The sequence below is a fragment of the Corynebacterium sp. Marseille-P3884 genome, assembly GCF_017942225.1.
GTDB lineage: Bacteria > Actinomycetota > Actinomycetes > Mycobacteriales > Mycobacteriaceae > Corynebacterium.
Window position 1 is genome coordinate 170,330 of record NZ_JAGKSD010000002.1, and the last position, 48,297, is coordinate 218,626.

The window sequence follows — 48,297 nt, forward strand, 5'->3', positions numbered from 1 at the left end:
GACATCGACGTTGTCCAGACCCACGCCTGCACGTCCGACGATGCGCAGGTTCGGTGCAGCCTCGAGCACCTCACTGTCCACCGTGGTCGCCGAACGCACGAGCAGGGCCTGCGCCTCCGGCACCGCCGCGAGCAGCTCCTCGCGGTTCGGACCGTCAACCCAACGCACCTCCACGGAATCCCCCAGAGCGTCCACTGTGGACTGGGCGAGCTTGTCGGCAATGAGAACGACTGGCTTGGCTTCGGGGTTGGACACGGGTGCGGTCACGGTGCTCATCTCCTACTGCGTAGTGGCTGATATTGAGTATTGATTCATTAAACCTTAATCCGGCGATTGCGGGAGCGAGGAAATATTATTTAAATCTCCCGGCTGAATTTTCTCTTCCGCTTCCCGGATCCGCTGCGCGAGCTCCACGCTGGTGCCAAATGCCTTGCCCAACGCGACCAACGGCCGTTCCGCAAGCCCGGCAGTGAGCACGAGCGTCAAGTGGCTGTCCCGTGGATCCGGTTCATCCGTCATATAGACCGTCGCCCCGAAAGCTCGCGCCGTGGCAATCGCCGCCAACGAACTCTCCGGCCACGCGATCACCTGCGGTGCCATCGCCGCGTCTTGTCGGGAGCGCACGGGCACCACGCCGGGTTTCGCGTCTTCGGCGACATGCTGGGCCGGACCGTATCCGGCGCGGAGCCACATCGGCTCACCGTCAGCCAAACCCGCCACAGCTGCTGCGGCGTCCTCCGGGCGCTGGACCTCGCGCTCCGCGAATTGCAGAGCAGTCGCTTCCTCCAGCGCTTCCTGATCGCCCGGGTCCTTGATGACCGTCAGTTTCTCGGTGTACCCCAGCACCGGTACCTTCCCCACCGCGTAGACCGTGTGGGTGGACATGCGCTCAATCTCGCGGATCACATCCGAATGCTTCTCGCTCCGATAGATCAGCATCGGCGCATGCGCCACCACCGCCAGCGATGCTGCACGCAGCTGCGCAGCGGGAGTCTCGTCGGCGAGGATGAGCACCTCCGAGGACGGGAAGAACAACTCGCTGGTGGCGAAACCATCTGGATCATCCATCACCACCGGATGCGGTTCAAAGCGTTCCGAGACATGCCGCGACTGGTTCACGGTGCGGGCATCTTGCAGCATGCGGTCGACCTGCGGCTCATCTTCCCCGTCATCGCTGGCGCACCCGGCCAGCAGCAACGACGCGGATGCCACTACTGCGGCGAGCTGAATACCGCCGCGTTTGTTGGTTCCGGTCATTCAGTGCCGCTTTCTGCCCCATCCCCTGCGTCATCGATGATCACGGGTTTGTCCATCGCGTACTCGATGATCCCCACCAAGCGGTCGCGGCGATCCACGAAATAGGCCTGCCAGTTAGAGGTGAACAGGTAATCCGGTTCGAGTTCGTGGGTGGCAAGGACTGTGTCGAATTCCTCGTCCTCCATGATCGCCTTGGACTGCAAGCGGGAGAGATAGCGCTTCGGGTCCGCATCCTCCATGATCGCCTCAGTGCGCTTGCCTAACGGGGTCCGATTCAACACCGACTCTGCCAAGTCCGGATCGACACCCTTGCCGCGGCAGAAACCGTCCGGGAAAACCTGATGGAAGCCCGGCTGCAATTCCTCGACTGTCTCGGCGGTGAAAGTCTTGCCGGTGCGCCAATCACGGGCACCACGCGCCATCAACAGGGAGAACAAGCCGCGGTATACACCGGAGTCCGCGCGGGCGCTGATCAAGCGGGACTCATTGAAGAAAGCATCTTCGACCGTCTTCGGAACCGTATCGGTCTCCCCCTTTGCCCACGGGGTGACCTGATCGACATCCGAGCCGGCGCGGATCGACGGAGCATGAGCGCCGTAGAGTTCCCCGAAAACGCCATTCCAGTACCACTGGTTGATGCGGTCCCACGTGGTCTGCTGCTCAAGGCACCCTTCCTCCCAGGACAGGCGAGCCAAGATCACTGCCAGCGGCACCAGCTGGTGGGAGTACGGCACCTGGTCGACAGTGAAAATGCACCGATCCGACAAGAATTCGGCGGCACGCTCGAAAGCCGCAAGCAAATCGCGCGACGCCCAGAGGTAGTCGTGCAGGCTCAGGTTCAAAATATCGCCGCGGTGGCCACGTGCCGGCCCCGTCGTACTGGTGACCAGAAGCGAGACGCCGCGCAGGAAGCGCACACGGTCGATCTCGTTGAGCGCAGGATGTTCGCGCAACACCGCCTCAGTCTTCTCCCAGTGGGCGGCGAGCGAGAATTCCGGGTCTTCGAGCGCGAACACCGCAGTGAGCAGCTCGAAAACATCCATGGACACGCCGGACGAATTCGCCTGCGCGAAGATCTGGCCCACACCGATCTGGGAGGTGCCGCGATCGAGGCGCGTCATGGGCAGGTCGTAAGCGGCGAGCGGACGCAGGATGCGCCGGTGGAATTCCTTCACATCTTCGCGGATTGCCGGGTCGTCGGTGCTCGCAGCCATATCGAAGAGCAGGTCGTTGCCCTCCTCCCACAACAGCGAGGAGACCGGCACGATGAAATTATCGAGCATGGTCTGGCGGCCGGTCACGCCTCCGTCGATAAGCGGGCCGAAATGCGAGCGCACGATACCGTCATCGTCGACTGCGAACACAGCCTCCGTCGGCATCGGGTCTGCAGCGACCGCCGCGCGCACGTCGACGAAGAAGCGGCGGAAAATGCGTCGCCCACGAAAGTCGAGAACTTCAATCCGCCCGTCGCCCTGCATAGACAGGTACAACGAGGACAGTCGCTGCTGCCCATCAAGAAGCAGCAGCCCTGGCTGCTCCCCGGTCTCCGGCGCACCCTGCAAGGGACGGGGACGAAAACGCATGGGCTCGTTGCGCGTGTCCAGCGCCAAGAGCGTTCCCACCGGGTAGCCGCGCAGCACCGACGCCAATAGCGTGCGCGTGCGGTCCACATCCCATAGGTAGGTGTGCTGGAAATCCGGCGTTTGCAGTTCGCCCCGCTCAGCGCGCGCGAACAGATCGGTCAAGGAGTAGCTCGGCGTGGTAAACCCCATGACCCCAACTTTAGATCACTCGCGGTCACCGTGAGGGGCGCAATAAACCTCGTGCTCAAAGTGCCCGGGCCCTTCAATTTGAATGGTCGCGTGCTCAATGCCGAGCTCCCGCAACCGCCCCTGCGCACGATCCAGCAACTGTCCGTGATCCGCCCGCGTAATCAGGTGCACCGTGCACAGCACGTCACGCCCGCCAGCCGACCACAGGTGCAGGTCATGAATCGCATCCACACCATCCAACGCGACCAGCGCGTTCCCCACGTTGACGGGATCGATCCCCGCCGGGACGCGTTCAAGCAGCACGCTTATCGACGCCTTCAGCAACCCCCACGCCCTCGGCAGCACCAACCCAGCGATGATGAGCGAGGCCACAACGTCCGCACCGGTGAATCCTGTCACCGCGATGACCACACCGGCGGCGATCACAGCGACTGACCCGAGCAAGTCGACCATTACGTGAAGGAATGCCCCCTCGATATTCACCGAGTGCTCTCTTTGGGACTGCAGCACCAGCGCCGACACCACATTCGCGATCAGGCCGACCACCGCCACGATGATCATCGCCCGCGTCTGGACCTCCTCCGGGCTCCCGATCCGCTGCACCGCCTCCACAACGATCCACACCGAGATCGCCGCCACCATCACAGCGTTGAAAGCCGCGGCAAGAACCTCCGCACGCCGGTACCCGAATGTCGCGTATCGCGACACCGGTTTCCGCCCCACAGCCACCGCGACCAACGCGATGATCAGCCCTGTCGCATCCGACAACATATGCATCGCATCGGCCATGAGCGCCATCGACCCGGACAGCCAGCCACCGATCAACTCCGCGAAGAACACCACACCGGTAATCGCCAACGCCGTCCCCAGCGCCCATAGCGGGGCGTCGCTGGCGTTATGGTCGTGGCTGTGGCTGTGTCCATGGTCGTGCCCGTGCCCGTGGCCGTGACTGTGTTCCGTCATGGTTACCACTGTATGACAGTTTGACGCTTAATGAAAAGGGAATGAAAACGCGCTGATCGCGCGATCTTTCGCCTCACCTGCACAGACCATGGTGTGCACCACTTCAAACATGACCTGGATCGACATGAACGTGACACAGAACACGTCGACGGCTCCGAAATGCTGTTACTGTGGGGCGCTGACTGTTCAAGCACGGTCTGTTAGATAACAACCTTATTAGAAAGGTGGTCACATTATGACCAGCAAGAACCCGAACGACCCGACCAACAAGCTGCCGAAGGAAGCCGCTGACCGTCTCGCACACGGCGAGCGCGTCACCGACAAGCTGAACGACACCCGCATCGGCGACAAGATCGACGAGACCCGCATCGGCGACAAGCTGAACGAGACTCGCGTCAGCGAGGAGCGCATTAAGCCGGCTGACAACACCGCTACCCGCGAGGTCCGCACCAACTCCCGTCCGACAACCACCGGCGGCTCCACCGCTGTCGAGGAGAGCGAAGGCGGCAGCGGCTGGTGGAAGTGGCTGCTCGGCCTGCTGGCCCTGGTGCTTCTCGGCCTGCTGATCTGGTCCCTGGTCAAGGGCGGCGGCGACGACGAGTCCACCGGGGGCTCCACCGAGGTCACCGGCACCACCACCGTCGACGTGACCACCACCGCTGGCGATGCTGCTGGCGACGCAACCGGCGCTGCTGGCGATGCAGCTAGCGACGCTACCGGCGCTGTCGGCGACGCAGTTGAGGGCGCTGGCGACGCTGCCGGCAACGCTGCTGACGCTGCTGGCGATGCAGCTGGCGACGCAACCGGTGCTGTCGGCGATGCAGTCGGCAACGCCACCAACTAAAAACGGTTAGCCGGTTCTCCGGCAACCACCCCGCGCTTCCCGCTCTAGGGACGCGGGGTTCATTCATTTCTGCCCCCCCAGATCGCCCCATCACACATCCCACTGGTGAATCTGTTTACATCGCGCTTATGCGCTCCGCACCATGAGACTAGGTAGACAGCTTTCAGCGAAATTTGTGCTGGTGGAAAATGTAAACAGATTCACCAGCGTTGCCTGTGATTTAGCGGGCGGTGTCGTTCAGAGGATTCTGAACCCAGCTCATCATTTCGCGCAGCTGAGCACCGGTCTTCTCGATCGGGTGCTGAGCAACCTTGTCGCGCAGACCCTCGAGCTCCTTGTTGCCGCCGTCGACATTCGCGATCAGTCGATTGGTGAACTCACCGGACTGAATATCCTTGAGGACCTCACGCATGCGATCCTTGGCACCCTCGTCGACAACGCGGGGACCGGACAGGTAGCCACCGAACTCCGCGGTGTCAGAGACGGAGTAGTTCATGTTGGCCAGGCCGCCCTCGTAAATGAGGTCGACGATGAGCTTCATCTCGTGGAGGCACTCGAAGTAGGCCATCTCAGGCTCGTAGCCGGCCTCGGTCAGGACATCGAAGCCATTCTTGATCAGTTCCTCCAGGCCACCGCAGAGAACAGCCTGCTCACCGAAGAGGTCGGTGACGGTCTCAGCTTCGAAGGTCGTCGGGATGACGCCGGCGCGTGCGCCACCGATGGCGGCGGCATACGACAGAGCCAGCGCCTGGCCGTTGCCAGTCGGATCCTGCTCGACGGCGATCAGGCACGGAACACCCTTGCCGTCGGTGAAGGTGCGGCGAACCAAGTGGCCCGGGCCCTTCGGGGCGACCATGGCGACGGTGATGTTGTCGGCCGGGTCAATGAGCTTGAAGTGGATATTCAGGCCGTGGCCAAAGAAGAGGGCATCGCCGTCGTTCAGGTTCGGCTCGATGTCATTCGAGAAGATCTCGGCCTGAGAGGTGTCCGGGGCGAGCAGCATGATCACATCGGCCCACTTTGCAGCCTCAGCGTTGGTCTTGACCTCGAAGCCGGCCTCGCGTGCCTTGTCGGCAGACTTGGAGCCGTCGCGCAGGCCGATGACCACCTCGACGCCGGACTCGCGCAGGTTCTGCGCGTGCGCATGCCCCTGGGAACCGTAACCGATAACTGCGACCTTGCGTCCCTGGATGATGGACAGATCAGCGTCGTCGTCGTAGAAGACTTCAATTGCCATGAGCGAAGCACTCACCTTTCTGTTGATTGCTGTGCGCCGGAGCGCTGTGCACATTCTGAGTTTTATAGAACGTGTCCCGCATATTGGGCGACAAGTTTCACTATACGGGACACGGACGAGTTTGTGTGGGATCTCGGCCCGTTTTTAGGAGGCCCCGGGCTAAAGGGCCGCTACTTGGAAGATGCCATCGTCTTCGGTCCACGATTCAGAGCGACACGACCAGACTGGACCAGCTCGCGCACCCCGAATGGCTCGAGCACATCGAGGAACGCGCGAAGCTTGCTCGTCGTGCCAGTCGCTTCAATCACCACAGACTCTGGAGCGACGTCGACAATACGGGCCCGGAAGATGTTGGCGGCATCGACGACCTGCGGACGGTTGCTGTTATTAGCGTTGACCTTGACCAGCATCAAGGAGCGGGCGATGGTGTTCTCCTCCTCGAGGCGCACGACCTTGATCACTTGGACCAGCTTGTTCAACTGCTTGGTCAACTGCTCGACGGCGTGCTCGGAGGCGTCGACGACGACCGTCAGACGGTTAATGCCCTCGGTCTCGGTCTTCGCGGATGTGAGCGAGACCAGGTTGAAACCGCGACGGGTGAACATCGCAGTCACGCGGGTGATGATGCCGTCAACGTCCTGCACCAGAACGGACACGACGCTACGGGTGACATCGTCATAGATGGGATTGTTGTTCATCATTATTTTTCCTCCGCTTCGGTCGGAGCATCGGCAAAACTCTCGGTCACGGTCTCGTGGATGTCGGCGGGGGATTCGCCGGCGGACATGTCTTCGTCGAAAAGCGGGCGCAAATCGCGCGCGTACTGGATTTCCGAATTGGAACTGCCGGCGGAGATCATGGGCCACACCTGGGCATCCTCGCCGACGACGAAGTCGATGAGGACCGGGCGGTCGTTGATCTCGCGGGCGCGCTTGATGGCGGGCAGAACCTCTTCCTCGGTGGTGACGCGGATGGCTTCAGCACCGAGCGCGCTGGCCAAGCCGAGGAAGTCCGGGATGTAGGTCTCGTCCTGGTGCAGCTTGGTGTGCGAGTAGTGGCCGTCGTAGAACAGGGTCTGCCATTGGCGGACCATGCCCAGGTTGCCGTTGTTGATCAGGGCGACCTTGAACGGGAAGCCTTCAACAGCCGCGGTGGTGATTTCCTGGTTGGTCATCTGGAAGCAACCGTCACCGTCGATGGCCCAGACTTCCTTGTCGGGGCAGGCGGCTTTCGCGCCGAGTGCGGCCGGGATGGAATAGCCCATCGTTCCCAATCCACCAGAATTGAGCCAGGTGCGCGGGTGCTCGAAGTCGAGGAACTGTGCGGACCACATCTGGTGCTGGCCGACACCGGCAACGTAGATGGCCTCTGGGCCGACTTCCTTGGACAGGGTCTCGATGACGAACTGCGGCGACAGCGTTCCGTCGGCATGCTTCTCGTAGCCGCGCGGGAAGCGCTCCTTCATATCGCCCAGGTAGTCCTTCCACTCCCCGATCTTAGGTGCGGAGACCTTCTTGCCCTTCTTGAACGGCTCGGCGAGCTGACTCAGGACTTCCTTGGCGTCGCCGACGATCGGGACGTCCACGGGTCGGATCTTGCCGATCTCAGCGGGGTCGACATCGGCGTGGATCACCTTGGCGTCGGGGGCGAAGTGCTCGGGGTCGCCGGTGACGCGATCGTCGAAACGCGCACCGATGGTGATCAACAGGTCCGCCTTCTGCAGGGCTGCCACGGCGGGGACCGTGCCGTGCATGCCGGGCATGCCCATGTTCAGCGGGTGATTCGTCGGAAATGCACCGAGCGCCATGAGCGTAGTCACGACAGGAACACCGGTGAGCTCCGCGAACTTGAGCAGTTCTTTGGAAGCGTTTGCCTTGATGATGCCGCCGCCGGCATAGATCACCGGGCGCTTTGCCTTGGCGATCATCTTCGCGGCCGAAGAGATCTGGCGGCCGTGCGGAGTCGTCGTCGGCTTGTAACCGGGCAGGTCGATGACTGGCGGCCACGCGAAGTCGATCTCGGCGTTCTGGACATCCTTCGGGAAGTCGACCAGGACGGGTCCTGGCCTACCGGTGCTGGCGAGATGGAAGGCCTCGGCGAGCGCCTGCGGGATCTCCTCCACGTCGGTCACCATGATGCTGTGCTTCGTGATCGGCATGGTGATGCCGCGGATATCGGCCTCCTGGAACGCATCGGTTCCCAGCAGTGGGGTTCCCACCTGACCAGTAATGGCCACGATCGGCACCGAGTCGAGGTACGCATCGGCTAGTGCGGTAACGAGGTTGGTCGCCCCGGGGCCTGAGGTAGCCACGCACACGCCGACTTTTCCGGACGCCAACGCGTAGCCTTCAGCGGCGTGTCCGCCACCCTGCTCATGGCGTACCAAAACGTGGCGCAGCTGTTTCGCGGCAAACAGGGCGTCGTAAAGCGGAAGGACCGCTCCCCCTGGAATGCCGAAAACGATCTCGGTGCCCAGCTCTTCGAGGCTGCGGACGATGGCTTCCGCGCCTGTCATCCGCTCTACCTGTTTCTTCTGTGACGCTGCCACTTTTCCGAACTCCTTTGATGAGTTGTCAGCACTCTGGTGATCTACGAAAAACGCCCCCGCTCTAAATCCTTAGGCGGGGGCGCTTGTCGTTCGACGTCTACGTATGCAAGTACGTCGCGCGAGGGACAAGCGCCGCGCGAATCACTGCTACTAGGTCGATGAAGATCATGACTTGAGGATACACATTTCCCAGGGATCTATAGGGAAAATGAGGATAATCTGGAACTGCTATGCCTTTCTCACTTATTCTCGAAAACATATGGCGGTGGTTGGCCGACACCGGAATCAACCTCGCCCTCCTCATTATCGTCGCGATGCTCGTGCCGCGTGCGGGCCGTCTCGCCAACCGTTATGTCGAGCGCCAGATAGCGGACTCGAAGGACTCGGACGAAGGCAAGTCTTCGCTGGCCATCGCTGGTGTGGTCATTTATATCGTCCAGTTGCTGGCGTTCTTTTTGATCCTCGTTTTCTTCCTCCAGCAGATCGGCTTCTCGCTCGCCGGCGCGGCCATTCCGGCCACGGTTGTTTCCGCCGCAGTCGGTTTCGGCGCGCAGTCCATCATTTCGGATTTCTTCGCGGGCTTTTTTATTCTCACGGAGAAGCAATACGGCGTTGGCGACCTTGTCACGTTCCAAATCAACGGCACGGAAATCACGGGCGACGTCATTCAGATCACGATGCGCGCCACGCAGATCCGCACGCTCGAGCAGAACACGGTGACCATCCCGAATTCGACGGCGCAGGTGTGCATCAACAATTCCAATATCTGGTCTCGGGCACTGGTCGTCGTGCCTGTCCCACTTGCTCGTTCGCGCGATGTCGATGAAGTGATCGCGCGAGCCGAACGCGCCGCGCGAAAGGCGTTGGCAAACCCGGAGATCGCACCGCTGATTCGCGGCGAGTTGATGTCGCAGCCGGGCATCCAAATCAATCCGCCAAACACGGTCGGTATGCCGTGGACGCTGGATGTTCGCTTCATGGTGCGGTGCGCGCCTGGCGACCAGTTCCCCGTTGAGCGTGCACTGCGCGTCCATATTCTCGAGGAATTCTTCGACGAATACGGTTCGCAGACAGCGACGCAACCGCTTGACGACGATGCCACGGAGGCCTTCCCCGCCGTTTCCGCCAGCCGCTACAAGTCCGGTTGGGCCGAGGACTATTCCGAAGCAGCTCAAGCCGGCGCCGGGAGCACCGCTGTGACGTCTGCTGTCAATGACGAGCCGGCCACAGACATCCCCGAGCTGAGTTCCGGTGTGGGCACGAACCCGGACCCTGAACTGAGCGACCACGAGGAAGTCCCAGCGGAAGAAGATCCCGCCGCGAATCCCACCAAGCAGCAAACGCATCATGCACTCGGCACGTTCGGTGGCCGTGTGAGGGCATCGACGGGCCTGCTCATCGCACTGCTCCTCGGCCTGCTCCTCCTTCGCGGCATGATGTTGGAGGGAGAGACCAGCGAAGCTCGCTCCGGCATTCTCGCGCCGCCGCGCCCGACTACCTCGTCGGCTGAGGCAACCACGCCCCCTCCCAGCGATTCTTCGGATGAGCCGACCCAGACAGATGCGCCACACGAAGAAACCACCGGCACTGAACAACCGGGAAACGGGGACTCCACTGAGCCCGCACCTGCCCCGGCTGCATCTTCCGGAGCGCAGGAATCAGTGCAGCCGCGTTCGCAGGAGCAACCGACTGAAAGCGCCGAGCCCTCCGAGCCGGCCAGCGAACCAGTGGAGCAAAGCGCCCCCGCTTCTACCCCGGGGGAGAACGCGAGTCCAGACCCCCGATAGCATGACACCATGACATTCACCCCGGACCGCACCCACGTTCTCGCGGCGGTGCTCATGACTGGCATCGCTCTCATCGGAATCTCTTGGGCCCCGCTCAAGCTCGGCTGGCTGCTCATTTTCCCGATTATTTTCATCGTGTGGGTATTCACCGCTAAAACCCGGGTGGACGATAGCGGCATCACCGTGTCCTACCTGTTCAAGAAGAATGCGCACCTGCCGTGGGACCAGCTCCGCGGAATCGGTTTCGAAGGGTCCAGCGCCAAAGTCGCCACCGTAAACGGCGAGGAGTACACGCTGCCCGGAGTAACGTTCAATTCATTGCCGGATCTCGCGGAAGCCTCCTCGGGCCGCATCGCGGACGTGATCACGCAGGCCTCTGAGGCAGCGGACGGAATGATGGAGGTCACCGACCAGGAAGGAAATTCCATCCTGGTCACTCCTGAGGAATACGAGGAGCGCACCGCCGCCGGCGAAAAGCTTTCGAAGCCTGCTACAGGCACCAGCGAAAGCCGCAAAGAATGAAAGAACTGTAAAGAGGACGAGGACTGACACACATGCCTAACTCAATCCCGCTTCGTTCCCGCGTCACCACTGTCGGCCGCCAGGCAGCCGGCGCCCGCGCGCTGTGGAAAGCCACCGGCACGAAGGATAATGAATTCGGTAGGCCGATCGTAGCCATCGTCAACTCGTACACCCAGTTCGTGCCCGGCCACGTGCACCTGAAGAATGTCGGCGATATCGTCGCGGAAGCCGTCCGCGAGGCCGGCGGCATTCCGAAGGAATTCAACACCATCGCCGTCGATGACGGCATCGCGATGGGCCACGGCGGCATGCTGTATTCCCTGCCCAGCCGCGAAATCATTTCCGATTCCGTCGAGTACATGGTCAACGCCCACACCGTCGACGCGATGGTGTGCATCTCCAACTGCGACAAGATCACCCCGGGCATGCTCAATGCGGCAATGCGCCTGAACATCCCCGCCGTGTTCGTCTCCGGCGGCCCGATGGAGGCCGGCAAGGCCGTGGTCATCGACGGCATCGCGCAGACCGGGACGAAGACCAACCTCGTTGACGCGATGTCCAGCTCCGCCAACGACGCGATTTCCGATGAAGACTTGGACCGCATCGTCGAATCCGCCTGCCCCACCTGCGGCTCGTGCTCCGGCATGTTCACGGCGAATTCGATGAACTGTCTGACTGAGGCTCTCGGTCTGTCCCTGCCGGGCAACGGCACCACCTTGGCCACCCACACCGCACGTCGCCGCCTGTTCGAGCGCGCCGGCGAAGCTGTCATGGACATCGCGCGCCGCTACTACGGTGAGGGCGACGAGTCGGTGCTGCCGCGCAGCATCGCCACCCGCGAAGCCTTCCGCAACGCCATGGCTCTGGACATGGCCATGGGCGGATCCTCTAACACGATCCTGCACACCTTGGCCGCTGCCCAGGAGGGCGAAGTCAACTTCGACCTGAAGGACATCGACGAGCTTTCCCACGAGATCGCCTGCATTTCCAAGGTCGCCCCGAACGGTGACGCCCACATCGAGGATGTCCACCGCGCCGGCGGTATCCCCCGCATCCTGGGCGAGCTGAACCGCGCCGGACTGCTCAACACCGATGTCCACTCCGTGGCGTATTCGAATCTGCAGGACTGGCTCGACGAGTGGGATATCCGCGGCGGCAATGCGACTGAGGAGGCCATCGAGCTCTTCCACGCCGCCCCCGGCGGGGTGCGTTCGTCTGAGGCATTCTCCCAGTCCAACCGCTGGGATGAGCTGGATACCGACCCGGTTGGCGGTGTCATCCACGACTTCGAGCACCCCTTCACCTCCGACGGCGGCCTCGTCGTCCTGCGCGGCAACCTTGCCGAGGACGGAGCGATCCTCAAGACCGCCGGCGTCGAGGAAGAGCTGTGGGAGTTCTCCGGCCCCGCACGCGTTGTGGATTCGCAGGAGCAGGCGGTGTCCATGATTCTCGCCCGCGAAGTCCAACCTGGCGACGTGGTGGTCATCCGCTACGAGGGCCCCGCCGGCGGACCGGGCATGCAGGAGATGCTCCACCCGACGTCCTTCCTCAAGGGCGCAGGTCTGGGCAAGGTCTGTGCCTTGATCACGGACGGCCGTTTCTCCGGCGGCACGTCGGGCCTGTCCATCGGGCACATCTCCCCCGAGGCAGCCCAGGGCGGGCTGATCGGCTTGATCGAAAACGGCGACACGATCCGCATTTCAGTGCGCGACCGCAAGCTGCAACTCGAGGTCGACGACGAAGTCCTGGACCGCCGCCGTGCGGAGATGGAGCTGCGGGACAACCCGTTCACCCCGAACCGCACCCGCCACGTGACCAAGGCGCTGCGCGCGTACTCGAAGATGGCCACATCGGCCGATAAGGGTGCAGTGCGTCGCGTGGACTAGCGTTGTAGCGCACGCCCCCGTACAACCCACAGGATCACAACATGCCGCTTCTTCTTTTGCTCGGCGTCGTGCTCGGCGCGATCAATCTCGGCCAAAATCTGCACTTTGCGGTCAACGAGACGCTTCTCGACGTCGGCGTTTTCCGCGATGCCGGCGCAGCCTTTCTCAACGGCGACCCGTTGTACGAGGGCTTCCCCACCCGAAGCGGTTTCGCGTTCATTTATCCGCCGTTCGCTGCCCTGCTTTTCGTTCCCCTGACCTGGGTTCCGGAAGTCGCGATGGACATCATGTGGAACTGCTCCATCATCGCCGCGCTCTTCGGCATCATCGCGATGGCGTGCCACCGCCTGGGCTTGCGCCCGTGGTGGGCGTGGGCAGCTGCTCTGACAGGCTTTGCCACCTGCCTAGACACGGTGTACATGAACCTGTACTACGGGCAGATCAATATATTTCTCGTCTTCTTGGTGGCGGCGGATGTACTGGGCTACACCCCGAAGGCGATCCGGGGCTTGGGCATCGGCATCGCCGCCGGAATCAAGCTCACCCCCGCGGCCTACGCAGTGATCTTCCTGGCACGCAAGGACTGGTGGTCGGTCGCGCGTTCAGCGGGCTTCTTCCTACTCACCGCGCTCATCGGTTTCGCATTCCGCCCGCGTGAATCGCTGTACTTCTGGACGGAGGAATTCTTCAAAACCGACCGCGGTGGCGATGTGCATTACCCGCCAAACCAGGGCCTCGGCGGGATGCTGTCGAGGGGGCTGGTGGACGTGGGAATCGTCGACAAGCTCTCCCCTGTCTTTCTCCTCGTCTTCGCTGCGGCGACGATCTTCATCGCATACCGCTTGGAGGAGCGCGGCCGCAGCGTCGAGGCCCTGCTTGTGACAGTATTGGGCATCTCCCTGGGCGGGCCGTTCGCGGTGTCCCACCACTGGGCCGGCATCGTGCTGGTGCTGCCGCTCATCTTCGCGGTGCGCGAGCAGGGCTTGCGTGTCCTGCTCGCGGTCGCCGCGGGTGCATGGATCGTGCCGGGCTACGAACTGGTGGCCGAGGAAGAGGCGCAGAACTTCGAGTGGCCGTTGTGGTTCAACAGCAATGTCATCGGCCTGATGGGCCTGGCAATCTTCGTGGCGTACCTGGTCCTCGCGATCGGCGGGCGCTTCAGCGCCGAAGTGCTAGGCGAAGACCCAGAGCAGGACCGCAGCGGCGATGCCGAGCGCGGCGCAGATCCACGAGCTGGCCATCGGGCGGCGCGTCCAGCTACGGCTGAAATCGATGCCGAACAGGCCCGGGCCGGTGAACTGAACAGCTAGCGCCATGCCCGCCAGGGCGATCGCCAGCCAGACCGACGGCTCCCACGCGAAGATATCGCTCGTGGACTCGGATGTCATCACCGCGTTGATGGCGGTAAAGCCCGTCGCGGCGACAGCGACCATCGACGCGACCGGCGTGAGCAGACCGAGAACGAGGAACACGCCCGCACCCAGCCCCATGGACGGCAGCGCGATCGCGAGTAGATGCGGGTAGTTGTACGACGCCAGCTCGTCCTCCAGGCCCGCGAGCCCCGCGTTGCCGCCGAGCTGGAACAGGACCGCCAGAGACGTCAGGATTAGCACGCCGCCGAGCACGAGACGCAGAATCAGCAGGCCGACATCGATCGTTCCGCGGCCGATCGGCGGCTGCGGCTGGGATGCGCCCGCGACATCCGCAGTGGAAGCAGCGCTTTCTTGCGTGAGGCTCTCCGCCCCCTCCGTCGTGTGCAGTGTGCCCGCCGTGCTCACGGTGCTGGCTGCCACCGGTTCTTCAACCGGTTGCTTCACCGCAGGTTCAGCGCTGGTGGCAGGTTTCGCGGCCGCGTCGACGTCCGGCTCGTCGACCCGATCGACGCTAATGTCAACGGGCTTGTCGCGCGGTGCGCTCTTCGGCGCCGCGGGAAGAACCTCCGTCGGGGCGGCCTTACCGGTGCGGGTATAGACATTGGAGGCCGGCACCACCTCCAAATCGTCCAGATCATCGAGGTGGTCCAGATCGGTGACGTCCTCGAGCTTTCGCGCCTTGTTCGCGGACGTGTCTACGGGCTTTTTGCTGCCTTTATCACTCATGCTTTCAAATTTAAGGCAGGAAAACACCGCGATCGGACTGCCACGCAGGGACTTCTACGTGGACAGATCCAGAAATAATCCCCCCACGGTCAGCCGCGGGTGCGCGAGGCCGTCGCCCCAGCCCAGATATTGATGCCGGCGTCGTGGGCGATATCGTCGATAAGCGAAAGCTCCTCCTCGCTGAACTCGAGGTTGTCGACGGCGTCGAGGTTCGCGTCGAGCTGCTCCACGCTGGACGCGCCGATGAGTGTACTGGTGACCGTGCACTCTGCCTGGTCGCGCAAGACCCACGCGATGGCCATCTGCGCGAGCGTCTGGCCGCGCTTGGCAGCAACCTCGTTGAGCTTGCGCGCCATGGCGATATTGTCCTCGCTCAGCATGCCCTCGCTCAACGACTTGCCCGCCGCGGCGCGGGAATCAGCCGGGATTCCGTCCAAATAACGGTCGGTGAGCAGGCCCTGAGCCAACGGGGAGAACGCGATGACGCCCAGCCCGCTCTCCGCCGCGGACTGAAGCAGGGAGTATCCGTCCTCGCCCGGCTGCTCGATCCACCGGTTGACCATGGAATAGCTGGGCTGGTGAATCAGCAGCGGGCAGCCCTCCCCTGCCATGATTTCAGCTGCCTCGGCGGTGAGCTCCGGTCCGTAAGAGGAAATACCGGCATACAGCGCCTTGCCCGATGCCACGATGTCGCGCAATGCGTACATGGTCTCCTCCAGCGGGGTATCTGGGTCCGGGCGGTGGTGGTAGAAAATGTCCACGTAGTCGAGCCCGAGCCGATCGAGCGACGCATCCAGCGAGGACATCAGGTACTTGCGCGAACCCCCGAAACCGTACGGGCCTTCGTGCATGTACCAGCCCGCCTTCGACGAAATGATGAGCTCATCCCGGTGCGCAGCGAAGTCCTCGGCGAGGATGCGCCCGGCGTTGAGTTCCGCTGATCCGGCGGGTGGGCCATAATTATTGGCGAGGTCGAAGTGAGTGACGCCTCGGTCGAAGGCACGGCGCATTATTGCTCGCTGGTTTTCAATCGGCTTGTCGTCACCGAAGTTGTGCCAGAAGCCCAATGAGACCGGCGGGAGTTTCAGGCCAGAATTGCCCACTCGGCGAAACCAGTCGTCCCTATTACGGTCATAACGGTCCTGAGCTGCAGTGTAGGCATCCATGTGCGCCCATTGTGCCACAACTTTGTTACTCTCACTCCGATCGTTATTTTCTCTAAATCCCCCTACACAAAGGTTCTTCGATGAAGAAAACCCTGAAAGTGGCCATGGCGCTCGTCGGCCTCACAGTCGGCGCCGGCTTCGCCTCCGGCCAAGAAATCATCCAATACTTCCTCTCCTTCGGCTACTGGGGCATCGTCGGTGCCGCCGTCGCCGGCACCGCGATCGCGATCTTCAGCGCATTCGTCTACCAGCTCGGCTCCTACTATCTGGCCGACAACCACAGTGTCGTCTTCGAAAGTGTGTCCCGCCCCCTGCTGGCGAAGTACATGGACTACACCACGATGTTCACCTTGTTCTGCATTGGCTTCGTCATGGTGGCCGGCGCGGGCTCAAACATGGAGCAGCAATTCGGCTTCCCAACCTGGATCGGGTCCGCGATCATGGTCGGGCTGCTCGTGCTGTCCGGGTTCCTCGACGTGGACAAGCTGACCAACGTCATCTCGCTGATCACGCCTCTTCTGGTCGTCTGCATCATCGGCGCATTCATCATCACGATGATGAACATGCCGGACAACCTCGGCGAACTCAATGAGCTTGCCCAGACTAACCAGCATGCATCGGGCACCTTCGGCAACTGGTTCATCACCGCCATGAACTACGCCACGCTCGTGATGATCATGGACTGTTCCATGATGCTCGTCTTCGCCGGCTCCCACATGAACCCGGCTCAGACCGGCAAGGGCGGTCTCCTCGGCGGCATTATCTTCGCGGTCCTGCTGATGATCCTGGTGTTCATCCTGTTCTTCAACATGGAGCACATCATGGGCGCGGACCTGCCGCTGCTCATGGTCTTCGACACCATGCACCCGGCCATCGGCACCGGGGTCTCGATCGTCATCTACCTCATGATTTACAACACCGCCGTCGGCCTGTTCTACGCCCTCGGACGCCGCCTGAGCCACGATAAGCCGGAGAAATTCCGTCCCTACTACTTCATCGTTGTGGCGATCGGCTTCGCGCTGTCCTTCATCGGCTTCGCAGACCTGGTCGGCTGGGTGTACCCGCTCCTGGGCTACCTGGGTCTCATCCTGGGCGTCGTCATGGCTGTCGCTTGGTTCCGCGACCGCAAGAAGATCCAGGACGAGACCGGCCGTCGCGAGCGTCTCGCCGAGCTGGCAGAAACGCAGCTCCGCCCCGAATCCGACAACCTGTCCGCCGACGAGCGCAGCGAGGTCGACGACCTGACTAAGGATTCGAATATCGAAGACCAGAACCTCTGGCACTCCGTCCAGGAGGAGGTCGCCGCCGACCTCGACGCGGACGATTCCAACGAGTTCAGCTTGAAGAATGTTCCCGCCCTCGACCCGGATTCTGATTCATACGGCGGCGCCCCCGAATCGAAGGGCGATTCCATCGACTGGAAGTCCTACGAGGAGATGTACAAGACCGGCGAGTTCCCGGCCATCAAGCCCGAGAAGAAATAGCTTTTCGCTTCTCGACGCCGCCCCCTGCACTGATTCGGGGGCGGCGTTTTTCATGGCTGCCCCCGCTACCGCCAAGGCAACCATTCCCCCAAAAACGCGAAAGGTAACAATCAAACGGTAACCCCGCCCTGTTAGGTGCACCTTTTCGGACACACCGGCTCAGGTTCGAGCATTATTACCGTTTGATTGTTACCTTTCGCCGAATCGAAGCCTCAGCGACTAGTCCGCGAGCTTCTTCGCGATGATCTCGTTAATGGACTTCGGATCGGCCTTGCCCTGCGTCGCTTTCATCACCGCGCCAACGATCGCGCCGGTGACCTTGGTGTTGCCGGCCTTGTACTTCTCCACGATGTCCGGGTTGGCGGCCAGGGCTTCGTCGACGGCGGCCTCAATGGCACCGTCGTCACGCACGACCTCGAGGCCACGCTTTTCGACGACCTCGTCGACGTTGCCCTCCCCTTCGATGACACCGTCGATGGCCTGGCGGCCGAGCTTGGTGGTGAGTTTGCCTTCCTTGACCAGCTCGACCACGCGGGCGACATCGGCCGGGGTGACGCCGAGTGCGTCAAGGTCGCGGCCCAGCTCATTGCCCTTGCCGGCGATATAGGAAACCCACCATGCGCGGGCTTCGTCCGGCGTCGTGCCAGCCTCGACGGTGTCGACGATGAGATCGAGCGCACCGGCATTGACCAGGTCGCGGAATTCCTTCTCCGGCAGTTGCCACTCCTCTTGGATGCGTGCGCGGCGCACCCACGGAAGCTCCGGCAGGGTCGCGCGGATTTCTTCGACCCACTCCGGCTTCGCGATGACGGGCGGCAGATCCGGGTCGTTGAAGTAGCGGTACTCGCTGGCCTCTTCCTTCGGGCGGCCCTTAGACGTGGAGCCGTCGGACTCCTGGTAGTGGCGGGTCTCCTGGACGATCTCACCGCCGGCCTCGAGCACACCGGCGTGACGCTGCATCTCGTATCGCACAGCCTGCTCGACGGACTTCAGCGAGTTGATGTTCTTGGTCTCGGTGCGGGTACCGAATTTCTCCTGGCCCTTCGGACGGAGCGAAACGTTGGCGTCACAACGCATCGAGCCCTGGTCCATGCGCGCATCGGACACGCCGAGCGCCTTGACCAGCTCACGCAGGGCGCCGACGTACGCACGGGCGACCTCCGGGGCACGCTCGCCGGCGCCCACGATCGGCTTGGTCACGATCTCGATCAGCGGGATGCCCGCACGGTTGCAGTCCACCAGCGATGCCGTCGCACCGGAAATGCGGCCGGAGGCGGAACCCAGGTGGGTCAGCTTGCCGGTGTCTTCCTCCATGTGGGCGCGCTCGATCTCCACGCGCCACTCAGTGCCGTCGTCGAGCACGACGTCGAGGTAGCCGTCGTAGGCGATCGGCTCGTCGTACTGCGAGATCTGGTAGTTCTTCGGCTGGTCCGGGTAGAAGTAATTCTTGCGCGCGAAGCGGGAGGACTCGGCGATCTTGCAGTTGAGCGCCAAACCGATCTTGATGGCCCATTCCACGCCCTTGGCGTTGACCACCGGCAGCGCGCCCGGCAGGCCGAGCGAGACCGGGTCGACATTGGTGTTCGGTTCCGCACCGAAGTGGGCGGACGAGGTGGAGAACATCTTGGTCTCCGTGGACAGCTCCACGTGCACCTCGAGACCCATCACCGGGTCGTACTTTTCCAGGACGTCGCTGTAATCCATCAGGTCGTACGCAGTCATGGTTGCCAAGTGTAGTGCCCCTGCGCCGCCGCCGAGACGATAGCTCCGTTTAGGCGTCCACCTCGCCGCGAGCGGTATCGCACCGAAGCGTCACCCGAATTAATAGGCACGGCATGTATATTGATCGGCGTTATGAATGATCTGAAATCCTCCCGGGCACCTGTTGCGCTCGGGCTTATTCTTTGTGTCCTGGTTATGGCAGTACTGGCCTTCCCCCGCATTGTCGACGCCACCACTTCCAACAGTGAATCCCGCGCGGAACAAAACCCGGTGGAGCTGGGCGGAATCGGCGTTCCCGACGGCCAAGGCGGCACGCTGAGCTGTTCGAACCCGTCCGGATTCACCGGCAACACGATCACGTGGGATTGCGGTGACACACGCATCGCCGGCCGCTCCGAGGCCACCCCCGACGATAGCGAAAGGGCGCTCGCCCGCCACCACCGCGCGATGACGCTGACCCGCACCGTGGACGCGAGCGACGTCGACTCCCCGCGCGTTGGCATTTACGTCAAGAGCAGCGAAGACAGCGACGGCAGGTTCGTCTCTGTTTCCGTCACCGACGGAGCAACAACCCAGTACTTCACGTTCGGCGGCCCCGAAGCCGACGAACTGTCACAACGACTTATCGACGACGCCCCCGCCAACTCCGACGACTCCCACCCCAAGGAGGACTCCAAGTGACCGACAAGAATGCTCTTTTCTTGCGCATCGCAGCCGCGGTGATTCTCCTCGCCTCCGGCGCGTGGTCGGCGCTGTATCTGTCCCAGCTCCCAATCAACGGGAGCATGGCCGCAATGAGCGTGGTCGGCGTGGCGCTCTGGTTGCTGCTTGCCTGGCTGATCTTGCGCGGCCACCCCGGTAGGCTCCATCATTCGACGCCAGCATTCATCCTTGCCGGATTCTTCTCCGGAGCGACGCTGCTCGCCCCAGCATTGACGACGAATACCTCCGCCATCGCTTTCAAGGACTGGCTGGGGCTGGACAACCTGGTCTTCGGTCTCCTCTCCCCCGTCACTGAGGAGCTGCTGAAGTTCACTGTGGTGTTCGTGCTGTGCACCATGGTGTTTCGCATCCGTCGCCCGATTGAGGCTGTGACAATCGCGATCGCTGTCGGGCTCGGCTTCGCCGCGGCGGAGAACGCCACGTACATCATGCGCGCCGCGCTTAATAACCTGAATTCGGATCTCGAAGGCTCACTTATCGGCATCGGTATCCGCACGCTCCCCGGACCGTGGGGACATTCGATTTACTCCGGTCTAGCTGCCTGGGGCTTGGGCAATTTCCTGTGCCGCACCGACAAATCCATCGGCTGGCGCGTAGGCCAACTCGTCGGCTGGTACGCGCTCGGCTACGGCATCCACGCCGTCTTCAATTCTGTTGCCGAACTGCCCGGCGACGTAGCGCCAGTCATCGGTTTTCTCGCCGCTCTCGTCTTCAAATGGGTGGCCGGTATCTGGCTCTATCTGCGCAGCCGGAAGATCGGCCGCCGCGATATCCCGGAAACACCCACTGAACCAGAAACGGTCTAGGCACCCAGTCGCGCCTCGAGCGAGGTCTTCACCTCGGGCCACTCGGTGTCCAAGATGGAGTAGACGCACGTGTCGCGCACGAGACCGCTCTTGAGGATCTTGTGGCGGCGCAGCACTCCGTCGAGCTTGGCACCGAGGCTCTCGATGGCGGCGCGCGACTGGCGGTTCATAAAGTGGGTGCGGATCTCCACGCGCAAGCAACCGAGATCATCGAAAGCACGCTGGAGCATGAGCAGTTTTGCAGCCTTATTGAACGGCGCGCCCTGGGCATCTTTGGTGATCCACGTCGACCCAATCTCGATGCTCCGGTTCACGGGATCCGGGTGCAGGAACGTGGTCACGCCGATGGCGTTGCCGGCCGGGTCGACGATCGCCCACGGGGCGCGCTCGCCGCGCTCCTGATCGGCGAGGTTCTTCTCGATGTATTCCGGCACGCCATCCGGCGTCGGGATGTGGTCCTGGTACCAGAGCTCAGACAAGTCACCGACGCACGAAGCCAAAGAATCGGCATGGTCGAGGCTGAGCGGCTCCAGCGTGACCCACTCATTGCGCATTGTCGGGTTGTCACTGAAATTCATCGGGACCTCCTGAAGAATTCAACGGTGCGCGCCACGCCCTCGTCGAGAGTGACGGTGGGCTCCCACCCGAGAACCTCCCGTGCACGGGCATAGGAAAGGGCGGAGCGGGGGACGTCGCCAAGCCGTGGCGGGAAATCTTCCGGCGTATCGGGCGCGCCCGCATGTTTCGCTACCAAGCTGTGCAGATCGCGGTCGGTGGTCTCCACTGAGGTGCCGATATTGAAGCGTGTGCCGTCGCCGCGCTCACCTGCCGCGAGAACGAACGCGCGCGCAACGTCGCCGACATAGACGTAGTCACGGGTATTCGTTCCGCCGCCGAAGATCTTCGTCGGATTGCCGCGCAGGAGATTCTCCGCGAAAATCGCCACGACCCCGGCTTCGCCGTGCGGGTTCTGCCGCGGGCCGTACACATTCGCCGGCGCGATGAAACTCGCTTGCATTCCGTACAGGTGGCGGTAAGTGCCCAGGTACTGCTCACCAGCGAGCTTCGACGCGGCATACGGCGAGTGCGGATCGACGGGGAAGGACTCGTCCACCGGGAATTCGCTCGGCGCGCCGTAAATCGATCCGCCAGACGAGGTGTGCACGATCTTGCGCACGCCAGCCTTCCGCGCGGCTTCCGCGACATTGATCGTGCCCAGAATATTCGCCTGCGCATCGAGGATCGGGTCGTCGACGGATTTGCGCACGTCGATCTGCGCGGCGAGGTGGAAGATCACTTCAGGAGCAAGCTTATCGACGACATCCCCTAGCCCCTTATCCCCCACGTCCCCCTCGACGAGCTCCACTGCAGTCTGGTGGCTGATGTTATCGAGCCGCCCGCTGCTCAAATTGTCCAGCACGGCGACCTCGTGGCCTGCCATGACGAGCTGATCGACGAGATGAGATCCAATGAAGCCGGCACCGCCGGTGACGAGAGTGCGCACGCGGTGATTCTAACCGACGGCTATCCGAACATAGACCGCGCGGTCCGAATGCGGCGCTCAGGCACGCGTTTGAGGTTCTCCACCGCGTCGGCAAGCGGGACGAGCGTGATGTCCTCGCCGCGCAGCGCGACGGTCATACCGAAATTGCCCTCGTGCGCCGCGCGAGCCGCATGCACGCCGTAGCGGGTGGCCAGCACGCGGTCGTACGCCGTTGGGGTGCCGCCGCGCTGCGTGTGACCGAGCACCGTCGTGCGCACGTCGTAGCCCAGGCGGCGGTGAATCTCGTCGCCAATGATCTGGCCCATGCCCTTGAACGTCTTGTGGCCGAACTCGTCCTCTTCGCCAAGGCCCGCGTCCATCGTGCCTTCCTTCGGCACTGCGCCCTCAGCCACGACGATGATGCCGTACTTCTCCCCCATCTGGAAGCGGCGTTCCATCGCCTTGCAGATGTCCTCGATATCGAAGGGGTCCTCCGGGATGACCGTGTAGTGCGCGCCGCCGGCCATGCCCGCGTGCAGTGCGATCCATCCGACGTGGCGGCCCATCACCTCGACGATGAGGATTCGGTTGTGCGATTCCGCAGTGGTGTGCAGCCTGTCGATCGCGTCCGTGGCCACCGACACCGCGGTGTCGAAACCGAAGGTGTAGTCGGTGGCATTGACGTCATTGTCGATCGTCTTCGGCACGCCGACTACCGGAATGCCGTTGTCGGAGAGCCACTTCGCACCCTTGAGCGTTCCCTCGCCGCCGATCGGGATCAGCGCGTCGATGCCCGCGTCTGCGAGATTGCTCTTGATCTGGTCGATGCCCGCCTTGAACTTATCCGGGTGCAGGCGACCGGTGCCCAGAATCGTTCCGCCGCGCAACAGAATCGAGTCGATGAATGCATCGTCGTACAGGTCCTGGCGCAGGTCGTCCATGAGTCCCACCCAGCCGTCTTGATAACCGACGACAGTGGAACCGAACTCCGAGCTAGCGGTGCGGACAATGGCGCGGATGACAGCATTGAGACCGGGGCAATCGCCGCCGGAAGTGAGTGTGGCAAGACGCATGGGACCCAGATTAGCGTGATTGGGCGGTGCTGTCCGGCTCTCAGGCCGCAGCCGAGCTTCGGGCCCGCAACGGAACCGACGCGAGTGCGCCCACGAGCATCGCCCCGAGCGGCAGCGCCACTGCCCACCCGGCGGTGTCCGCGATCTCCCCACCGGCCAGCACCATGCCGACGAGCGCGACACCGAGCACGCTGCCCACCTGCCGCGCGGTGTTGTACAGCCCCGAGGCGGCGCCAGTCTGGTGCTCCGCGATGCCCCGCATAGTCACCGCCGCGTTCGGCGCCCACACGAAGGCCCCGCCGATGCCGAGCAGCGATGTGACGGCCATGAACCACCACACGCCCGCCGACGCCTCGATCAACGCGATCGCCAGCCCCAGGCCCGCCGCGCAGACCGTGAATCCGGCGATGCAGAGCTTGCCCGGGTCGCGTCTGTCCGTCAGGTACCCCGCGACTGGGGTGAGCACGAGCGCGAAGACCGACATCGGCGCGGTAATCAGACCGGAAGCCGTGGGAGATGCGCCAGCGACGGTCTGCAGCCAGTACATCAGCGGAATGAACATCGACGCGACGGTGAACCCCATCGCCGCCACACCCACCGCGCCGAGGGCGAACGACCGGTCGCGCAGAAGCTCCACCGGCAAGAAGCCGTGGTCCTCCCCGTTGCGCGCCGCCACAACGAGCGCCACAAGCGAGACCACGCCCAAGACGAGCACGATCCACTGCCCGAACTGGATGCCGTAGACCAAGCACCCGAGCCCGCCGAATGACAACAGCACAGGGACCAGGTACACCCGCTGCTGCCCCGCCGGGAGCTTCGGTAAGGCGGCAAGTCCCGCGACCAGAGCAGCGGCACCGAGAGCCGCTTGCACGACAAATGCCGCGCGCCAGCCGGAGAATTCCGCGATCGAGCCACCGGCTACCGGCCCGATGAGCGAAGCGACCGAGCCGATCACGCCCCACACAGCAAATGCGCGCCCCTGTTTATCCTCGCTGAAAACCCGCGGAATCAACCCGAAAGCTTGTGGCAGGAAGACCGCGGCACCGAAACCCTGCAGGCCACGCGCGGCGACGAGTGAGCCGAACGACCAGGAAGCACCCGCGAAGACGAGCGCGGCGACATAGACCGCCAACCCGATCAGGAAGACCCGGCGCTGCCCGTAGGCGTCGCCGAGCCTGCCCGTCGCAGGCATGGGCGCCACGGTGCACAGGAGGTACATGCTGGTCAGCCACACCGCATCGCCGACGTCGAATGGCAGCAGCGGAGTGATCACGGGCATGAAGCCCTGATCGATCAGAACCAGAAAATACCCCGCAGCGAGCGCTGCAAGGGTATTCCAGGGATTAACGGCGGGCTTCAAAAGCAGCAGCCACGCGGTAGAGACGCTCGTCGGCGAATGCTGGAGCGATGAGCTGCAGGCCGACCGGCAGACCCGTGTCGGTGGCGGTGCCCGCCGGAACGGACATGCCCGGCAGACCAGCCAGGTTCAGCGGCAGCGTGAACAGGTCGAAGTTGTACATCGCCAGCGGGTCGTCGACCTTGTCGCCGAGCTTGAACGCCGTGGTCGGCGTCGCCGGGCCGGCGATGATGTCCACCTGCTCGAAGGCCTTGGCGAAGTCCTGCGCCACGAGTGTGCGGATACGCTGCGCCTGCAGGTAGTACGCGTCGTAGTAGCCGACGGACAGGGCGTAGGTGCCCAGGATGACGCGGCGCTTGACCTCTTCACCGAAGCCCTCGCCGCGGGTGAGCGCCATGACCTCCTCAGCGGAGTGCTTTCCGTCGTCACCGACGCGCTGGCCGTAACGCATGCCGTCGAAACGCGCGAGATTCGAACTGACCTCGGAGGTCTGGATCAGGTAGTACGCACCCATGACGTGGGCGAAATTCGGGCAATCGACCTCGACGATTTCCGCACCCTGGGATTCCAGTTGCGCAATCGCCTTATCGACGGCCTCTGCCACCCCACTCTGCGTTCCCTCGCCACCGAACTGCTTCACGCGTCCGACTTTGACACCGGACAGGTCGCCGGAGGCACCCTCGCGGGCCGCGGCGACGACCGGGCTGACCGGACGGTCGACGCTGGTGGCGTCGAATTCGTCGTGGCCAGCGATCACTTCGTGGAGCAGCGCGGTGTCGAGCACGTTATTCGCGCACGGGCCGCACTGGTCGAGCGAGGACGCATTGGCGATCATGCCATAGCGCGAGACCGCGCCGTAGGTCGGCTTCACGCCGACGGTGCCGGTCAGGGACGCCGGCTGGCGGATCGAACCGCCGGTGTCGGTGCCGATGCCCAGCGGGGCCTGGCCCGCAGCGAGCGCCGCCGCGGTGCCGCCGCCGGAACCACCCGGGGTGCGGTCCAGGTCGTGCGGGTTGCGGGTGACCTTGTAGGCCGAATTCTCCGTCGAGGAGCCCATGGCGAACTCATCGAGGTTGGTCTTGCCCAAAATCGGGATGCCTGCCTCGCGGATCTTGGTCACGATCGTCGCGTCGTACGGGCTCATGTAGCCCTCGAGCATCTTCGACGCAGCCGTCGTCGGCGCGTCGGTGGTGACGAACAGGTCCTTCAGCGCCAGCGGCACACCGGCGAGCGGGGACGCCGGAGCTTCGCCAGCCTTCACAGCGGCGTCGACCTCGTCGGCCGTCTTCAGCGCTTCCTCTGCACCGACGTGGAGGAAGGCACCGATGGTCTCATCGGTCTCGGCAATGCGGTCCAAGAATGCCTGGGTGACCTCGCGGGAGGTCACCTCACCGGCCTGGATCTTCTCCGCCAGGACATGCGCCGGCAGACTGGTCAAGCCTTCGGCGGGAATGGTGTAGTCGGCCATTAGTCTTCCTCCCCCAGGATCTGCGGAACCATGAAGCGGTCATCCTCCACCTCGGGCGCCTGGTCGAGGGCCTGCGCCTGGGTGAGGGTGGTGCGCTGGACGTCGTCACGCATTGCCGCTTCCACGCTGTGCGGGTGACTCATCGGCTCAACGCCTTCGGTGTCCACTGCCTGCACTGCGGAGACGGCCTCCACGATGGTGTCCAGCTGTCCTGCCAGCTGGTCCAGCTCCTCGTCGCTGACGGCGATGCGCGCCAACCGCGCGATGCCTGCGACCTCCTCGCGGGAGATTCCTGAGGCTTCAGCCACGTTGTCCCACCTTCTTCAATCCTCGGGTTGCGGTTAACGCGCCTTATCTTACGTCACGCCACGAGACTTACCCGCGAGCGGTAAGACGCACCGGTAGCGATGCCCAGCCGCCCACCGGATGGATCTCGCGCTCTCCCTCGCCCGCGCGGGAAAGCTCCACTGCTGCGCACAATTCCTCGGTGAATGCCTGCAGCTCAATCACCGACAGTTCCTTGCCGGGGCACGCGTGCGGGCCGGCGCCCCACACTAGGTTCTGCGCGGCGTTCGCGTCCGGGTCGAAGCCGTCGACGTCGGCGAAGGTGTCCGAGTCGCGGTTGGCGGCCGTCCAGTGAATGCGCACCTTCTGCCCCTCGGGCAGCTCGACATCGCCGAGGGAGACCGGGCACGTGGTGACGCGACGGTTGCTCACGAACGGGGAATCCGCGCGCAGGATCTCGTCGGCGATCGCCGTGAACTCAGCACGGGAGACACCCTGGGACAAACGGTCCTTCAGCTCTGGGTGCTCAATCAGCGCCTCGATAATGACGCCAATGCAATACGCCATGGAGCTCAGATCACCGGCCGTCCAGTTACGCAGCACGGAGACAATCTCTTCGAATTCCAGCGGGCGGCCAAGACTCTCGTCGCGCACGAGGTGCGACGTGACCGAATCATCGGGGTTGTCGAGCAAAGGCTCCACGACAGAGCGGATGATGTCGTCGAAACGCTCCGCGACCGCGGCAGTGCGCTCAAGCTGTCCGGATCGCGTCGCCGCGTTATTGTCCGCGACCCACGCGACGAGCACGTCGTTGATGTCTTCCGGCCAGCCCAGCCACGCCGTCATCGCGCGCACGGCGTACTGCGCGCCGATATCGCCGACCGCGTCGACGGAATCTTTCGCAGCCGCGTCGCGGACGATCTCACGGGCCAGCTCACGGAAGTCCGGTTCGAGGTGCTCGACTGCCGGCGCGTCGAGGTATTGCTCGATCATCGCGCGGACCTTGGTGTGCTCCTCACCGTCAAGGCCATTGGGCAGCTGCATGAAGCGCGACACTGCGGAGGAATAGCGCTGCGGGTCCTCGGCCACCTCGCGGGCAAGATCGTGTCCGGCGACGACGACCTCGTCACCGTCCTTTGCCACCTTCGTTCCGCCCCGGAGAAGATTGTCTCCGTAAGTCCGGGGTTCAGTCCCTGCAAGTGAGGTTTCTAGCAGTTCATCGGTATGCAATTTCTGCCTCCTATCGAAAGTGCGTTCAGTCCGTCACCCGATGGTACGCCCGCGCCCGGTACCCCTCATTGCTATAAATAGGGCCATGTCCTACCTGATCCGCGTCGTCCTCCCCGACACCCCCGGCAGTCTCGGCGAGCTCGCCGAGGCCTTCGGCATGCTCGACGCGAATATCAAGTCCGTCGACATCGTTGAAACGACCTTTGCCGACGAAAAAGCGGTGGTAACAGACGATATCGTGGTCGAGCTGCCCACCGGAACCATGGTCGATTCGCTCATCACCGCCGCCGCGTCCGTCGATGGCGTCGAGGTCGATTCGATCCGCCCGTTCACCGGCCGCGTCGACCGTCGCGAGCAAGTACAGATGCTCGCCCGCGTCGCCAACCAGGTCCGCGACCTTCCCGCCGCAATGCAGGAGCTCGTCTCCGTCATGCCCCTTGCCTTGACTTCCTCGTGGGCCATCGTCTTGCGCGACACAGGTGAAGGCAGCGAGCGCGTCGCCGCATCCCAGGCAGCCCCGGGAGACGACGGTTCCGCGCCCGTGCTTATCGACGTCTCCGAGGCCCGCATCCTCCGCGACGACACCGACACGTGGGTACCCGAATCCTGGTGGATGCTCGATTCCACCTTGGCCGTCACTCCCCTGGCCACGACCGGCCTATACATGGTGGTCGGCCGCACCGGCGGACCTGACTTCCTCGCCTCCGAGGTCACCCACATCGGCGACCTTGGCGCCATTGTCGGTGCTCTCGTCCGGTAGAAGTCGCGAGAGCTACCGCATCCATCTGTAATTTTCGCCCGCGGTGACCGGCCGTTCATGCTTACTATGGACAGGGAAACTCTCTCCCCCAAACACACCTCACACCATGGAGTCGAAAATGCGCACCAGCTTCGCCACCCTTGTCATCGTCGCTGCTCCCCTCCTCACACTGACCGGCTGCTCGTTCACACAGTCCATTGACCAGGCGGAGGTCGAAACCCAGATTTCCGATAGCCTCGAGGAGCAAGTCGGCCAGCGCCCTGATTCCGTCGAGTGCCCGGGCGATCTCGATGGCGAGGTTGGCGCCACGATGCGCTGTACGCTGACCGCCGGAGACACGAAGTTCGGTGTCGGCGTTGAGGTCACCAGCGTCGAGGGCAACAATGCGAAATTCGACATCAAGGTCGACGACCAGCCGATGCAGTAGCAGCCCGGCTCGTTCTAGTCTGCTTTTCCGGTCTCCAGCAGCTGCTCGAACTGGGCTTCGTCCAAAATAGTGATGCCCAAGTCCCGGGCCTTCTGCTCCTTGGAGCCCGCGTTCTCGCCGACAACGACATAGTCGGTCTTCTTGGACACGGATCCCGACGCCTTACCTCCGCGCGTGAGAATCGCCTCCTTGGCGGTCACACCAGCAGCGGCCCACTTATCGACGATCTCCACGTGCCAGTCCACCTCAAACCAGTCCCTGAAGGATTCGACGATGAGGTGCCCACGCCGTCACTCCCCTGGGCACGACCGGCCTACATGGTGGTCGGCCGCACCGGCAGCCCCGATTTCCTCGCCTCCGAGGTCACCCACATCGGCGACCTCGGCGCCATTGTCGGCGCCTTGGCGCGTTAGGCCCGCACCCCCCGGGAGCCACCGCCCCACACAAGCGATTTCAAAGCGCGCTCCGGCGCGCTTTTTATTGCCCCGACACCGAGCAGTTCAAGAATCCTCGACAATTGCAACAATATTTTATAATCTTGGAATTGTGGACCAGCAGACTTCTAAACTGACTCAAACTTATTCCAGTTTCTTGGAACGGCTAGGAGCTCTCGAAGGGCGCGTCGCGGCCTTGGAATCCCAAGCGTCATCGTCCGGCGGCACCTCCCCGCTCACCCGCACCACCGGCGAGTACTGGATCGTCGACGGAGTGGAGGCGTCCCGGCCGCAATCTGGAGCGCAGGCAGGAGCAGACAATGAGCCAGACAATGGCGCACTCGTCTTCGGTGGTTCCGTCCGTATCAACGGCCGCGAATACGCGTACCAGTGGCAGCGCGAAACTGATTATCTGCTGGACCACGAATGGGACGAATACACCGAGCGGATCGCCGCTATCGCGCACCCTATCCGCGGAGCGATCCTCCGCCGGCTCCTCACCAAACCTGCGTCAGTCGCAGAACTCGTGGAGGAAGCAATCGTTTCTTCTACCGGCACCGGCTACCACCACCTTGGGGCCCTTCAGGACGCGGGGTGGGTCGCCAAGCTCAACGGCCACTTCGAGGTGCGCCCCGCCCGCGTCGTCCCACTGTTGACCATCATCGCAGCAGGAGAAGATCACTAATGACCACGAAGCAGAACACCCGCAACCAGCAAAGGCGTTTCGGTCCTACCGCACTCATCGTCGCCGGGGTCGCCGCTCTCTCGACACTTTCATTGCTCATCGCATTCGGGCCCCGCCCCATCGCGTTGGCGACGCAGCATACCGGCGAGGAAGAAATCTCCACGCTACTTGAATCAGGCGCCGACCCAGGCTCCAACGAGCTCGCCGCTTTCGTCAGCGAAGACGGGGAGGTCCGCTTCGGCGGGCTGGGTGCAGACGAGAACACTGAGTTTGAAATCGGCTCTCTCACCAAGACATTCAACGGCGAACTCGCCCGCCAGCAGATCGAGGCTGGCACTCTGCGCCTCGACACTCAAGTCCAAGACATTATTGACGCCGCCGGCACGCCCATTGCTGATGTCACCCTCGAAGAGCTTCTCAACCACACATCCGGATTGTCGCGGCTCGAAAGCATTGGTCTCCCGCAGTTCCTCTCCATGATGGTGCGCGACGGCGGGAACCCGTACCGCGGAGATACCCCAGAGGATATTTTCGCTGCTGCCACTAATCCGAAGTTGAAGCTAAAGGGCCGCGGCGAGGAGAACTACTCCAATTTCGGCCATGCGCTGCTCGGTCAGTTGCTCGCCAAGAACGCAGGTATGAGCTATGACGAGCTCCTTCGCACGAAGATCCTCGAACCCGCCGGCATGACTTCGACGTTCCTCGCCTTGCCCGGAACCGCCGACGGTCATCCGCAAGGACTCACTTTGGCCGGCCGTCCCGCGGAACGGTGGGAAATGAATGGCTGGGCGCCCGCTGGCGCGATTCGCTCCACTGCCAAGGACATCGCGAAATACGTCGACTGGATCTCCGCGCACGGTGGCCCGGATCTCGGCTGGGCTGAGTTGGAGGACGACGGAACGGCATACACCTTCCACAACGGCGGCACCGGGGGCTACAGCACGATGCTCGTCTGGGACCCGGCGAATCCCCGGCGCGCCGCCTTCGTGGCCAATTCCAGCGAAGCAAGCGTCGACGACCTCGGCATCAAACTGTTGAAAGGAACCCAGCGATGATCAATTTGCTACTCACGATCGCTATTCTCGCGCTCGCAACGTTCACTGCGGTGCGCGGAGTGCGCTCCCCCATTGTCGGGCTTATCGACGCCGTCTTCACCGTCCTCATCGTCTTCCTCCTGGCCCGCGGAATGAGCTGGAATACCGACCTGCCTATATTTGCGTGGTGGTTGCTCGCTCTCTGGGGCGCAGCCCTCGTCGGCTTCCAGGCCGCCCGTGTGGCGGCACGCTCCTAGAGCACCGGTGAGCGCCGCACCAGCTAAACGCGGTTGCCCACTACACCGTGCCGGTTTCCAGCAGCTGCTCGAACTGGGCCTCATCCAGAATCGTGATGCCCAAGTCCCGGGCCTTCTGCTCCTTCGAGCCGGCGTTCTCACCGACGACGACATAGTCGGTCTTCTTGGACACGGACCCCGACGCCTTTCCCCCGCGCGTGAGGATCGCCTCCTTGGCAGCATCGCGCGAGTAGTTCTCTAAGGTGCCGGTGACCACGACGGTCAAGCCCTCAAGCGTTTGGGGTGCGGCGTCTTCGGCGTCGTCTTCCATGGTCACGCCGGCAGCGGCCCACTTATCGACGATCTCCACGTGCCAGTCCACCTCGAACCAGTCCTTGAAGGATTCGGCGATGATGGTGCCTACTCCGTCAGTCTCCGCGAGCTCCTCCACCGAGGCCGCGCGCAGCGCGTCCATGGATTTATAGCGCGCCGCCAGTGCACGTGCTGCCGTCGGGCCGACGTGGCGGATCGACAGCGCCACGAGCACCCGCCACAAGTCCGTGGTCTTGCGCTCCTGCAGGTTTTTCAAAAGCTTCTTGCCCGACGCGTTGATCTGCCCGTCTTTCCGCGTGTACGTAGACGACTTCTCCACGTCGTCGGAGGACAGCGAGAAAAGGGTGGATTCGTCGATAAGCACGCCCGATGCGATGAGGTCGTGTGCGCCCTTCTCGCCGAGCGCCTCGATATCGAACGCCCCGCGCGAGGCGATGTACTCCAGGCGTGCGCCGAGCTGCGCCGGGCACGAGCGGGTATTCGGGCAGCGCCAGTCCGCGTCGCCCTCTTTCGCGGGCGCGAGCTCCGTGCCGCACGCCGGGCACTCTTTCGGGAAGACGAATTCGCGCTCAGTGCCGTCACGCAGATCCGCAACGGGGCCCAGCACCTCCGGAATGATCTCGCCGGCCTTGCGCACCACGACCGTGTCGCCAATGAGCACGCCTTTGCGCTTGACCTCCGTCTGGTTGTGCAGCGTTGCCATCGACACGGTCGAGCCTGAGACGAACACCGGCTCCATGACCGCGTACGGCGTCGCGCGGCCGGTGCGCCCGATGGAGACCTCGATATCCAGCAACTTCGTGGTCACCTCCTCCGGCGGGTACTTGTACGCGATTGCCCAGCGCGGCGCCCGCGAGGTGAACCCCAACTGGCGCTGCTGCGCGATGTCGTCGACCTTGATCACCACGCCGTCCATCTCGTGGATCGCGTCGTGACGGTGGTCCGCCCAATAGCTCACCGCGTCCTGGACGTCCTGGGCGGTCTCGGCGCGCTTGGTGTACTCGCTGACCGGCAGCCCCCACGAGGCGAGCTTCTCGTATGCGTCGTGCTGCGTGGCGAACTCAACGCCCTCACGCGCACCGATACCGTGGCAGATCATGCGCAGCTTGCGCTTGCGCACCGCCTCCGGATCCTTCTGCCGTAGGCCTCCTGCAGCCGTGTTGCGCGGGTTCGCGAACGGCTTGCCGCCCTCCTTCTGGCGCAGCTCGTTGAGCTCTGGGAAATCCTCCGGCCGAATGAACACCTCGCCGCGGACCTCCACCAGCGCCGGCACATCGCCCGTCAGCTCATGCGGGATGTCCTCGATGACCTTCGCGTTGGCGGTGATGTCCTCGCCCACGCGTCCATCGCCACGCGTAGCCGCGCGGACAAGCGTGCCGTTCTCGTAGACCAAGTCGATCGACAGCCCGTCGATTTTCAGCTCCGTCAGGTACGGCCCCGGCGTCTTCGCCAGCCAGTCCGCGAGCTCCTCGGCGGAGAACACATTGTCCAAGCTCGTCATCGGCTCGAGATGCTCGACGTCGGCGAACGCCGTATTCGCCGTCGGCGCGCCGACCTCCTTCGTCGGCGAATCCGGAACGGCAAGCTCCGGGTGCTCCTCCTCGAGTTTTTGCAGCGCACGGAACATCTCGTCGAATTCCGCGTCCGTGATCACCGGGTCGCCGTTGTAATACAGATCCCGGTGGTGGCGGACCTCCTTCGCCAGGTCAGTCCATTCGCGGAGGAGGTCCTTGTCCACGGTGCCGTCGGTCGCAGGGGCGTTGTTCTCAGTCACAGGCCCCAAGTTTAGAGGTCTTTCACCACTGCGGGTTGGCCGTATCCACGCCCTTATCCGCAGCATGCTTTTCGACGAGCCCCAGCAGGTAGCCCTGCGTCCCCTTGTACGCCTCCTGGAAACGTTCGTCCCCGACGTACATCCGCGCGAGGATGAGCTGGCGTGCCGGGGTGACCTCGTACCACTGGCCGATCATCTCGCGGTGGCGCGCGACGAGCGCCTCGGCCTCTTCCGACCCAGCTTCGACGCCGGCATCACGCGCGGCGGCCAAGTCGGCGACGAACGCATCGTGCTCACGCTGCAGCGCGGCGAAATCGTTCTCGTCCATCTGCGCCAATTTCTCCTGGGACTGCGCCCACTCGGCGGTATCGCCCCAGCGCTCTTCGGCTTCCTTCTGGTACTCGGGCATTTTCTCGCCCAGATATTTCTTCATCGCATCCATGTCAATGTGTCCTTTCTCAGTCTGTTCAATCAGGTCGTCCACCGCATCGAGTTGCTCGGCAACGGCTGAAAGCTGCGCTGCCAATTCCGCACGGTGACGGGTGAGGGCGTTGCGGAGGGTGTGGGAGGGGGCGTCGATAAGCTGCGCGATTGTCTCAAGCGGGATGCCGACGCCGCGGTAAAGCGCGATCGCCGCACCCCGTTCGATATCTGCGTCCGCGTACATGCGGTACCCGGTCGCCGTACGCGACGGTTCGAGCAGACCGCGCTCCTCCCAATGCCGCAATGCCTTCGTGGAAACTCCGAGCAGCGCGGCGGTTTCTCCGATCGTGTAATCACCCATGACCACAGTGTGAACGTTGCCGTTGGGTCAAGGTCAAGCGCTCGCGCAAAAACGTGTCGCCGCGCTCATTAGAATGAACCCCATGCCTACTTTCGACGCCTCGCGGATGCTCTCCTTCGACCTGGAGACCACCTCGGCGAACCCGCGGGAGGCACGCATTGTGACCTCAGCGCTCGTGCGTATCGACGGCCGCGATGTCACCGCCACCGAGCACCTCGCCGACCCCGGCGTGGAGATCCCGGAGCAAGCCGCCGCGATTCACGGCATCTCAACGGAAAAGGCTCGCGCCGAAGGCCGACCGCACGATGACGTGCTGCGCGAGACCGTCGAGACGATCAAGCAGGCGTGGGACGACGGCTTCACCCTGATCGTGTTCAACGCGCCCTACGACCTGACTGTGCTGCGCGCGCTCACGGGCGATTTCACCGTGACCGGGCCCGTCTACGACCCGCTGCTCATCGATCGCGCGATGGACCGCTACCGCAAAGGCGGCAAGCGCAACCTCGGTGCTTTGTCCGAGTTCTACGGCGTCCAGCTGGAAAACGCCCACGAAGCGACCTCCGACGCGATGGCCGCCGCGCGCATCGCGTGGAAGCAGGTCAAGAAAGTCTGGCCAGAACTATCCGCGAAAGAGCTCGACGAGCTCATGGAATTCCAGGCCGTCAAACACTTCGAAATTCAGACGGATTTCCGCAAATACTGCGAGTCCCGCGGCCGCGACACATCGAGCATCACGACCGCCTGGCCGATGATCAGCTAGCTGGCTACAGCTGATACTTCTGCTTCACCTCGCCGACGAATTGGCTAAGGCCCTTTTTATCCCAACCGGCGTCGAGCGAATGCGCGGTGCCGTCGTGGGTGCGTACCGTCATCTCACCTTTCGATTCATCGAAGTCAAGACGCGCGATCTGGCCTAGCGGAATGGTCTGGGTTTTCTCGCCCACACCGAACACCAAGTCATCTCCTTCGATGGCCGCCCGGTGCTTCTGCGCCAACGCCAATGCGATGGCCAAGCCAAACATAAGACCGAGGGGGATGCCCATGGCCACGTTCTTGAAGACCAAAGACATGGGAGCGCCGAATGCTACAGCGAAACACAGGATGTAGTACCACTGAATTTGGTTATGCTCCCACTTCATGCCAGCCCCTTTGTCTCAAATAATGCGTGGCACTTAGCGTAGCGAAAGTTCTGAACCCATGCCCTCCGTGTCCGGGGCGGATAGGCCATCGCGCACTCAGTGTTAGCCGATGTGGCTGAGCTCGGGTGTGTTGTGCACCTGCTCGACGAACTCGGCGACGCCAGCTTCATCGCCGCCGGTATCGATCGCGACCTTCGCGCCGTTGACGAACTCGAGCACGAGCACATCGGCTTTCGGCTCTTGGTGGAGTGCGGCCAGCTTTGAAACGGGAACCTTGCTCTCGCCGTCACCGGCATCGTAGGTCAGCGTTCCATCATTGATGGCGACGGAGTGCTTCTCACCAAACGGAATCAGCACGACACCCAAGGCGAGACCGATAACGAGTGCGATCACGTAATCGTCGAAAAGCAGTCCGAAAACGACCATGAAACTGAGCGCCGTCCCGAGGCCAAGAGTCCAGTCCTCCTCTTTCATCTCCCATTTCAACTCGTTGCTGCCCATGCCTCCATTTTAGAACTTTCGAATGATAAGGGACCTATTACGAAAGCTTATGTGTCCAACCCCATAGCTAATGAGGCGTGGGCGCGATGGCTTCAGCCATGTCCGCCGCCGCGCGGTAGTTCGCGGCGGTCGCGATCAGCGTGCGCCCGGGTTCCGCATACACGTCGATCGCGGTTTCCGCCGGGTCGATCTGCAGTCGGTCGAAGATACGAAAGACCTCGCGCGGCTCCATCACCGGCACCGCGATCCGGGCGCCGCGGTCTCGCGCGCCGGCCAACCCGTCGAGGTCCACGTCGCCTGCCAGATCGACGGTGAACCAATCCGCGCCACACAACGGCTCCGGGCTGTTGAGCAGGTGCTCGCCGAAACGCCCGAGCACGTCCAGTACGCGCTCGTCCGGCACCGCGGGAATCTCCTCGTAGTCGGTCGCGCCTGTCACCGCGCCGCACCGAACACGCCCGAGCATCGGCTCGTCGAGCTGCAGGAGCGTGCGCACGCCGAAACGCTTTTCGACGTCTCCCCTATGCTCCTCCACCCCGTGTAGCAGCGCATCGGCGATATCCCGTGTCGCGCCGCGGTCGGTGATCATGCGGTGGCCGTTGCCCATCTCCAATTGGGCGGCGAGTGTCCACGGCCCGACGAGCTGAACTTTGAGTTCAGTGACCTTGCCGGCCCACAGCTCCTCGAGCGCGTCGAGATCTCTTTCGAATTGGTCGCGTGCGCGCATGGTTGCGATTTGCGGACGCCGCGTGACCCGCCACGACCGTGGCCCGATGTCCAGGTTCAGTGGCAACAGCGCCGCGGTGCGGCCGACCGCATCAGATCCGACACCGCGTGCAGGAAGCTGCGGGATGTGCGGCGTCGGCGATTCCGAGAGCACAACGTCTGCCGCTTGAGCGAAGTCGGTGCCGGGAAGCGAGCCGAGCCCGAAGGCTGTCATTTCGCGGCGCGAAACCGGAGGCATATTCACACGAAAGAGTCTATAGATTACGGTGCCCGGTTAATATGCTCCCCATGGCACTTGAACAATTCTCCGGGTGGACATTCATTTCTCCCTGCCCGATTCCGAACGATGTACATGAGTTGATGGCCCCTGGCGAGCAACCACTTCAGGCGTTCAAAACAGTACGTGACTCGGCAATCTTCACAAACAAACGGCTTATTGTGAGAGATTCACAAGGCCTGTCGGGCAAGAAAGTCGAGATGTACTCCATCCCCTTCAAGAACGTAACAATGTGGTCGACTGAAAATGCAGGAAAGATGCTCGACTGGAATGCCGAATTAGAAATGTGGACCAGAGCTGGTCACATCAAAATCAATCTCTCCAAGGGAATCGATATCCGGGCAATCGACCGGCTCATCGCGAGCTGCGTTTTGAGCGCTTAGGGCCTCGACTCTTCCGTAACTGCCTTTCACTAACTAGCAGACTCCGTCCCGCAGATCGTGCCGGAACCCAGGACGATATCGCCGTGCCCGTCCGGGTCCGGCAGGTAAAGCACGGCGGCCTGGCCGCGCGCGACGCCGGAAAGAGGCTCGGTGAGAGCCAAGGTCATGGTGTCGGCATCTACATCGACGTGCGCGCGGCACGGCACGACACCACCGTGGGCGCGGATCTGCACGTTGGCGTCGAATTCCCCCTCCATCGAAGGGTGAAGCACCTTGAGGCGGTCGGCGTGGATGGTGGTCACGTCGAGGGCGGCGCGCGGTCCGACGGTGACGGTGCCGGTGTCGGCGTCGATATCAGTGACATATCGCGGCTTGCCGTCGGCGGCGGGCACGCGGATATTCAGCCCCTTGCGCTGCCCGATCGTGTACTGGAACGCACCGTCGTGCTCCTTGAGCTCCGCGCCGTCCTGGTCGACGATCATGCCGGGGCGCATGCCGATGGACTTCCCCAAAAACGCCTGGGTATTGCCGTCCGGGATGAAGCAGATGTCGTAGGAATCAGGCTTGGACGCGGTGGAGAAACCATAGGCGGCGGCTTCCTCACGGATCTGCGGCTTCTCGGTGTCGCCGACTGGGAAGATGCAGCGGTCCAGCTCGTCGCGGGTCATCACGCCGAGCACATAGGACTGGTCCTTCTGCGCGTCGGTGGAGCGGCGGAGGTTGCCGGCGTCGTCGATAAGCGCGTAGTGCCCTGTCGCGATCGCGTCGAAGCCGAGCGTGACCGCGCGCTCGAGGAGTGCTGCGAACTTGATTTTCTCGTTGCATCGCAGACACGGGTTGGGGGTCTCGCCGCGCGCGTAACTGTCCACGAAATCGTCGATGACGTCTTCTTTGAAGCGGTCCGAGAAATCCCACACGTAGAACGGAATGCCCAGCTTGTCGCACACACGGCGCGCGTCAGCGGAATCCTCGATCGAGCAGCATCCGCGCGCGGATTCGCGGGTCTGCTGCGCGTCCTTGCTCAAGGCGAGGTGAACGCCGACGACGTCGTGTCCGGCATCGACAAGCCGCGCCGCCGCCACAGAGGAATCGACGCCGCCACTCATTGCTGCCAAAACTCGCACGTGGCGTGAGTGTAGTCGCGTCACCGCAGGACGAAAAATACCCGGCGCGCAAAGTGGTACCACGGTACGACGACAGCGGTGCGCGCGGAAATTACGCTGGCGAAGCATGACCAAACATATCGCGGCCGTGCGTGTCCGGCCCCGAGACGTCGCCCTGGCGCTCGTGCTCGCGGCGATGTGCCTCATCAGTCCACTCGCAGACGGTTTCAGCGTGCTCGACGGGGCGCTTCTCGTGTGCGCGGCAGCCGCGCCGTTCACCCGCGGGCGCTGGCCGTGGGCGACCATCGCAATCTGTGCTGCGGTGCTAGCGGCCTGCGCATTCCCCGAGAGCCTGCCGACCGGGACGATCGGTGTGGCGATGTTCACCACCTACATCGTCGCGCGCCACCTTCCCGCACCCGCGCGCTACATTGTGGCCGCCACGCTCCTCGCGGGCGACATCGCCGCGACGGTGTTCATCGCCCCGGCCCTGCCGCTTGCGGAGCGCGCGCAGTACATCGCGTGGAGCGTCACGTTGCTCACCGTCGCGTTCCTCGTCGGCGAGTTGCGGCGCCGCGCGGAGGAAGCGGCGGCAAAGGAAGTGCAGATCCAGCTCGCGCGCCAGCGGGAGGAATTCGAGCGCGAGGCAGCGGAACAGCGCGCGCATCTCGCCCGGGAGATCCACGACATCGTGACGCATTCGCTCACCGTCATCGTGGCGCAGGCCGACGGCGCACGCTACGGTGCCTCGCCCGACGACGCGCTGCGCACCATCAGCTCGGTCGGCCGCGAGTCGCTGCGCCAGATGCGCGGCGTCGTGGGGCTACTGCGTGGCGGGGAGCAGCGCCCAGTCGAGCCGCTTGTTCCGGCGCTTGACATCGACGGACTCGTCGCCACCAGCCGCGCGGGCGGACTCGACATCGACTACAGCGTCGACGGCACCCCACCCGCACTCGACCCGGGTACGACGCTGACAATCCACCGCATCGTCCAAGAGGCGCTCACCAACGCGATGAAGCACGGCGACGGTACCGCGCGGCTCGCCGTGTCCTGGCACCCGGACGAGGTCGCCGTCTACCTTGAAAACGGTTTCACTCCCGGCACCGCTCACCAGCACGGTCACGGTCTGCGCGGCATGCGCGAGCGAGCATCGCTTATCGACGGCACACTTACCTCCTCCCCCTCCGACCACCACACCTGGGTCACCGAAGCTCGCTTGCCCCTGCAGCGTACAGATAGGGTCGAACCATGACCTTTTCCATTGGTCTCGTCGACGACCAGCTGCTCTTCCTCCACGGCATCCGCGCTGTCATCGACTCCCAGCCGGATTTGTCCGTGAGCTGGCTTGCCGGCAACGGTGAGGAAGCCCTGGAGGCGATGACCGCGGACCCCGTCGACATCGTGCTCATGGACATCCAGATGCCAGTGCTCGACGGCATTGCGACCACACGCCAGTTCTCGCAGCGTTTTCCCGGCGCGAAGGTGATCATCCTGACCACATTCGACGATGAGGGCTACGTCATGGGGGCATTGTCCGCGGGGGCGAGCGGATTCCTGCTCAAAGACGCCGAACCGGACACGCTTCTAAGCGGGATCCGCACCACAGCAGCAGGCGATGCGGTGATTTCGCCGAGGGCGACGAAACGGATCGTCGATAAGCTCAGCTCTTCTTCTGCTGAGGCCGATATTCCGCTGTCGCCCGCCGACCGTCTCGCATTGGACGAGTTGACCGAACGCGAAACCGAGATCCTGGTCGCCGTCGGCCGTGGCTGGACGAACACGGAGATCGCCGAGCGGATGTTCATCTCGATGCCGACTGTGAAGACGCACGTCGGGCGTGTGCTCGCCAAAACGCACTCGCGCGACCGCGTCCATGCCGCGCTGTTCGCGTACCGGACTGGGCTCGTCGCGCGCGCGGACCTACTGGATTCTTAAGCCGCGTCATACCCGGGTAGGACGGCGGAAATCATGCCCCGCGCCGACGCGGAACCTGCTGGTTGTGCGGGAACCTTGAGGGCATGGAGACATCATCAATCATCAGGACAGAAGGTCTGACGAAGACCTACGGCGGCACGACCGTCGTCAACAATCTTGCCTTGGACGTTGCGGCCGGTACCGTGCACGGGCTGCTCGGTCCGAACGGCTCGGGCAAGTCGACCACCATGAAGATGCTGCTGGGGCTTGTCACGCCCACCAGCGGCGAGATCAACATGCTCGGGCGGCCCATGAACCGTACGAACCGGTCCGAGGTGCTCGCCGGCGTCGGATCGCTCATCGAGGCGCCGTCCGCGTACCCGCACCTCACCGGCGGCGAGAACATGAAGATCGCGTCGCGGCTCTTCGGCGCCTCGGAAGCCAATGCGCGACGCGCCATCGAGCTCGTGCGCCTGAGCGGCCACATGGACAAGCTAGTCAAGAACTACTCGCTCGGCATGAAGCAACGCCTCGGCATCGCGATGGCGCTCGCCCGCGACCCGCAGCTGCTCATTCTCGACGAGCCCACCAACGGCCTCGACCCCGCCGGCATCGAGGAAATCCGCGCGCTCATCGTGAGCCTCGCCCGCGACGAAGGCCGCACGGTGCTGGTGTCTAGCCACCTGCTCTCCGAAATCGAGAAAATGGCCTCGAATCTGACCATCATCGACCGCGGCACGCTCATTTTCCAGGGCTCGCAGCAACAGCTTTACGACGCCCAACTCCCCGACCTATTCATCCAAACCCCCTCCGCAGATGCCGCAGCCTCGCTACTGGCCGCCCTGCGCCCCGTTGCTGTGGATGGCGGAGTTGAACTGCACGGGCTGAGCGACGGCCAGGTCGCCGATGTCTGCGCGCACCTGGTCAGCCACGGCGTTCCTCTGCACCAGGTGGTGCGCAAGCGCCGCAGCCTCGAGGAAATCTTCATCGGACTGACGGGACGGGAGGGTCTGAGCGCATGATCACCGAGATCGCTAAGCTGCGCCGCACCAAGGTGGTGCTGCTCGGATTCCTGCTGTCCGCGGGCATTGTGCTGTTCGCCGGCATGAATCTCTTCGCCGGGGGCCGCGTCGACGATTTCCTCTCGGACCCCGGGACGAACTGGGCCGGTCACATTGTCGGCTTCTGCATAGCGCTGGAGTTTTTGTCGCCGCTGCAATTGGCGATCATCGCCAGCCGCGTGGCGGACACGGAGAACGTGGGCGGCGGGTGGCGCCTCAACGCAATTGCCGGGGTGCCGCCGGGCACGTTGATCGTGCGCAAATTCGTGGTGGCGGCGGTGCTCGTGGCCGTACTCAAGCTCGTCGAATTCGCCGCGGTCCTCGCATTGCCTCTTCTCCTGGGCGCCCCAACTCCAAGCTCCGAGATGCTGGCTACCTGGGCGCTTTTCGGACTCGGCGCGCTCGGAACCTCGCTTGCCCTGCTCGCTGTGATGCTGTGGCTGGCTGCGGTGACCGATTCGCAGATCGTCGTCCTCGCGATCGGCGTTGTCGGCGGATTCCTCGGCATTGCCGCACTGCTCTCGCCGACGTGGTTGGCCGCCATCAACCCGTTCGGCTACTTCGCGATGCTCACCCCGTTCACCTTCGCCGACACAGGCATCGTGCCGACTGCTCCGCACTGGCTCGCGTGGGGCGTCTTCATCCTCGCGGCCGCCGCAGTCTTTCTCGCTGCAACCCGCATGCTCGACCGGAAGGAACTCTAGAACCATGGATCTTCTGCGCAACGACCTTCTGAAATTCCGCCGGTCGCATATGTGGGCTGTGCTCACCCTCGTTCCGCTCATCGCGGTGGCGATGGGGGCCGGCAACTACTTCGGCAACCAAGGCCAACTTGAGGCCGGTTGGACCAGCTACCTCTCCCAGATCATGCTCTTCTACGGAATGATCTTCATGACCGCAGGCATCGCGATCATCGCCTCCGCCGCCTGGCGCGTCGAGCACCGCGGCCACAACTGGCACTCCCTGCTCACCTCCACCCGCTCGGCGGGCGGCCTGACCGCCTCGAAGATCGCGGCGATCACGATCGCGGCCGCAGCGATGCAGGCGCTGCTCGTCGTCCTGGCCGTCGTGGTCGGACTTGCTGTCGGTGTCCCTGGCACCCCACCCGGCTCGTTTGTCGCGGTGGCGTTTCTCTCGCTGCTGCCCGCCGCCGCGGTGGCCGCGTGGCAGTCCTTCCTGTCGATGGTGATCCGCAGTTTCGCGGGCCCCGTCGCCATCGCTCTGGTCGCCAGCATCATCTCGTTCGGCATTCTCGCCTCAGGTGCGACGTTCGCCCGCTTCGTCCTGCCGCCGGGGCTGCTCTCCGACACCCTGTGGCTGGGAAGCAGCGCAGTCGCAGACGCCGGCGCGATCAGCGCGGCGACGGTCGTCCAAGTCGCTGTCGCCTCTGCTCTCCTCGCTCTGGCCGGATGGCTCTCCGCCACGGCCTATCTCCGGGCGACGGACGTGCGTCTGTAGTCTCGGCGGTTATGGCCCAGAAAAGCGAGACCTTCGAGATCGACACCGGCATCGCGGAAATCATCCACGAACCGGACGGGTCGATGCTCCTCATGGTCAACGGCGTGCCCAGTTCGCACATCGTGCCGGGTGAGCCGGAGCGGCTCGATTTCTCGTACATGCGCTGGATCGCAGCCGCGATCGAGGAGACGCGTTCGTGGGAGAAGCCCCGCTTGACGCATCTCGGCGGGGCCGGGTGCTCGCTGCCGCGCTATTTCGCGCACGTGTGGCCGCATTCGCGCAACACGGTCGTCGAATGGGACATGGACTTGGCGCAGCTCGCGCGCGAGAAATTCGACATCCCGCGCTCCCCGCTCGTCAAAATCCGCGTGGGCGACGCGCGTGAAGTCACCGACGGCTTCGTCGACGCATCCCGCGACGTCATCATCCGCGACGTCTTCGAATCAGCGACAACGCCGCGCAGCTTGACGACGCTCCCCTTCTACCACTCCTGCCTCCGCTCCCTCTCGTCAACAGGCCTTTATGTCGCCAACTGCGGGTCCCGCGGCGACCTGACCGAGGCCCGCGAAGAGCTCGCCGGCATGGCAGAAGTCTTCCCCCACCTCGCCGTCATTGCCGACCCGCCGATGCTCAAAGGGCGCCGCTACGGCAACATCATCTTGCTCGGCTCGCAGTCCGAGCTACGCGAAACCCCCGAGCTGACCCGCAGGTTGCTCGGGGGTGGGGTGCCCGCGCACTTCAAAGACGATGCGTGGGCTCGCGCCATGGCTGCATCCGCCACGCCGCGCCACGACGCTGACGCTTAGTTCCTACTCGCTCGACCCAGCGCCCTGCTTATTCGCGTTGTCGAGCAGGATGAGCAGGTCGCCGACGGAGTAGTCGTTGCCGACCATCATGTTGTTGAGGTCATCGACGGGCAGCGTGCCGTTTTCGACCTGGCGGCGCGCGGTGTCCGCGATGTTCTGGGCGTCGCCAGCATCGAAGCCGAAGGTCTGTGCCGCGCCCTCGACGTGCTGCGGCGAGAGTGCGCCAGATGCCAGGCCGAGGATCGCCGCGGCGAGCGCCGAGTTGGACTGCTCGAGGACGGCGAGGGAATCGGCGATGCCGCTGTCGATGTCCTTGTCCTGCAGCTGCTCGAGCAGACCGCCGGTGGCGTTGTGGTCGCCGGCGACAAACCGCACCCACTGGCCCTGGTTGCCGTTGAAGAGGTTCAAATCGACAGGCGTGTTAATGCCCGCAACGCGCCCCGATTCCGAACGCTGCCAGATATCGACCTTGTCCCATCCGCCGACTGGGCCCGGCGCCTTGTTCTGGTACGCGGCGAGCCACAGCGGGTAGTCCGCGAACTCGCCGGTGTTGCCCATCTGCTCAAGCCAGAAATAGCGGTAGGTGTACATCATCGGGCGGCGGCCCGTCTTATTTTCGACTTCGGTGAGGAACGTGCGCGTCCATTCGCGCAGCTGCTCGGGGCTCAGTCCTTCGTCGACCTCGAGGTCGAGCACCGGCGGCAGGGTCGTCGCCGGGCCGGTGTTGATCACGTTGGCGAAGTTGTCGGCCTGCGCCACAGGGTCGTTGGCCGGGCGCGCGTAGTGGTACGCGCCGACGGTCATGCCCGCATCGAGCGCACCCTGCGCGAATTTCGCATACGCGTCATCGGTGTAGTCAGTGCCTTCGGTGGCTTTGATGATGGCGAAGCGGTGGTTGTCGCCGCGCACCGAATTCCATTCGATGGCGTTGCCGCCGGTGTCTTGGTGGTGGGAAACATCGACGCCGTTGACCCAGTCGGCACGGCTATCGGCGTTGACGGAACCAGCGGCCATGATGCTGCCGAAGGCAATGGCCGCGGATGCGATAAGGGCTGCAGGACGCAAAGAACGAGTCATGGCAAGCACCTTAACTCACATTCGTCACACAAACCACACGCGACACACAATTCACAGCTTTGCGACGTCCCGCGCCTTCCCGATCACCTCCGGCAGCCTGTCGAGGAGAAACTGCACATCCTCTTCCGTCGTCGTCCTCCCGAGCGTGAACCGGAGAGCTCCGTCTGCGTGATCGTCCGGCAGCCCCATCGCTTCGAGAACGTGGCTGCGCTGGTTGACCCCGTTATTGCACGCCGAGCCCGTCGACGCCTCGATGCCCTGGCTGTCGAGCAGCATGATCATCGCGTCGCCATTCGCTCCCGGGAAGATCAGGTGCGCGTGCCCCGGAAGCACCTGCACGCCCTCGCGTCCGAGCACCGTCGCGCGCGCGTCCGGGATCGTGGCGATCGCGGCATGCAGGAGTTCGTCGCGAAGCGTCGCCAGCCGTGCTGCCTCCGCGTCCATTTCCCCGGCGGCTTCTTTCAGCGCGGCTGCCGTCGCGGCAGCTGTCGCTACGTCGACCGTCCCCGGTCGGATCCCGCGCTGCTGTCCCCCGCCCGTCAGTACAGGTGACGGCGCCGGCGAGCGCTTCGCCAGCAGGATTCCCGCCCCGCGCGGACCACCGAATTTATGGGCGCTGGCCGCGAGCGTCGTCGCGCCAAGCGCGTGAAAATTCACCGGCAGGTGCCCGACGACCTGGACCGCGTCCACGTGGACAGGCGTGCCCGCGGCATTGGCCCGCGCGATGATCTCTTCGACCGGTTGGATGGCGCCCGTCTCGTTATTGGCCCACATGCACGTCGCGACAGCTGCCGGATCGTCGAGCACGTCCGTGACCTCGACGACCCCGTCCTCGCTGGCGGGCAGCATCTGCACATCCGCGCCGTGCTTCTCCAGGTCCGCGACGGTCTCGCGGACGGCGGGGTGCTCGATCGGTGTCGAGATAACACGAGCGCCCGGCTCACCCGCAAGACCCCGGAGCGCCACATTGTCCGCCTCTGTGCCGGAGGCCGTGAAGATCACCTCGACGGGATCAGCCCCGAGAATCTCCGCGACGGTCTCGCGCGCCTGAGCTAGCACTGCGTTGGCAGCGCGCCCAGACGCGTATTGCCCGCCGGGGTTGAGCAAATGCGCATGCTCGGCCCACGTGTCGACGGCGACCTGCCGCATCGGGGTGGTCGCCGCGTGGTCGAAATAGCGGGGCGCGCTTACCGTCACCGGTTCTTAAGGGCCTTGATCAGCTCGGGCACGAATTCTTCAATGTCGGCGACAACACCGATGTCGGCGATGGAGAAGATCGGCTCGTCGCGGTCCTGGTTGACAGCGACGATGGTGCCAGAAGTCTGCATGCCCGAGGTGTGCTGGATCGCGCCGGAGATGCCGAGCGCGATGTACAAGTCCGGAGACACAGTCGCGCCGGTCTGGCCGACCTGGGTCTCAGGTGAGGCCCACCCCAGGTCGACGATGTCGCGGGTGGAGCCGGTGGCGGCGTCCAGGACGTCGGCAAGCGCTTCGACGTACTCCTTGTAGCCGTCTTCCGAACCGACACCGCGGCCGCCGGACACGACGGTGGCCGCCTGAGTCAGCTCGGGACGGTCAGCGCGCACCTTCGGCGTGAACGAAGAAACGCGCACGTCGCGCTCGGTCGCGGCCGGCAGAGGCATCGGCGCGAGCTCGCCGGCAGCTTCCTGCGGCTCGGCCTTCACGGAGCCGGGGCGCAGGGTGTAGATCGGGCACTCGCCGCCCGCGATCGCGGTGGTGGTGTAACTGCCGCCGAAGATCTCGTGGTGGGCGGCGCGGTTGTCCTCGATGCCGACGACATTCGTCAGCACGCCGGAGCCGAGGCGCGCGGCAAGGCGGCCGGCGATCTCATTGCCGGTCACGGTCGCGGCGATGACGATCGGAGCCGGGTTCGCGGCGCCGAGCGCCTGCAGGGCGTCGACCTCGGGAAGGATGAGACGCTCGCTGTAGTCCTCGGCGGACGCGTCGATCACCTGAGCGACACCCAACGCCGCCAGCGACGGTGCGAGCGCTTCCGCATCGCCAGGCGCACCGACGACCACCGCCGAGACCACCCCCAGCCCCCGCGCCGCAGTGATCAGCTCACCGGTGATCGGGCTCAGCTCAGAGCCGGTGTGTTCTGCCAGTACATAAACGTGCATGTCGGATCGGCTCCTTAGTTATTGAGAAGGTTGCGGGCGGACAGCTGCTCGACGACCTGCGCTGCGATGTCGTCAGCCGGGCCTTCCAGCAGCTCGCCGGCGGTGCGCGGCGGCACCTCGGTCGCGTGGGTCACATTCGTCGCGGAATTGCCCAGGCCGACCTGGCCGGCATCGACGCCGATATCAGCGATGGTCAAACGCGTGATCTCGTGCTTCTTGGCGGCCTTCATGCCCTTGAAATTCGGGAAGCGCGGCTTATCGGACTGCTCGGTCACAGCGACAACGGCAGGCAAGGGCGCCGCGAGCTCCCACGTGCCGCGCTCGTCTTCGCGCGTGGCCAGGATCTCGCCGCCCTCGATGCGCAGGTTGTGCGCCTGCGTCACAGCCGGAACCTGGCGGTACTCCGCCAACAGCCCGGCGACCGCGCCAGTTCCGCCGTCGGAGGACTGGTTGCCGGCCACCACCAGCGCAAGATCGTCGATGGTGTTCAAGACATTGTGAAGGGCCCACGCGGTGGAGATGGCGTCGGAGCCGGCGAGGGTGTCGTCGATAAGCGAAATCGCATCGTCCGCACCCATCGCAAGGGCCTTGCGCAGCGCTTCCTCGCACCCCTCGGGCCCCATCGTGACGGCCACGACGCGGTAGTCGCCCGCATCGCGCAGGCGCAGCGCCGCCTCAACGGCGTACTCGTTGATCTCATCGATGACGTTGTCGGCGTTCGCGCGGTCAAGCGTGTTATCCGCCTCGAGCGACTTCGTCGACCACGTGTCCGGCACGTTCTTCACCAGCACAGCAATGGTGGGCATGAATTTTCACCTTCCATCTGTCAGTTTCGCTCACACGAGCCTAGCGCACGCGAGCGCCGCAAATGAACGCTGTCGCGTGGTCGCCGATGCGCGCGATCGCCACCGCCATCGGCCGGTCGCCTTTGAGTTTCAGCTTGGCGCGAAGCTGGTCAGGATCGACGTCCACACCGCGCACGAGGATCTCCAGCGAGCCCGCGCCGTGCGCTTGTAGCGCGGGCCGCAGCTTCTTCAACGGCACCGCCTCGATGAATGGAAATCCGGAATACCCGTCCGGCACCCGCTCGCCGGTGAGGAACGCGATGTGCGGGTCCAGCATCGCGAGCTCGTGCCGCGCGGCCCACTGCTGGACGAGCCCCGCGCGGATCACCGCACCATCCGGCTCAACGATGAAGCTTTTCGGCTTATCGACGTCCACCCCTTCCCCACAGTCCTCCACCCTCTCCGTGAAGCTCTCCCGGATGACCACTGCTTCGCGCGTGTGCCCTGGATCAGCGAGTTCCGGTGTGTACAGGCATGCCTCTTTGACTCCCCCGTTCACGCTGACCACGCTGACAAGGCCGTGCCAGTCCGAGTAGTCGATCCCCGGGGCGCACTTGATGGCCATGGCCGCACCGGGGTACGCCGCGATGAGGTCTGGTAGCGGCGGGATGAGCTTCGCCGGGTCGGTGATGCGCCGCCCGTCCGCCCGGCGCGCAGGGTCGGCCACGATGACACGCCCCGGCCGCG

General features: G+C 63.8%; 46 protein-coding genes and 5 pseudogenes (1 of these 51 running past the window's edge). 22 read left to right on the forward strand and 29 right to left on the reverse strand.

Translation table 11 applies throughout. The features are described 5' to 3' along the window. The 4 genes in view from serA to J5Y21_RS01865 are tightly spaced (at most 45 nt apart) and all read right to left on the reverse strand, a layout consistent with a single transcriptional unit that may run on beyond the window. Positions 1-276, reverse strand: partial view of a phosphoglycerate dehydrogenase gene (serA, locus tag J5Y21_RS01850; RefSeq protein WP_210572187.1) — the beginning only. Its footprint begins 1,341 nt before the window's first position; 276 of the gene's 1,617 nt are visible here — the first part of the coding sequence; its start codon is at positions 274-276; its stop codon lies off the left edge, out of view. Between the two features lie 45 nt (positions 277-321). Next, the gene (locus J5Y21_RS01855) at positions 322-1,257 is read right to left on the reverse strand and encodes a hypothetical protein (RefSeq protein ID WP_210572188.1); all 936 of its coding nucleotides are present in this window, start codon (positions 1,255-1,257) and stop codon (positions 322-324) included. Continuing rightward, positions 1,254-3,029: a DUF262 domain-containing protein gene (locus tag J5Y21_RS01860; RefSeq protein ID WP_210572189.1), complete on the reverse strand. Its 1,776-nt coding sequence runs from the start codon at positions 3,027-3,029 to the stop codon at positions 1,254-1,256. Before J5Y21_RS01860 ends, J5Y21_RS01855 begins: the two co-directional genes overlap by 4 nt. 15 nt (positions 3,030-3,044) lie before the next feature. After that, a complete protein-coding gene (locus tag J5Y21_RS01865; RefSeq protein WP_210572190.1) occupies positions 3,045-3,992 on the reverse strand; it encodes a cation diffusion facilitator family transporter in 948 nt (315 codons plus the stop codon). Positions 3,993-4,227: 235 nt separating this feature from the next. Here J5Y21_RS01865 and J5Y21_RS01870 point away from each other — a divergent pair, with 235 nt between their 5' ends. After that, positions 4,228-4,836, forward strand: coding sequence for a hypothetical protein (locus J5Y21_RS01870; RefSeq protein WP_210572191.1), 609 nt, complete (start codon positions 4,228-4,230; stop codon positions 4,834-4,836). Between the two features lie 220 nt (positions 4,837-5,056). On the opposite strand, the gene ilvC is transcribed toward J5Y21_RS01870, so the two are convergent. From ilvC to J5Y21_RS01885, 3 genes and pseudogenes are all read right to left on the reverse strand, one after another. Then, a complete protein-coding gene (ilvC, locus tag J5Y21_RS01875) occupies positions 5,057-6,073 on the reverse strand; it encodes a ketol-acid reductoisomerase (protein ID WP_210572192.1) in 1,017 nt (338 codons plus the stop codon). Between the two features lie 170 nt (positions 6,074-6,243). Further along, the gene (gene ilvN / locus J5Y21_RS01880; RefSeq protein ID WP_210572302.1) at positions 6,244-6,771 is read right to left on the reverse strand and encodes an acetolactate synthase small subunit; all 528 of its coding nucleotides are present in this window, start codon (positions 6,769-6,771) and stop codon (positions 6,244-6,246) included. Between the two features lie 2 nt (positions 6,772-6,773). Beyond that, a pseudogene (locus J5Y21_RS01885) lies at positions 6,774-8,636 on the reverse strand (acetolactate synthase large subunit); the annotation flags it as partial. A 215-nt stretch (positions 8,637-8,851) separates the two neighbouring features. Here J5Y21_RS01885 and J5Y21_RS01890 point away from each other — a divergent pair. The 4 genes from J5Y21_RS01890 to J5Y21_RS01905 are packed head-to-tail and all read left to right on the forward strand — an operon-like array spanning position 8,852 to position 14,126. Continuing rightward, positions 8,852-10,408 (forward strand): mechanosensitive ion channel family protein, encoded by a 1,557-nt coding sequence (locus J5Y21_RS01890; protein ID WP_210572195.1) that lies wholly within the window; start codon positions 8,852-8,854, stop codon positions 10,406-10,408. Positions 10,409-10,417: 9 nt separating this feature from the next. Further along, a complete protein-coding gene (locus J5Y21_RS01895; protein ID WP_210572196.1) occupies positions 10,418-10,930 on the forward strand; it encodes a PH domain-containing protein in 513 nt (170 codons plus the stop codon). A 32-nt stretch (positions 10,931-10,962) separates the two neighbouring features. After that, the gene (ilvD, locus tag J5Y21_RS01900; protein ID WP_210572197.1) at positions 10,963-12,816 is read left to right on the forward strand and encodes a dihydroxy-acid dehydratase; all 1,854 of its coding nucleotides are present in this window, start codon (positions 10,963-10,965) and stop codon (positions 12,814-12,816) included. A gap of 41 nt (positions 12,817-12,857) precedes the next feature. Continuing rightward, the gene (locus J5Y21_RS01905) at positions 12,858-14,126 is read left to right on the forward strand and encodes a glycosyltransferase 87 family protein (RefSeq protein WP_210572198.1); all 1,269 of its coding nucleotides are present in this window, start codon (positions 12,858-12,860) and stop codon (positions 14,124-14,126) included. A 102-nt stretch (positions 14,127-14,228) separates the two neighbouring features. On the opposite strand, the pseudogene J5Y21_RS11625 reads toward J5Y21_RS01905, so the two are convergent. Together J5Y21_RS11625 and J5Y21_RS01910 are read right to left on the reverse strand one after the other, a co-directional pair. After that, positions 14,229-14,915, reverse strand: a pseudogene (locus J5Y21_RS11625) (DoxX family membrane protein); the annotation flags it as partial. Between the two features lie 89 nt (positions 14,916-15,004). Then, a complete protein-coding gene (locus J5Y21_RS01910; protein WP_210572200.1) occupies positions 15,005-16,081 on the reverse strand; it encodes an aldo/keto reductase in 1,077 nt (358 codons plus the stop codon). A gap of 80 nt (positions 16,082-16,161) precedes the next feature. Between J5Y21_RS01910 and J5Y21_RS01915 the strand changes: the two genes are divergently transcribed. After that, positions 16,162-17,565: a hypothetical protein gene (locus J5Y21_RS01915; protein WP_210572202.1), complete on the forward strand. Its 1,404-nt coding sequence runs from the start codon at positions 16,162-16,164 to the stop codon at positions 17,563-17,565. A gap of 219 nt (positions 17,566-17,784) precedes the next feature. On the opposite strand, the gene gatB is transcribed toward J5Y21_RS01915, so the two are convergent. Further along, complete coding sequence (gene gatB, locus J5Y21_RS01920; protein ID WP_210572204.1) at positions 17,785-19,287, reverse strand: Asp-tRNA(Asn)/Glu-tRNA(Gln) amidotransferase subunit GatB; 1,503 nt, start codon at positions 19,285-19,287, stop codon at positions 17,785-17,787. 195 nt (positions 19,288-19,482) lie between these two features. Between gatB and J5Y21_RS01925 the strand changes: the two genes are divergently transcribed. Continuing rightward, positions 19,483-19,968 carry a hypothetical protein gene (locus tag J5Y21_RS01925; protein ID WP_210572206.1) on the forward strand — a complete coding sequence of 162 codons (486 nt, stop codon included), beginning with the start codon at positions 19,483-19,485 and terminating at the stop codon, positions 19,966-19,968. Beyond that, entirely contained in the window at positions 19,965-20,816 is an 852-nt protein-coding gene (locus J5Y21_RS01930) for a PrsW family intramembrane metalloprotease (protein WP_210572208.1), read from the forward strand. The genes J5Y21_RS01925 and J5Y21_RS01930 overlap by 4 nt, the downstream gene beginning before the upstream one ends. Here the strand turns inward: J5Y21_RS01930 and J5Y21_RS01935 are convergent. From J5Y21_RS01935 to J5Y21_RS01965, 7 genes are all read right to left on the reverse strand, one after another. Then, entirely contained in the window at positions 20,813-21,394 is a 582-nt protein-coding gene (locus tag J5Y21_RS01935; RefSeq protein WP_210572210.1) for a GNAT family protein, read from the reverse strand. The two genes, J5Y21_RS01930 and J5Y21_RS01935, sit on opposite strands and share 4 nt — an antisense overlap. After that, positions 21,391-22,320 carry an NAD-dependent epimerase/dehydratase family protein gene (locus J5Y21_RS01940; RefSeq protein WP_210572211.1) on the reverse strand — a complete coding sequence of 310 codons (930 nt, stop codon included), beginning with the start codon at positions 22,318-22,320 and terminating at the stop codon, positions 21,391-21,393. Before J5Y21_RS01940 ends, J5Y21_RS01935 begins: the two co-directional genes overlap by 4 nt. A gap of 20 nt (positions 22,321-22,340) precedes the next feature. Further along, positions 22,341-23,372, reverse strand: a complete 1,032-nt coding sequence (locus J5Y21_RS01945) for an ATP-dependent 6-phosphofructokinase (protein ID WP_210572212.1) — start codon at positions 23,370-23,372, stop codon at positions 22,341-22,343. 40 nt (positions 23,373-23,412) lie between these two features. Beyond that, complete coding sequence (locus tag J5Y21_RS01950; protein ID WP_210572213.1) at positions 23,413-24,732, reverse strand: MFS transporter; 1,320 nt, start codon at positions 24,730-24,732, stop codon at positions 23,413-23,415. After that, positions 24,716-26,197, reverse strand: a complete 1,482-nt coding sequence (gene gatA / locus J5Y21_RS01955) for an Asp-tRNA(Asn)/Glu-tRNA(Gln) amidotransferase subunit GatA (protein ID WP_210572214.1) — start codon at positions 26,195-26,197, stop codon at positions 24,716-24,718. Before gatA ends, J5Y21_RS01950 begins: the two co-directional genes overlap by 17 nt. Further along, a complete protein-coding gene (gene gatC, locus J5Y21_RS01960; RefSeq protein WP_210572216.1) occupies positions 26,197-26,505 on the reverse strand; it encodes an Asp-tRNA(Asn)/Glu-tRNA(Gln) amidotransferase subunit GatC in 309 nt (102 codons plus the stop codon). The genes gatA and gatC overlap by 1 nt, the downstream gene beginning before the upstream one ends. A 67-nt stretch (positions 26,506-26,572) precedes the next feature. Continuing rightward, positions 26,573-27,625, reverse strand: coding sequence for a cytochrome P450 (locus J5Y21_RS01965; RefSeq protein ID WP_349236905.1), 1,053 nt, complete (start codon positions 27,623-27,625; stop codon positions 26,573-26,575). Between the two features lie 172 nt (positions 27,626-27,797). Between J5Y21_RS01965 and J5Y21_RS01970 the strand changes: the two genes are divergently transcribed. After that, positions 27,798-28,472, forward strand: coding sequence for an amino acid-binding ACT domain protein (locus tag J5Y21_RS01970; protein ID WP_210572219.1), 675 nt, complete (start codon positions 27,798-27,800; stop codon positions 28,470-28,472). 118 nt (positions 28,473-28,590) lie between these two features. Further along, positions 28,591-28,899: a DUF4333 domain-containing protein gene (locus J5Y21_RS01975; protein ID WP_210572222.1), complete on the forward strand. Its 309-nt coding sequence runs from the start codon at positions 28,591-28,593 to the stop codon at positions 28,897-28,899. A gap of 14 nt (positions 28,900-28,913) precedes the next feature. On the opposite strand, the pseudogene J5Y21_RS01980 reads toward J5Y21_RS01975, so the two are convergent. Then, positions 28,914-29,183 (reverse strand): annotated as a pseudogene (locus J5Y21_RS01980) (BRCT domain-containing protein); the annotation flags it as partial. Between the two features lie 33 nt (positions 29,184-29,216). On the opposite strand from J5Y21_RS01980, the pseudogene J5Y21_RS01985 reads away from it, so the two are divergent. From J5Y21_RS01985 to J5Y21_RS02000, 4 genes and pseudogenes are all read left to right on the forward strand, one after another. Beyond that, positions 29,217-29,312: pseudogene (locus J5Y21_RS01985) on the forward strand (amino acid-binding ACT domain protein); the annotation flags it as partial. 178 nt (positions 29,313-29,490) lie between these two features. Continuing rightward, a complete protein-coding gene (locus tag J5Y21_RS01990) occupies positions 29,491-30,018 on the forward strand; it encodes a winged helix-turn-helix domain-containing protein (protein ID WP_246874845.1) in 528 nt (175 codons plus the stop codon). Next, on the forward strand, positions 30,018-31,073 hold the full coding sequence (locus J5Y21_RS01995) for a serine hydrolase domain-containing protein (protein WP_210572224.1): 1,056 nt from the start codon (positions 30,018-30,020) through the stop codon (positions 31,071-31,073). Before J5Y21_RS01990 ends, J5Y21_RS01995 begins: the two co-directional genes overlap by 1 nt. Then, positions 31,070-31,309 carry a hypothetical protein gene (locus tag J5Y21_RS02000; RefSeq protein ID WP_210572227.1) on the forward strand — a complete coding sequence of 80 codons (240 nt, stop codon included), beginning with the start codon at positions 31,070-31,072 and terminating at the stop codon, positions 31,307-31,309. The genes J5Y21_RS01995 and J5Y21_RS02000 overlap by 4 nt, the downstream gene beginning before the upstream one ends. Before the next feature lie 40 nt (positions 31,310-31,349). Here the strand turns inward: J5Y21_RS02000 and ligA are convergent, their stop codons facing one another. Continuing rightward, a complete protein-coding gene (ligA, locus tag J5Y21_RS02005; protein WP_246874846.1) occupies positions 31,350-33,404 on the reverse strand; it encodes an NAD-dependent DNA ligase LigA in 2,055 nt (684 codons plus the stop codon). A 13-nt stretch (positions 33,405-33,417) separates the two neighbouring features. Continuing rightward, a complete protein-coding gene (locus J5Y21_RS02010; protein ID WP_210572231.1) occupies positions 33,418-34,179 on the reverse strand; it encodes a MerR family transcriptional regulator in 762 nt (253 codons plus the stop codon). 82 nt (positions 34,180-34,261) lie between these two features. Here J5Y21_RS02010 and J5Y21_RS02015 point away from each other — a divergent pair, with 82 nt between their 5' ends. Next, positions 34,262-34,939, forward strand: a complete 678-nt coding sequence (locus tag J5Y21_RS02015) for a 3'-5' exonuclease (RefSeq protein WP_210572233.1) — start codon at positions 34,262-34,264, stop codon at positions 34,937-34,939. 4 nt (positions 34,940-34,943) lie between these two features. Here the strand turns inward: J5Y21_RS02015 and J5Y21_RS02020 are convergent, their stop codons facing one another. The 3 genes from J5Y21_RS02020 to J5Y21_RS02030 all read right to left on the reverse strand — a co-directional run bounded on the left by J5Y21_RS02020 (position 34,944) and on the right by J5Y21_RS02030 (position 36,783). Next, positions 34,944-35,318 carry a hypothetical protein gene (locus J5Y21_RS02020; protein WP_210572235.1) on the reverse strand — a complete coding sequence of 125 codons (375 nt, stop codon included), beginning with the start codon at positions 35,316-35,318 and terminating at the stop codon, positions 34,944-34,946. 102 nt (positions 35,319-35,420) lie between these two features. Beyond that, positions 35,421-35,819: a hypothetical protein gene (locus J5Y21_RS02025; protein ID WP_210572237.1), complete on the reverse strand. Its 399-nt coding sequence runs from the start codon at positions 35,817-35,819 to the stop codon at positions 35,421-35,423. Between the two features lie 67 nt (positions 35,820-35,886). After that, positions 35,887-36,783, reverse strand: a complete 897-nt coding sequence (locus J5Y21_RS02030) for a methionine synthase (protein WP_246874869.1) — start codon at positions 36,781-36,783, stop codon at positions 35,887-35,889. Positions 36,784-36,833: 50 nt separating this feature from the next. On the opposite strand from J5Y21_RS02030, the gene J5Y21_RS02035 reads away from it, so the two are divergent. Beyond that, positions 36,834-37,205, forward strand: coding sequence for a PH domain-containing protein (locus J5Y21_RS02035; protein ID WP_210572239.1), 372 nt, complete (start codon positions 36,834-36,836; stop codon positions 37,203-37,205). A gap of 29 nt (positions 37,206-37,234) precedes the next feature. Here J5Y21_RS02035 and mnmA read toward each other — a convergent pair whose 3' ends face one another. Then, positions 37,235-38,329, reverse strand: coding sequence for a tRNA 2-thiouridine(34) synthase MnmA (gene mnmA / locus J5Y21_RS02040; protein WP_210572241.1), 1,095 nt, complete (start codon positions 38,327-38,329; stop codon positions 37,235-37,237). Between the two features lie 106 nt (positions 38,330-38,435). On the opposite strand from mnmA, the gene J5Y21_RS02045 reads away from it, so the two are divergent. From J5Y21_RS02045 to J5Y21_RS02070, 6 genes are all read left to right on the forward strand, one after another. Continuing rightward, positions 38,436-39,560: a histidine kinase gene (locus J5Y21_RS02045; protein ID WP_210572243.1), complete on the forward strand. Its 1,125-nt coding sequence runs from the start codon at positions 38,436-38,438 to the stop codon at positions 39,558-39,560. Beyond that, positions 39,557-40,243, forward strand: a complete 687-nt coding sequence (locus J5Y21_RS02050; protein ID WP_210572245.1) for a response regulator transcription factor — start codon at positions 39,557-39,559, stop codon at positions 40,241-40,243. Before J5Y21_RS02045 ends, J5Y21_RS02050 begins: the two co-directional genes overlap by 4 nt. Before the next feature lie 83 nt (positions 40,244-40,326). Further along, a complete protein-coding gene (locus tag J5Y21_RS02055; protein ID WP_210572247.1) occupies positions 40,327-41,244 on the forward strand; it encodes an ATP-binding cassette domain-containing protein in 918 nt (305 codons plus the stop codon). Further along, positions 41,241-41,987 carry an ABC transporter permease gene (locus J5Y21_RS02060; protein ID WP_210572249.1) on the forward strand — a complete coding sequence of 249 codons (747 nt, stop codon included), beginning with the start codon at positions 41,241-41,243 and terminating at the stop codon, positions 41,985-41,987. The genes J5Y21_RS02055 and J5Y21_RS02060 overlap by 4 nt, the downstream gene beginning before the upstream one ends. Positions 41,988-41,991: 4 nt before the next feature. Continuing rightward, a complete protein-coding gene (locus J5Y21_RS02065) occupies positions 41,992-42,741 on the forward strand; it encodes an ABC transporter permease (RefSeq protein ID WP_210572250.1) in 750 nt (249 codons plus the stop codon). Positions 42,742-42,752: 11 nt separating this feature from the next. After that, a complete protein-coding gene (locus J5Y21_RS02070) occupies positions 42,753-43,547 on the forward strand; it encodes a fused MFS/spermidine synthase (protein ID WP_210572251.1) in 795 nt (264 codons plus the stop codon). Between the two features lie 3 nt (positions 43,548-43,550). On the opposite strand, the gene J5Y21_RS02075 is transcribed toward J5Y21_RS02070, so the two are convergent. From J5Y21_RS02075 to J5Y21_RS02095, 5 genes and pseudogenes are all read right to left on the reverse strand, one after another. Further along, entirely contained in the window at positions 43,551-44,624 is a 1,074-nt protein-coding gene (locus J5Y21_RS02075) for a glycoside hydrolase family 25 protein (RefSeq protein WP_210572252.1), read from the reverse strand. Positions 44,625-44,675: 51 nt separating this feature from the next. Then, positions 44,676-45,821 (reverse strand): cysteine desulfurase family protein, encoded by a 1,146-nt coding sequence (locus J5Y21_RS02080; protein ID WP_349236906.1) that lies wholly within the window; start codon positions 45,819-45,821, stop codon positions 44,676-44,678. Further along, positions 45,818-46,765 (reverse strand): electron transfer flavoprotein subunit alpha/FixB family protein, encoded by a 948-nt coding sequence (locus tag J5Y21_RS02085; RefSeq protein ID WP_210572253.1) that lies wholly within the window; start codon positions 46,763-46,765, stop codon positions 45,818-45,820. Before J5Y21_RS02085 ends, J5Y21_RS02080 begins: the two co-directional genes overlap by 4 nt. A 14-nt stretch (positions 46,766-46,779) precedes the next feature. Next, on the reverse strand, positions 46,780-47,571 hold the full coding sequence (locus J5Y21_RS02090; RefSeq protein WP_210572254.1) for an electron transfer flavoprotein subunit beta/FixA family protein: 792 nt from the start codon (positions 47,569-47,571) through the stop codon (positions 46,780-46,782). Between the two features lie 40 nt (positions 47,572-47,611). After that, positions 47,612-48,297, reverse strand: a pseudogene (locus J5Y21_RS02095) (SAM-dependent methyltransferase); the annotation flags it as partial.

What these genes read in the sequence shown, in the direction of transcription:
- J5Y21_RS02065 (WP_210572250.1), top strand. Translation starts at nt 41,992, where the DNA reads ATGGATCTTCTGCGCAACGACCTTCTGAAATTCCGCCGGTCGCATATG.
- J5Y21_RS02035 (WP_210572239.1), top strand. Translation starts at nt 36,834, where the DNA reads ATGGCACTTGAACAATTCTCCGGGTGGACATTCATTTCTCCCTGCCCG.
- ilvC (WP_210572192.1), bottom strand. Translation starts at nt 6,073, where the DNA reads ATGGCAATTGAAGTCTTCTACGACGACGACGCTGATCTGTCCATCATC.
- J5Y21_RS02075 (WP_210572252.1), bottom strand. Translation starts at nt 44,624, where the DNA reads ATGACTCGTTCTTTGCGTCCTGCAGCCCTTATCGCATCCGCGGCCATT.
- J5Y21_RS01915 (WP_210572202.1), top strand. Translation starts at nt 16,162, where the DNA reads ATGAAGAAAACCCTGAAAGTGGCCATGGCGCTCGTCGGCCTCACAGTC.
- J5Y21_RS01860 (WP_210572189.1), bottom strand. Translation starts at nt 3,029, where the DNA reads ATGGGGTTTACCACGCCGAGCTACTCCTTGACCGATCTGTTCGCGCGC.
- gatA (WP_210572214.1), bottom strand. Translation starts at nt 26,197, where the DNA reads ATGGCCGACTACACCATTCCCGCCGAAGGCTTGACCAGTCTGCCGGCG.
- J5Y21_RS02090 (WP_210572254.1), bottom strand. Translation starts at nt 47,571, where the DNA reads ATGCCCACCATTGCTGTGCTGGTGAAGAACGTGCCGGACACGTGGTCG.
- J5Y21_RS01945 (WP_210572212.1), bottom strand. Translation starts at nt 23,372, where the DNA reads ATGCGTCTTGCCACACTCACTTCCGGCGGCGATTGCCCCGGTCTCAAT.
- J5Y21_RS02045 (WP_210572243.1), top strand. Translation starts at nt 38,436, where the DNA reads ATGACCAAACATATCGCGGCCGTGCGTGTCCGGCCCCGAGACGTCGCC.
- J5Y21_RS02085 (WP_210572253.1), bottom strand. Translation starts at nt 46,765, where the DNA reads ATGCACGTTTATGTACTGGCAGAACACACCGGCTCTGAGCTGAGCCCG.
- J5Y21_RS02000 (WP_210572227.1), top strand. Translation starts at nt 31,070, where the DNA reads ATGATCAATTTGCTACTCACGATCGCTATTCTCGCGCTCGCAACGTTC.
- J5Y21_RS01870 (WP_210572191.1), top strand. Translation starts at nt 4,228, where the DNA reads ATGACCAGCAAGAACCCGAACGACCCGACCAACAAGCTGCCGAAGGAA.
- ilvD (WP_210572197.1), top strand. Translation starts at nt 10,963, where the DNA reads ATGCCTAACTCAATCCCGCTTCGTTCCCGCGTCACCACTGTCGGCCGC.
- J5Y21_RS02025 (WP_210572237.1), bottom strand. Translation starts at nt 35,819, where the DNA reads ATGGGCAGCAACGAGTTGAAATGGGAGATGAAAGAGGAGGACTGGACT.
- J5Y21_RS02030 (WP_246874869.1), bottom strand. Translation starts at nt 36,783, where the DNA reads ATGCCTCCGGTTTCGCGCCGCGAAATGACAGCCTTCGGGCTCGGCTCG.
- J5Y21_RS01975 (WP_210572222.1), top strand. Translation starts at nt 28,591, where the DNA reads ATGCGCACCAGCTTCGCCACCCTTGTCATCGTCGCTGCTCCCCTCCTC.
- ilvN (WP_210572302.1), bottom strand. Translation starts at nt 6,771, where the DNA reads ATGAACAACAATCCCATCTATGACGATGTCACCCGTAGCGTCGTGTCC.
- J5Y21_RS01855 (WP_210572188.1), bottom strand. Translation starts at nt 1,257, where the DNA reads ATGACCGGAACCAACAAACGCGGCGGTATTCAGCTCGCCGCAGTAGTG.
- gatB (WP_210572204.1), bottom strand. Translation starts at nt 19,287, where the DNA reads ATGACTGCGTACGACCTGATGGATTACAGCGACGTCCTGGAAAAGTAC.
- J5Y21_RS02010 (WP_210572231.1), bottom strand. Translation starts at nt 34,179, where the DNA reads ATGGGTGATTACACGATCGGAGAAACCGCCGCGCTGCTCGGAGTTTCC.
- J5Y21_RS01970 (WP_210572219.1), top strand. Translation starts at nt 27,798, where the DNA reads ATGTCCTACCTGATCCGCGTCGTCCTCCCCGACACCCCCGGCAGTCTC.
- J5Y21_RS01865 (WP_210572190.1), bottom strand. Translation starts at nt 3,992, where the DNA reads ATGACGGAACACAGTCACGGCCACGGGCACGGGCACGACCATGGACAC.
- J5Y21_RS02020 (WP_210572235.1), bottom strand. Translation starts at nt 35,318, where the DNA reads ATGAAGTGGGAGCATAACCAAATTCAGTGGTACTACATCCTGTGTTTC.
- J5Y21_RS01895 (WP_210572196.1), top strand. Translation starts at nt 10,418, where the DNA reads ATGACATTCACCCCGGACCGCACCCACGTTCTCGCGGCGGTGCTCATG.
- J5Y21_RS01890 (WP_210572195.1), top strand. Translation starts at nt 8,852, where the DNA reads ATGCCTTTCTCACTTATTCTCGAAAACATATGGCGGTGGTTGGCCGAC.
- J5Y21_RS02070 (WP_210572251.1), top strand. Translation starts at nt 42,753, where the DNA reads ATGGCCCAGAAAAGCGAGACCTTCGAGATCGACACCGGCATCGCGGAA.
- J5Y21_RS02055 (WP_210572247.1), top strand. Translation starts at nt 40,327, where the DNA reads ATGGAGACATCATCAATCATCAGGACAGAAGGTCTGACGAAGACCTAC.
- J5Y21_RS01925 (WP_210572206.1), top strand. Translation starts at nt 19,483, where the DNA reads ATGGCAGTACTGGCCTTCCCCCGCATTGTCGACGCCACCACTTCCAAC.
- J5Y21_RS01935 (WP_210572210.1), bottom strand. Translation starts at nt 21,394, where the DNA reads ATGAATTTCAGTGACAACCCGACAATGCGCAATGAGTGGGTCACGCTG.
- J5Y21_RS01905 (WP_210572198.1), top strand. Translation starts at nt 12,858, where the DNA reads ATGCCGCTTCTTCTTTTGCTCGGCGTCGTGCTCGGCGCGATCAATCTC.
- J5Y21_RS01995 (WP_210572224.1), top strand. Translation starts at nt 30,018, where the DNA reads ATGACCACGAAGCAGAACACCCGCAACCAGCAAAGGCGTTTCGGTCCT.
- J5Y21_RS02015 (WP_210572233.1), top strand. Translation starts at nt 34,262, where the DNA reads ATGCCTACTTTCGACGCCTCGCGGATGCTCTCCTTCGACCTGGAGACC.
- J5Y21_RS02050 (WP_210572245.1), top strand. Translation starts at nt 39,557, where the DNA reads ATGACCTTTTCCATTGGTCTCGTCGACGACCAGCTGCTCTTCCTCCAC.
- J5Y21_RS01910 (WP_210572200.1), bottom strand. Translation starts at nt 16,081, where the DNA reads ATGGATGCCTACACTGCAGCTCAGGACCGTTATGACCGTAATAGGGAC.
- J5Y21_RS02060 (WP_210572249.1), top strand. Translation starts at nt 41,241, where the DNA reads ATGATCACCGAGATCGCTAAGCTGCGCCGCACCAAGGTGGTGCTGCTC.